The 48,304-nt window shown below is 73.2% G+C and carries 42 protein-coding genes; 28 read left to right on the plus strand and 14 right to left on the minus strand.

Annotation, left to right across the window (positions count from 1 at the left end):
• Positions 1-151: 151 nt before the first annotated feature.
• Positions 152-1,942, plus strand: coding sequence for a cation:proton antiporter (locus ACWF9Z_RS10425; RefSeq protein ID WP_453599895.1), 1,791 nt, complete (start codon positions 152-154; stop codon positions 1,940-1,942).
• Here the strand turns inward: ACWF9Z_RS10425 and ACWF9Z_RS10430 are convergent.
• Positions 1,931-3,769, minus strand: a complete 1,839-nt coding sequence (locus ACWF9Z_RS10430; RefSeq protein WP_453599898.1) for a glycoside hydrolase family 15 protein — start codon at positions 3,767-3,769, stop codon at positions 1,931-1,933. The genes ACWF9Z_RS10425 and ACWF9Z_RS10430 overlap by 12 nt on opposite strands.
• A gap of 264 nt (positions 3,770-4,033) precedes the next feature.
• On the opposite strand from ACWF9Z_RS10430, the gene ACWF9Z_RS10435 reads away from it, so the two are divergent.
• Complete coding sequence (locus ACWF9Z_RS10435; RefSeq protein WP_453599901.1) at positions 4,034-5,329, plus strand: DUF2254 domain-containing protein; 1,296 nt, start codon at positions 4,034-4,036, stop codon at positions 5,327-5,329.
• A 38-nt stretch (positions 5,330-5,367) separates the two neighbouring features.
• Here ACWF9Z_RS10435 and ACWF9Z_RS10440 read toward each other — a convergent pair whose 3' ends face one another.
• A complete protein-coding gene (locus ACWF9Z_RS10440; RefSeq protein WP_453599904.1) occupies positions 5,368-5,817 on the minus strand; it encodes an Lrp/AsnC family transcriptional regulator in 450 nt (149 codons plus the stop codon).
• Positions 5,818-5,953: 136 nt separating this feature from the next.
• Between ACWF9Z_RS10440 and ACWF9Z_RS10445 the strand changes: the two genes are divergently transcribed.
• From ACWF9Z_RS10445 to ACWF9Z_RS10460, 4 genes are all read left to right on the plus strand, one after another.
• Entirely contained in the window at positions 5,954-6,955 is a 1,002-nt protein-coding gene (locus tag ACWF9Z_RS10445) for an asparaginase (RefSeq protein ID WP_453599907.1), read from the plus strand.
• Between the two features lie 164 nt (positions 6,956-7,119).
• Entirely contained in the window at positions 7,120-7,986 is an 867-nt protein-coding gene (locus tag ACWF9Z_RS10450) for a heavy metal-binding domain-containing protein (protein ID WP_453599910.1), read from the plus strand.
• A gap of 76 nt (positions 7,987-8,062) precedes the next feature.
• Entirely contained in the window at positions 8,063-8,851 is a 789-nt protein-coding gene (locus tag ACWF9Z_RS10455; protein WP_453599913.1) for a heavy metal-binding domain-containing protein, read from the plus strand.
• A complete protein-coding gene (locus tag ACWF9Z_RS10460) occupies positions 8,844-9,236 on the plus strand; it encodes a hypothetical protein (RefSeq protein WP_453599916.1) in 393 nt (130 codons plus the stop codon). Before ACWF9Z_RS10455 ends, ACWF9Z_RS10460 begins: the two co-directional genes overlap by 8 nt.
• A gap of 51 nt (positions 9,237-9,287) precedes the next feature.
• On the opposite strand, the gene meaB is transcribed toward ACWF9Z_RS10460, so the two are convergent.
• From meaB to ACWF9Z_RS10485, 5 genes are all read right to left on the minus strand, one after another.
• Positions 9,288-10,271 carry a methylmalonyl Co-A mutase-associated GTPase MeaB gene (gene meaB, locus ACWF9Z_RS10465; protein WP_453599919.1) on the minus strand — a complete coding sequence of 328 codons (984 nt, stop codon included), beginning with the start codon at positions 10,269-10,271 and terminating at the stop codon, positions 9,288-9,290.
• A 10-nt stretch (positions 10,272-10,281) separates the two neighbouring features.
• On the minus strand, positions 10,282-12,477 hold the full coding sequence (scpA, locus tag ACWF9Z_RS10470) for a methylmalonyl-CoA mutase (RefSeq protein WP_453599922.1): 2,196 nt from the start codon (positions 12,475-12,477) through the stop codon (positions 10,282-10,284).
• A complete protein-coding gene (locus ACWF9Z_RS10475; RefSeq protein ID WP_453599925.1) occupies positions 12,474-14,333 on the minus strand; it encodes a methylmalonyl-CoA mutase family protein in 1,860 nt (619 codons plus the stop codon). The genes scpA and ACWF9Z_RS10475 overlap by 4 nt, the downstream gene beginning before the upstream one ends.
• Before the next feature lie 62 nt (positions 14,334-14,395).
• Positions 14,396-15,670, minus strand: coding sequence for an ROK family protein (locus ACWF9Z_RS10480; protein WP_453599928.1), 1,275 nt, complete (start codon positions 15,668-15,670; stop codon positions 14,396-14,398).
• A 241-nt stretch (positions 15,671-15,911) separates the two neighbouring features.
• Complete coding sequence (locus ACWF9Z_RS10485) at positions 15,912-17,105, minus strand: cytochrome P450 family protein (RefSeq protein ID WP_453599930.1); 1,194 nt, start codon at positions 17,103-17,105, stop codon at positions 15,912-15,914.
• A 783-nt stretch (positions 17,106-17,888) separates the two neighbouring features.
• On the opposite strand from ACWF9Z_RS10485, the gene ACWF9Z_RS10490 reads away from it, so the two are divergent.
• From ACWF9Z_RS10490 to ACWF9Z_RS10515, 6 genes are all read left to right on the plus strand, one after another.
• On the plus strand, positions 17,889-18,914 hold the full coding sequence (locus ACWF9Z_RS10490; RefSeq protein ID WP_453599932.1) for a TauD/TfdA dioxygenase family protein: 1,026 nt from the start codon (positions 17,889-17,891) through the stop codon (positions 18,912-18,914).
• Between the two features lie 67 nt (positions 18,915-18,981).
• The gene (gene ssuE, locus ACWF9Z_RS10495) at positions 18,982-19,539 is read left to right on the plus strand and encodes an NADPH-dependent FMN reductase (RefSeq protein ID WP_453599935.1); all 558 of its coding nucleotides are present in this window, start codon (positions 18,982-18,984) and stop codon (positions 19,537-19,539) included.
• A 127-nt stretch (positions 19,540-19,666) separates the two neighbouring features.
• Entirely contained in the window at positions 19,667-20,698 is a 1,032-nt protein-coding gene (locus tag ACWF9Z_RS10500; RefSeq protein WP_453599938.1) for an ABC transporter substrate-binding protein, read from the plus strand.
• A gap of 9 nt (positions 20,699-20,707) precedes the next feature.
• Positions 20,708-21,538 (plus strand): ABC transporter ATP-binding protein, encoded by an 831-nt coding sequence (locus ACWF9Z_RS10505; RefSeq protein ID WP_453599941.1) that lies wholly within the window; start codon positions 20,708-20,710, stop codon positions 21,536-21,538.
• Positions 21,535-22,491, plus strand: a complete 957-nt coding sequence (locus ACWF9Z_RS10510) for an ABC transporter permease (RefSeq protein WP_453599942.1) — start codon at positions 21,535-21,537, stop codon at positions 22,489-22,491. The genes ACWF9Z_RS10505 and ACWF9Z_RS10510 overlap by 4 nt, the downstream gene beginning before the upstream one ends.
• A 119-nt stretch (positions 22,492-22,610) precedes the next feature.
• The gene (locus tag ACWF9Z_RS10515; protein ID WP_453599945.1) at positions 22,611-23,966 is read left to right on the plus strand and encodes an LLM class flavin-dependent oxidoreductase; all 1,356 of its coding nucleotides are present in this window, start codon (positions 22,611-22,613) and stop codon (positions 23,964-23,966) included.
• Between the two features lie 73 nt (positions 23,967-24,039).
• On the opposite strand, the gene ACWF9Z_RS10520 is transcribed toward ACWF9Z_RS10515, so the two are convergent.
• A complete protein-coding gene (locus tag ACWF9Z_RS10520; RefSeq protein WP_453599947.1) occupies positions 24,040-24,729 on the minus strand; it encodes a DUF2470 domain-containing protein in 690 nt (229 codons plus the stop codon).
• Between the two features lie 180 nt (positions 24,730-24,909).
• Between ACWF9Z_RS10520 and ACWF9Z_RS10525 the strand changes: the two genes are divergently transcribed.
• The 4 genes from ACWF9Z_RS10525 (at position 24,910) to ACWF9Z_RS10540 (ending at position 27,873) form a co-directional block, all read left to right on the plus strand.
• Positions 24,910-25,305 (plus strand): cell division protein SepF, encoded by a 396-nt coding sequence (locus ACWF9Z_RS10525; protein ID WP_356649625.1) that lies wholly within the window; start codon positions 24,910-24,912, stop codon positions 25,303-25,305.
• A 67-nt stretch (positions 25,306-25,372) separates the two neighbouring features.
• A complete protein-coding gene (locus tag ACWF9Z_RS10530; RefSeq protein WP_453599951.1) occupies positions 25,373-26,812 on the plus strand; it encodes an ATP-binding protein in 1,440 nt (479 codons plus the stop codon).
• A 110-nt stretch (positions 26,813-26,922) separates the two neighbouring features.
• On the plus strand, positions 26,923-27,264 hold the full coding sequence (locus ACWF9Z_RS10535) for a nucleotide pyrophosphohydrolase (protein WP_453600300.1): 342 nt from the start codon (positions 26,923-26,925) through the stop codon (positions 27,262-27,264).
• A 123-nt stretch (positions 27,265-27,387) separates the two neighbouring features.
• Positions 27,388-27,873 carry a DUF6099 family protein gene (locus ACWF9Z_RS10540; RefSeq protein ID WP_356649627.1) on the plus strand — a complete coding sequence of 162 codons (486 nt, stop codon included), beginning with the start codon at positions 27,388-27,390 and terminating at the stop codon, positions 27,871-27,873.
• An 88-nt stretch (positions 27,874-27,961) separates the two neighbouring features.
• Here the strand turns inward: ACWF9Z_RS10540 and ACWF9Z_RS10545 are convergent, their stop codons facing one another.
• Entirely contained in the window at positions 27,962-28,207 is a 246-nt protein-coding gene (locus ACWF9Z_RS10545) for a hypothetical protein (RefSeq protein ID WP_453599955.1), read from the minus strand.
• Between the two features lie 203 nt (positions 28,208-28,410).
• Between ACWF9Z_RS10545 and ACWF9Z_RS10550 the strand changes: the two genes are divergently transcribed.
• Together ACWF9Z_RS10550 and mmuM are read left to right on the plus strand one after the other, a co-directional pair.
• The gene (locus ACWF9Z_RS10550; protein ID WP_453599957.1) at positions 28,411-29,334 is read left to right on the plus strand and encodes an LLM class F420-dependent oxidoreductase; all 924 of its coding nucleotides are present in this window, start codon (positions 28,411-28,413) and stop codon (positions 29,332-29,334) included.
• Positions 29,335-29,352: 18 nt separating this feature from the next.
• Complete coding sequence (mmuM, locus tag ACWF9Z_RS10555) at positions 29,353-30,270, plus strand: homocysteine S-methyltransferase (protein WP_453599959.1); 918 nt, start codon at positions 29,353-29,355, stop codon at positions 30,268-30,270.
• A gap of 22 nt (positions 30,271-30,292) precedes the next feature.
• Here mmuM and ACWF9Z_RS10560 read toward each other — a convergent pair whose 3' ends face one another.
• Positions 30,293-30,538 (minus strand): hypothetical protein, encoded by a 246-nt coding sequence (locus ACWF9Z_RS10560; protein WP_453599962.1) that lies wholly within the window; start codon positions 30,536-30,538, stop codon positions 30,293-30,295.
• A gap of 77 nt (positions 30,539-30,615) precedes the next feature.
• Here ACWF9Z_RS10560 and ACWF9Z_RS10565 point away from each other — a divergent pair, with 77 nt between their 5' ends.
• From ACWF9Z_RS10565 to argF, 5 genes are all read left to right on the plus strand, one after another.
• The gene (locus ACWF9Z_RS10565; protein ID WP_453599965.1) at positions 30,616-32,163 is read left to right on the plus strand and encodes a 3' terminal RNA ribose 2'-O-methyltransferase Hen1; all 1,548 of its coding nucleotides are present in this window, start codon (positions 30,616-30,618) and stop codon (positions 32,161-32,163) included.
• Positions 32,160-34,751, plus strand: coding sequence for a polynucleotide kinase-phosphatase (locus tag ACWF9Z_RS10570; RefSeq protein ID WP_453599967.1), 2,592 nt, complete (start codon positions 32,160-32,162; stop codon positions 34,749-34,751). Before ACWF9Z_RS10565 ends, ACWF9Z_RS10570 begins: the two co-directional genes overlap by 4 nt.
• A gap of 179 nt (positions 34,752-34,930) precedes the next feature.
• The gene (locus ACWF9Z_RS10575; RefSeq protein WP_453599970.1) at positions 34,931-35,398 is read left to right on the plus strand and encodes a hypothetical protein; all 468 of its coding nucleotides are present in this window, start codon (positions 34,931-34,933) and stop codon (positions 35,396-35,398) included.
• Between the two features lie 166 nt (positions 35,399-35,564).
• On the plus strand, positions 35,565-36,800 hold the full coding sequence (locus ACWF9Z_RS10580; protein ID WP_453599973.1) for an arginine deiminase: 1,236 nt from the start codon (positions 35,565-35,567) through the stop codon (positions 36,798-36,800).
• Between the two features lie 213 nt (positions 36,801-37,013).
• A complete protein-coding gene (gene argF, locus ACWF9Z_RS10585) occupies positions 37,014-38,024 on the plus strand; it encodes an ornithine carbamoyltransferase (protein WP_453599974.1) in 1,011 nt (336 codons plus the stop codon).
• 64 nt (positions 38,025-38,088) lie between these two features.
• Here the strand turns inward: argF and ACWF9Z_RS10590 are convergent, their stop codons facing one another.
• Positions 38,089-38,508 carry an ATP-binding protein gene (locus ACWF9Z_RS10590; protein ID WP_453599976.1) on the minus strand — a complete coding sequence of 140 codons (420 nt, stop codon included), beginning with the start codon at positions 38,506-38,508 and terminating at the stop codon, positions 38,089-38,091.
• Positions 38,509-38,814: 306 nt separating this feature from the next.
• Between ACWF9Z_RS10590 and ACWF9Z_RS10595 the strand changes: the two genes are divergently transcribed.
• Together ACWF9Z_RS10595 and ACWF9Z_RS10600 are read left to right on the plus strand one after the other, a co-directional pair.
• A complete protein-coding gene (locus ACWF9Z_RS10595; RefSeq protein ID WP_453599978.1) occupies positions 38,815-39,642 on the plus strand; it encodes an enoyl-CoA hydratase family protein in 828 nt (275 codons plus the stop codon).
• 19 nt (positions 39,643-39,661) lie between these two features.
• Complete coding sequence (locus ACWF9Z_RS10600; protein WP_453600303.1) at positions 39,662-41,977, plus strand: bifunctional salicylyl-CoA 5-hydroxylase/oxidoreductase; 2,316 nt, start codon at positions 39,662-39,664, stop codon at positions 41,975-41,977.
• 34 nt (positions 41,978-42,011) lie between these two features.
• Here ACWF9Z_RS10600 and ACWF9Z_RS10605 read toward each other — a convergent pair whose 3' ends face one another.
• The 3 genes from ACWF9Z_RS10605 to ACWF9Z_RS10615 form a co-directional block, all read right to left on the minus strand.
• Entirely contained in the window at positions 42,012-42,851 is an 840-nt protein-coding gene (locus ACWF9Z_RS10605; RefSeq protein WP_453599980.1) for a GNAT family N-acetyltransferase, read from the minus strand.
• A 166-nt stretch (positions 42,852-43,017) separates the two neighbouring features.
• Positions 43,018-43,818 (minus strand): PaaX family transcriptional regulator, encoded by an 801-nt coding sequence (locus ACWF9Z_RS10610; RefSeq protein WP_453599982.1) that lies wholly within the window; start codon positions 43,816-43,818, stop codon positions 43,018-43,020.
• A 32-nt stretch (positions 43,819-43,850) separates the two neighbouring features.
• A complete protein-coding gene (locus ACWF9Z_RS10615) occupies positions 43,851-45,497 on the minus strand; it encodes an AMP-binding protein (protein ID WP_453599984.1) in 1,647 nt (548 codons plus the stop codon).
• Positions 45,498-45,667: 170 nt separating this feature from the next.
• Between ACWF9Z_RS10615 and ACWF9Z_RS10620 the strand changes: the two genes are divergently transcribed.
• From ACWF9Z_RS10620 to ACWF9Z_RS10630, 3 genes are all read left to right on the plus strand, one after another.
• Positions 45,668-46,942 carry an acyl-CoA dehydrogenase family protein gene (locus ACWF9Z_RS10620; protein WP_453599986.1) on the plus strand — a complete coding sequence of 425 codons (1,275 nt, stop codon included), beginning with the start codon at positions 45,668-45,670 and terminating at the stop codon, positions 46,940-46,942.
• Positions 46,939-47,337 (plus strand): RidA family protein, encoded by a 399-nt coding sequence (locus ACWF9Z_RS10625; RefSeq protein ID WP_453599989.1) that lies wholly within the window; start codon positions 46,939-46,941, stop codon positions 47,335-47,337. Before ACWF9Z_RS10620 ends, ACWF9Z_RS10625 begins: the two co-directional genes overlap by 4 nt.
• 181 nt (positions 47,338-47,518) lie before the next feature.
• Positions 47,519-47,869, plus strand: a complete 351-nt coding sequence (locus tag ACWF9Z_RS10630; RefSeq protein WP_453599992.1) for a hypothetical protein — start codon at positions 47,519-47,521, stop codon at positions 47,867-47,869.
• The last annotated feature ends 435 nt before the right edge of the window (positions 47,870-48,304 follow it).

Here is a 48,304-nt window from a genome sequence, read left to right on the forward strand (position 1 = left end):
GGCCCCGGCGGGGGGTCCCGGCCCCGCCCCCCAGTGCCCCGGCGCGGCCGCCCGGCCCCCGCGCCGGGGTTCCTGTCCACCGACGGGAACGCGGCCGCCGGAACCTCGTCGAGTCCCCCGTCGCGCCCGTGCGACGAGGAAGGAAACCGCTGTGAGCGAGGAAGACATCCTCCTCGGCATCGCCCTGGTCGTCGCCCTGGCCGCCGCCTGCCAGATCCTCGCCGGCAAACTGCGCGTCCCCGCGCTGATCCTTCTGCTTCCGGTCGGCTTCGCCGCCGGGGCCCTCACCGATGTCATCCATCCGGACCAGCTGATCGGGGAGGACTTCTCCGCCCTGGTGTCGCTGTCCGTGGCGGTGATCCTCTACGACGCCGGTCTCGGCCTCGACCTGCGCAACCTCACCGGCCACACGCGTGCGGTCGTGGGCAGGCTGCTGCTCTTCGGCGTGGCCTTCACCTTCCTGGCTGTCTGCGCCGTAGCCCCGGCCCTGTTCAGCATGTCGCTCAGGGTGTCCGCGATGGTGGGCATGATCCTCGTCGTGTCGGGGCCCACGGTCGTGGGGCCCCTGCTCCAGTACGTACGGCCGACGGACAAGGTGCGGCGCCTGCTGATCTGGGAAGGGACGCTGACCGACCCGATCGGCGCCATCCTCGGAGCAGTCGTCTTCCACGCCATCGACACGACGCAGCAGATCGACATCGGCCGGGGGTACCAGCTGGGCCAGTTCCTCCTCAGCATGGCGGTCGGCCTCGCCGGCGGTTGCGTGGGGGTCGCGCTGCTGTGGCTGACCCTGCGCGTGCTCCGGCTCGGTGAAGCGCTCGGGACGCTGGCGCAACTGGCCACGGTGATCGTCGTGTCGGCGGGGTGCGACATCGTCCGCGACGACACCGGGCTCATCGCCGCGATCGTCACCGGTATGGCGGCAGCCAACATCCGGGGATTCGACATGCCCGCTCGCCGGCCCTTCTTCGAGACACTGGTCCAGCTGATCATCGGACTGCTGTTCATCTCCATCTCGTCCAGCGTCACCCCGGCCTCCCTGACGCCCGTGCTCCTTCCCGCGCTCCTCCTCGTCGCGCTCCTCGTCCTCGTGGTGCGGCCGCTCGTGGCCTTCGTCGCCACCCTGGGCAAGGACATGACCAGAGGGGAACGGGCCTTCGCGGGATGGATGGCTCCACGCGGGATCGTCGCCGCCTCCACCGCGGCGGCCTTTTCCACGAGCCTCGTCCAATTGGGACTGCGCGGCGCGTCCAAGATCCTTCCGATCACCTTCCTGGTGATCGTCTCGACGGTCGTGCTGTACGCCCTGACCGCCGGTCCCGTGGCCCGGCGGCTCGGCGTCGCCCGTCCGAACCTCACACGGCCCCTGCTCGTGGGCGGCGCTCCGTGGACGGTCGCGCTGGCAGGGGCCCTGCGCTCGGCGGGGCTTGACGTACAGATGTGGGCGGGACTGGCCGAGGAACGCGAACGGATCAAGGACGCCGGAATCAAACTCTCCAGAGGAGACCTGCTCGCCACGGCCACCAACCCCCGGGCACGGCTGGAGGGGGTCAACGCCGTCTTCCTGCTCACCGATGACGACGACTTCAACGCGCTCGCCTCGGTGCTGGTCGAGGACAACGTCGAGGGCCCCGTCTACCGGGTGGGACCGCCCCACGAGAGCCACGGTGTCGTCGCGCCCTACACGGGCGGCGCCATCCTGTTCGGCGGCGCACCCGTCCGGCACGTCCTGGCGGCACGGTACGAACAGGGCGCACGGTTCCGGGTGCAGCCCGCCTCCGATCCGCTCCCGCCGGGACACGAAACGCTGTTCGTGATCAGCGCCGACGGCCGGCTGGTCCCGGTCGACGGGACGCAGACCGTCACCCCGCAGGAGGGCGACCGCGTCGTTCTGCTCGGCCCCGTGCCGGCGCAGGGGGTGTCGGGTGGATCAGGGCCGTGACCGGTTCAGGGTCTCGTCCAGCGTGATGGCCGCATCGATGAGCGCGAGGTGGGTGAAGGCCTGCGGGAAGTTGCCGAGCTGGCGGCCCGTCAGGCCGATCTCCTCGGAGAACAGGCCCAGGTGATTGGCGTACGTCATCATCTTCTCGAGCACGAGTCTGGCCTGATCGGCCCGGCCGGCCCGCGCCAGGGCGTCGACGTACATGAAGGTGCACAGGGAGAAGGTCCCCTCGGAACCTCGCAGACCGTCGGGCGAGGCCTCCGGGTTGTACCGGTAGACCAGGCTGTCGGTGACCAGCTCCCGGTCCATCGCGTCCAGGGTGGACGTCCACATCGGGTCGTCCGGCGTGATGAACCCGACCGTCGGCATCCGCAGCAGCGAGGAGTCGAGCACATCGCTGCCGTAGTGCTGGACGAAGGCCTTGCGGCCCGGGTCCCAGCCCTTCGCCAGGACCTGCTCGTAGATGTGGTCGCGCTCGGCGGCCCAGCGGCCGCTCTCGGCGGGCCTGCCGTGGTCGACCGCCAGCCGCAGCGCGCGGTCGAACGCGACCCAGGACATCACCCGGCCGTAGGTGAAGTGCTGGCGCCCGCCGCGGGTCTCCCACAGCCCCTCGCCGGCCTGGTCCCAGTGGTCCACGAGCCAGTCGAGCAGGGTGCGCAGCGATGTCCAGCCCTGGACGTCCAGGTGGATGCCGTGCTGGTGGGCGAAGGAGATGCTGTCGACCGCCTCGCCGTAGATGTCCAGCTGCAACTGGGTCGCCGCGCCGTTGCCTATGCGCACCGGGGCGGACCCCTGGTACCCCTCCCAGTGCTCCAGGGTCTCTTCGTAGAGATCGGAGGAACCGTCCACCCGGTACATGATGTTCAGCGGTCCCGTGTCCGTGTCCTTTCCGGCCTTCTCCTTCACCCGGTCGCCCAGCCAGCCGATGAACGCCCTCGCCTCGTCGGTGAACCCCAGCCCCAGCAGGGCGTACACGGAGAAGGACGCGTCACGGATCCAGGTGAACCGGTAGTCCCAGTTGCGCTCGCCGCCCAATTGCTCCGGGAGCCCCGCCGTGGGGGCCGCCACCAGGGCGCCGCTGGGTGCGTACGTCATCAGCTTCAGCGTCACGGCGGAGCGCTCCACCGTCTCGCGCCAACGGCCCGTGTACCGGGACTGGCGGAGCCACGACCGCCAGTACTCCCTGGTGGCGGCGAAGAGCTCCTGGAACTCGGCGACACGGATGTCGCGCGGCGGTCCCTCCGCGGCCGACTCCATGATCATGCCGCGCTGCTGTCCGGCCTCGAGCGAGAGCGAGACGCGCAGGTCGTGATCGCCGGTGACGGTGTGCACCACCCGGTCGTCCTCGGGCTCCCGCACCACGCTGAGGGTGAGTTCCAGGTCGTCCGAGGCGAACACCGCCCCGCTCTCGGTGAGGTGCAGCGTGTGGGGCTTGCGGCCGTAGTCGAACCGGGGTGCGATGTCGACCTGGAAGGTCATGCTGCCGCGTACGCAGCGCAGCATGCGCACCAGTCGATGGCAGTCGGTGGCCGTCGTCCCCGTCACCGGCATGAAGTCGACCACCTCGCCGGCGCCGGTCTCGGTCATGAACCGCGTCACGAGGATCGCGGTGTCCGGCAGGTACAACTGTTTCGTGGTGTAGGCGCTTTCCGTCGGCTTGACCGTGAAGTGGCCGCCCTTCTCCCAGTCGAGAAGGGCACCGAACACACTGGGAGAATCGAATCGAGGGCAGCAGAACCAGTCGATCGTTCCGTCCGTGGTCACCAACGCCGCGGTTTGCAGGTCGCCGATCAGACCGTGATTTTCGATCAGCGGGTAGTCAGTCATGGGACAACCCCTTCCGACGTACCCAGCCAGCTTAGGCGCGGAATTCCCGGCGAGCCCGCCGAGCGGGCCGCCCCTGCGGCTGCCGGGAATGCGCCTTACGCTGGGAAAGCGTGAACTGGATGCCCAGGCCGCATCGCACCGCCGAATCCGGAGGCTGCCCGTGCTGTCGAACCCCGCGCCGGCTCCCGAGGCCCGCGGCAGCCTGCGGGCGCCGGCTCCCGAGGCCCGCAGCAGCCTGCGGCGCGGACCGGACGCGAGCCGGCGATGATGTCCTGGGCGGCGCGCTTCCGGTTGCGGCAGTACGCCAAGGCAAGCCTGTGGATCGTCCCCCTGATCGGACTCCTCCTGGGGGCGGTGCTCGCCGAGTGGGCCGCCGGCGTGCACACGGCGGGCTGGTTCCCGGACGACTGGCGGTACTCCGCGACGACGGCGAGCAGTGTGCTCAGTTCCGTCGTCGGAGCCATGGTCGCGCTGCTGGGATTCGTCGTGACCATCGGTGTACTCGTCGTCCAGCAGGCCACGGGAACGCTGTCCCCGCGCTATATGCGCCTGTGGTACCGCGACCGGCTGCAGAAGGCCGTGCTGGCCACGTTCACGGGGACATTCGCCTTTGCCTATTCCCTGTTGCGCAGAATCGAGTCGGACGACGTCCCCGATATGGGAGTGACCCTGGCCGGCGTGGCCGTCTCGGTCAGTCTCATGCTTCTGCTGATCTACCTCAACCGGTTCACCCACAACCTCCGGCCCGTGGCCATCGCCGATCTGGTGGGGCGCCTGGGCGCCAAGGTGCTCCTCCGCGCGACGGAACACGTCCGGCGCTCCTCGGCAGGCGACGAAGCCGTCGTGACGCCTGCCGGTCCGGTGACCCACATCCGGTCCGAACGGGGCGGAGTCGTCCAGGCGTTCGACGTGGCGGGCCTGATCGCCGCCGCCGCCCGCCACGACTGCGTCCTCGTCCTGGCCCACCAGGTCGGTGACTTCGTGCCGCCCGGCACCACCCTCGTCGAGGCCCACGGCTCGGCGCCGGCGCCCGACCCGCGGCGGGTCACCGGACTCGTCGCCCTCGGAACCGAGCGCACCATCGAGCAGGATCCCGCCTTCGCCCTGCGCATCCTCGTCGACATCGCCATCCGTGCCCTCTCTCCCGCCGTCAACGACCCCACGACCGCCGTGCAGGTGCTCAACCACATCGACACGTTCCTGCACGTGGTCGGCCGCGCCGGACTCCGCAGCCGGTACGTGCTCGCCGACGGCGAGGGCAGGCCCCGGCTGGTGGTGCCGGGCCGCGGCTGGGAGGACTACGTACAGCTCGCCGTCACCGAGATCCGTGAGTACGGGGCCACGTCCTTCCAGGTGTGCAGGCGGCTCCGCGCGCTGCTGGAGGACCTGCTCGAGAACCTGCCGGCCGAGCGTCTGCCCGCGGTACTCGCGGAGCTCGCCCTCCTCGAGGAATCCGTCCAGCGGGAGTTCACCGACCCCGCCCGCCGCGCCGCCGCGCAGACGGCCGACCGGCAGGGCATCGGCGGCGAGCGGCGTCCTGGGAGCGCGCCCTCCCGATGACGGCGGCGGTCCGCGCCCCGGGCGGCCCGCGCCCACGGTCAGACCGGGAGGCCCAGGGGTTCCTTGATGCGCTTCATGATGATCTGGGAATTGACCTCCGTGACGCCCGAGAGGGCCGTGAGCTTTTCGATCCAGAGGCGTTCGTAGGCGCGGAGGTCCGCCACCGCGATGCGCAGGAGGCAGCCGGGGCTGCCGAAGAGGCGGTAGGCCTCGATGACGTCGGGGATGTCCTGGAGGGCTGCTTCGAAGGCCTCGACGGCCGCGCGGTCGCGCTTGACCTCGACGGAGACCAGGACCTCGAAGCCGCGGCCCACGGCTTCGGGGGAGATCACCGCACGGTAGCCCTGGATGATCCCGTCCTGTTCGAGCTGGCGCACCCGGCGCATGCAGGGGGAGGGGGTCAGGCCCACGCGCTGGGCCAGCTCCTGGTTGCTGAGCCGGCCGTCGGCCTGAAGCTCACGCAAGATTTCACGATCGATGGCGTCCATGGGGCAATTATCCGCTAGCGGGTGTTGCACGAGAGGTTGAATTGGCAATCGCATTGCGCGTAGATCCGCCTAGCATTGCCCTCGATAGAGAGAGAACATCTGTGCGGGTCGTGTGGGAGAGGGAAGGGCCGTAGGCATGGGACGCATCGTCGTCATCAGTACCGGCGGGACGATAGCCAGCCGCTGGCAGGGTTCCGGTTTCGCGGCCGACGCCGACGGCACCGAGGTCATGGCGACCGCGCCGCTGCCCGAGGGCGTCACCGTCGACGTCGTCGACCTGTTCAGCGTGAACAGCCCCCGTCTGACCACCGCCCACCAGCTGACCCTCCTGCGGACCGTGCACGAGGTGCTCGCCGACCCCGAGGTGGAAGGCGTCGTGGTCACGCACGGCACGGACACGCTGGAGGAGTCGGCGTTCCTGGTGGACCTGCACCACCACGACGCGCGGTCGGTCGTCTTCACCGGTTCGCAGCGGCCCATGGGGGCGGCGGACGGGGACGGCCCCGGCAATCTCTACGATGCCCTGCTGACCGCGGCGACCACGCGCGGGCTCGGCGTCCTGATCGCGTTCGCGGGACGGGTGCACGCGGCGCGCGGGACGGTCAAGACGCAGGCGGTGGCGCTGGACGCGTTCGCCGACCCGTCCAAGGAACTGCTGGGCAAGGTCGGTTTCGGGAAGGTCACCGTGCTGCGCAACCCCGTCCGCCCGGACCCGCTGGCGCTGCCCGCGATGCCGGAGCTGCCGCCGCGGGTGGACGTGGTCATGCACCACGCCGACGGGGATCCCGTGCTGCTGAACGCCGCGGTCGCGGCGGGGGCGCGGGGGATCGTCCTGGTCGGCACGGGCGCGGGGAACGCGACGCCGGAGATCGTGGACGCGGTGAAGGCGGCGATCGCGGGCGGCGTGCTGGTGGCGCTGACCACGCGGGTCGCGGCCGGGCCGGTGACGGAGATCTACACGCACGGCGGTGCCGTGGACCTGGTCGCGGCCGGGGCGGTACCGACGGGAACGCTGCGGGCGCCCCAGGCGAGGATCGCGGTCCTCGCGGCGCTGCTGGCCGGGGGCGGCGCGGCGGAGCAGGCGGGGGTGCTGCGACAGGCGCTGGCGGCCGGAGGTCCGGTGCTCGTCGCCGCCTGACGGCGAGGCCTGCCGTCCTGCTTCCCGGATCCCTCCGGCGCCCGTGCGGTGATGGGAGGGCCCAAGAGGCAGGGCGTGCGGCCGCGTTGGCGACCGGGCCCGTCCGCCTTTTCCCCAACCCCCGCTGGCCGGACGTTCCTTGCGATGGCATACGCTGCCGGGCGATGACACACCGACGAGACGCCGAGCCGCCGGGAGCCGCCCGCACGGCGGATCCCCGGGCCGGCCGGCCATGGGACTCGGCGCTGTCGTCCGGGGAGTTCGCGGCGATCCGGGGTGTCGGGTTCGAGCCGGCCGGGCAGGTGCTCGGCACGGCCGTCTTCACCATCGGGTACAGCGGCGCATGGGGCTGCCCGGGCGTGTGGCCGGCCGAGGGCGACACGAAGGCGTCGCCGTCGAGGTGGGCGCCGTCCCTGTCCCAGCTGGCGAGGACGATGTACGCGGCGCGCAGGCTGGCGCTGGCCCGGGCGGTGGCCGAGTGCCGCACGCTCGGCGGCGACGGGATCGTCGGGGTGCGTCTGAGCATCGGGGAATTCCCGGCGGGAGGCGTGGAGTTCACCGTGCGCGGCACCGCGGTCCGGGCCCGTTCGCGCATCCGGCCGCGGGCGCCCTTCACGTCGCATCTCGGCGGGCAGGACTTCGCCAAGCTCCTGCACGCCGGATGGGTTCCCACCGGACTCGCCTTCGGCATCGGCCTCGCGACCCGGCACGACGACTGGCGCACCTCCCGCCGGATCCGCTGGACCGCCGGAAACCAGGAGGTCGACGGCTACACCCAGCTGGTCGGCCGCGTCCGCCGCGAGGCCCGCGAACAGCTGGCCGTCGACGCGGCGAAGAACGGCGGCGACGGGGTGGTGGTGGACGACGTGCGGCTGACGGTGGGTGAGTACGAGTGCCCCCAGTTCGGGTACACGCGCGACCTCACCGCCGAGGCGGTCTTCGTCGGCACCTCCATCGCCCGGTTCGGCCGCTCCGAACGGCCCGCCGGGCCCGGGCCACTGACCATCATGAGACTGGAGCGCGAGCACTGACATGACCGAGGCAACGGGGCAAGAACCAGGCGGGAGAGGCGCGCGGCCGGCGCCCGAGGGCGTTTCCGAGGACGCGATGCGGCGGCTCGCGCAGCTCCAGCCGGGCGAGAAGGGCTCGCTCTTCACCTCGGACCTGACCGTGAACGAGTTCCTGCTGGTGCGCGAGGCCGGCTTCCGCCCGCTCGGCCTGGTCCTCGGTTCCTCGGTCTACCACGTCGGCATCCAGATCGCCCGGTGGTCGAAGAACCAGGAGCTCACCAAGCTGTCACAGGCCCTGTACCACGCGCGCGACCTGGCGATGAGCCGCATGGAGGCGGAGGCGAGCGCCCTGGGGGCGGACGGGATCGTCGGGGTCCGGCTCGACATGCAGTTCAAGGAGTTCGGCTCGGACATCGCCGAGTTCATCGCGGTCGGCACGGCCGTGAAGGCGGACGGGGCGGACCCGGGGCCGGCCGGGACCTGGCTGAACAACAAGGGCAAGCCGTTCACCTCGGACCTGTCCGGCCAGGACTTCTGGACCCTGATCCGGGCCGGATACGCGCCGCTGGACCTGGTCATGGGGTCGTGCGTCTACCACGTGGCGCACCAGCGCTTCGCCCAGGTGCTGAGCAACACGGGCCGCAACGTCGAGATCGAGCCGTTCACCCAGGCCCTCTACGATGCGCGCGAGCTGGCGATGAGCCGGATGCAGGCGGAGGCGAAGGCCCTGGAGGCCGAGGGGATCGTGGCCGTCCAGCTGCGGCAGCACTCCCATTCCTGGGGGTCGCACACCACCGAGTTCTTCGCGATCGGGACGGCCGTGCGCCCGCTGCGCGACGACCACGTCATCGACCGGCCGACCATGGTGCTGAGCCTCGATGTCTGACGGGGAAGTGGAACTGCTGGCCGCGGCGCTGCGCCGGGACAGCGCGGACCTGGACCTCTACGTCACCGTGCTGTCGGTGAACCTGGCGGACGCGCTGCCGCCCGGCGCCGTACGCGTCAAGCGCCGGCGTTCCGTCGCGCAGCGGTTGGCCGGGCGCGAGGGTTCGGTCGCCGCGCTGGACGTCGCGCTCGGGGAACAGAGGCTGTCGCTGCGCAGGGACCGCGGCCGGGTGGCCGGGGAGATCTGCCACGAGGTACGGGGCGTCGTGCTCTCGCGGCGCCCCGTGGACCTCGACGAGTGGATCGAGGTCCTGGCCCGGTCCCTGGCCGACGCCGCGGCCTCCCGTGCCCGGGCCCGCGAGGCCGTCGAGCGCTTCCTGGCCTGACCGCCGCCGTACGGACGGAGCGGTACGGACGAGGTCGTACGGCCGGGACGACTAGGAAGCCGTGAACGCCGCCAGCAGCCGGTCCGCCGCCAGGGTGGGCGTCACGGAGCCGGCGCGGACCGCCGCCTCCAGGGCCGGGGCCAGGTCGCGCACCGCCGGGCTGGAGCGGAGGCGTTCGAGGAGCTCGTCGCGGACCATCGACCAGGTCCACTCCACCTGCTGGGCCGCGCGCTTGGCCGTGAGGCGGCCGTCCGCCTCCAGCAGCGTGCGGTGCTGCTCCAGGCGGTTCCACACCTCGTCCAGGCCCTTCGACTCCCGGGCGCTGCACGTCAGGACCGGCGGGGTCCACGCCGCGTCGACCGGGTGCATCAGACGCAGGGCGCCCGAGAGTTCGCGCGCCGCCGACTTCGCGTCGCGCTCGTGCGGGCCGTCCGCCTTGTTCACCGCCAGGACGTCGGCCAGTTCCAGGACGCCCTTCTTGATGCCCTGGAGCTGGTCGCCGGTGCGGGCCAGCGAGAGGAGGAGGAAGGAGTCGACCATGCCGGCGACCGTGGTCTCCGACTGGCCCACTCCCACCGTTTCCACGAGGACCACGTCGTATCCCGCCGCCTCCATCACGATCATCGACTCGCGGGTGGCCTTCGCGACCCCGCCCAGCGTGCCCGCCGAGGGGGAGGGGCGGACGAAGGCCGCCGGGTCGACGGCGAGGCGTTCCATGCGGGTCTTGTCGCCCAGGATGGAGCCGCCCGTGCGGGTGGACGAAGGGTCGACGGCCAGGACCGCGACCTTGTGCCCCAAGCCCGTCAGCAGGGTGCCGAACGCGTCGATGAACGTGGACTTGCCCACGCCCGGCACCCCGCTGATGCCGATCCGGCGGGCCCTCCCCGCGTGGGGGAGGAGCTCCGTCAGCAGCTGCTGCGCCAGCGGCCGGTGGGCGGGCAGGGTGGACTCGACGAGGGTGATGGCACGCGCGATGAACGCGCGCTTCCCGTCGAGAACGCCCTTGGCGTAGGCCTCGATGTCGATCTTCGGCACCCGTGTCCGCCTACAGCTCGTGGCCCAGGTCCGCGGCCAGCCGCGTCACCAGGTCGTGCGCCGCGTCCGGGATGACCGTGCCCGGCGGGAACACCGCCGTCGCCCCCATCTCCAGGAGCGTGGGAACGTCCGCCGGCGGGATCACCCCGCCCACCACGATCATGATGTCCTCGCGGCCCTCCTCCGCCAGCTGCTCGCGCAGCGCCGGTACGAGGGTCAGGTGGCCGGCGGCCAGCGAGGAGACGCCCACGACGTGGACGTCGGCCTCGACGGCCTGGCGGGCCACCTCCGCCGGGGTCTGGAACAGCGGGCCGACGTCCACGTCGAAGCCCAGGTCGGCGAAGGCGGTCGCGATCACCTTCTGGCCGCGGTCGTGCCCGTCCTGGCCCATCTTGCAGACCAGGATGCGGGGGCGGCGGCCCTCCGCCTCCTCGAACCGGTCGATGAGCGCGCGGGTGCGCGCCAGGGACGGGGACTCGCCTGCCTCGGTGCGGTACACACCGGAGATCGTACGGATCTGGCTCGCGTGGCGCCCGTACACCTTCTCGAGGGCGTCCGAGATCTCGCCCACCGTGGCCTTGGCGCGCGCGGCGTTCACCGCCAGCTCGAGCAGGTTGCCCTCGCCGCTGCCGGCCGCGTTCGTCAGCGCCCGCAGGGTGTCCTGGGTGAGGGCCTCGTCGCGCTCCTCGCGCAGCCGCCGCAGCTTGGCGATCTGCTGGGCGCGCACCGAGGAGTTGTCGACCTTCAGGACGTCGATCTGCTCGTCCGTCGCCACCCGGTACTTGTTGACGCCGATCACCGGCTGGCGGCCCGAGTCGATACGGGCCTGCGTGCGCGCGGCGGCCTCCTCCACCCGGAGCTTGGGGATGCCCGCGTCGATGGCCTGCGCCATGCCGCCGGCCGCCTCGACCTCCTGGATGTGCTGCCAGGCCCGGCGCGCGAGGTCGTAGGTCAGCTTCTCCACGTACGCGCTGCCGCCCCACGGGTCGATGGACCGGCAGGTGCCCGACTCCTGCTGGAGCAGGAGCTGGGTGTTGCGGGCGATGCGCGCCGAGAAGTCCGTCGGCAGCGCGAGCGCCTCGTCGAGGGCGTTGGTGTGCAGCGACTGGGTGTGGCCCTGGGTCGCGGCCATCGCCTCGACGCAGGTGCGGGTGACGTTGTTGAAGACGTCCTGCGCGGTCAGCGACCAGCCCGAGGTCTGCGAATGGGTGCGCAGCGAGAGGGACTTGGCGTTCTTCGGGTCGAACTGCTTGACCAGGCGCGCCCACAGCAGGCGGGCGGCGCGCAGCTTCGCGACCTCCATGAAGAAGTTCATGCCGATGGCCCAGAAGAACGACAGGCGCGGCGCGAACGCGTCCACGTCCAGCCCGACGGCCTGGCCGGCCCGCAGGTACTCCACGCCGTCCGCGAGGGTGTACGCCAGCTCCAGGTCGGCCGTGGCCCCGGCTTCCTGGATGTGGTAGCCGGAGATGGAGATGGAGTTGTAGCGCGGCATCTTCTGCGAGGTGAACGAGAAGATGTCGGAGATGATCCGCATCGAGGGCTTCGGCGGATAGATGTAGGTGTTGCGGACCATGAACTCTTTGAGGATGTCGTTCTGGATGGTCCCGGCGAGCTTGTCGGGGGAGACGCCCTGCTCCTCCGCCGCCACGATGTAGAGGGCGAGGACCGGCAGGACCGCGCCGTTCATCGTCATCGACACCGACATCTTGTCCAGCGGGATCCCGTCGAACAGCTGGCGCATGTCGTAGATCGAGTCGATCGCCACGCCCGCCATGCCGACGTCACCGGTCACGCGCGGGTGGTCGCTGTCGTAGCCGCGGTGCGTCGGCAGGTCGAAGGCCACCGACAGGCCCTTCTGGCCGGACGCGAGGTTGCGCCGGTAGAAGGCGTTGGACTCCTCGGCCGTGGAGAAGCCGGCGTACTGCCGGATCGTCCAGGGCTGGTTGACGTACATCGTCGGGTACGGGCCGCGCAGGTACGGGGCCACGCCCGGGTACGTCTGCAGGAAGTCCAGGCCATCCAGGTCGCGTCCCGTGTAGAGCGGCTGGACGCCGATGCCCTCGGGCGTCTCCCACAGCAGGTCGCCGGCGCCGGAGCCGGTCGACTCCTTCAGGGCGGTCCGCCACTGGTCCGCGGAGCCGGACGCCGCGGCCCCGCCGGTCAGCGGGAGCTCGGAGAAATCGGGGATCCCGGTGCTGCTCAAGACGGCACTCCCATCCGGTCGAGTACGGAGGACAGCACGGCGACGGCGTCGCAGCCGGCGAAAACGTACTCGTCCACGGCGGCCGCGGCGGTGCCGGGCCTGCCCGCGAGGAACACGGTCGTCGCGCCCGCCGAGCGCAGGGCCGCGGCCACCGCCTCGGCCTGCTCCTCGTACAGCGCGTCGCTGGAGCAGAGCACGGCCATGCCGTCCGCGCCGCTCGCGGCGTACGCCGCCGCGGCCGACTCCGGGGTCACCGACACCGGGTCGTGGACGGGGGTGACGCCGCCCGCCTGGAACAGGTTGGAGGCGAAGGTGGCGCGCCCGGTGTGGGCGGCCGCCGGGCCCAGTGCGGCCAGGAAGACCGTGGGCCGGGCGCCCGTCGCCGCCAGGTGCGCGTCGCTGCGGGCGCGCAGGGCCTCGAAGGCCTCGTCGCGCCGGACGCGGGGGAGTCCGCCGGTGAGGGGGGCCGGCGCGGGCTCCCGTACCACCGGCTTCTCGGAGAGCAGCGGGAACTCGCTGACTCCGGTGATCGGCTCGCGGCGCCGGGCCAGCTTCTTCGAGCGCTCGGCCCAGGTGGCGGCGAGGCGTTCGGCGACCAGACCGGAGCGCAGGGCGGCGGCCTGGCCGCCGGCCTTCTCCACCGTCTGGAAGAACTCCCAGGCGGCGTGCGCCAGTTCGTCCGTGAGGCGCTCGACGTAGTAGGAGCCGCCGGCCGGGTCGATCACGCGGGCCAGGTGGGACTCCTCCAGCAGGATGGTGGAGGTGTTGCGCGAGACGCGGCGCGCGAACGCGTCGGGCAGGCCCAGCTCCTGGTCGAACGGGAGCACGGTGACCGAGTCGGCGCCGCCCACGCCCGCCGCCATGCAGGCGACGGTGGTGCGCAGCATGTTCACCCACGGGTCGCGGCGGGTCATCATCACGGGCGAGGTGACGGCGTGCTGGCGCTGGGCGCCGGCCCGCGGGGCTCCGCAGGCTTCGGCGATCCGGGCCCACAGGCGGCGGGCGGCGCGCAGCTTGGCGATGGTGAGGAACTGGTCGGCGGTGGCGGAGTAGCGGAACTCCAGCTGCCCGAAGGCGGCTTCCGCGTCGAGGCCCGCCTCGGTGAGGGCGCGCAGGTACGCGACCCCGGTGGCCAGGGAGAGCCCCAGCTCCTCGGCGGCGCTGCCGCCCGCCTCGTGGTAGGGCAGGGCATCGACCGTCAGGGCCCGTACGTGCGGCCAGGCGGCCGCCGTCTCCCGGGCGAGGGCGGCGGCTCCGGCGAGGTCCAGGGCCTCTCCGGTGCGGGCCTCGTGGCCCAGCGGGTCGGCGCCCAGGCTGGCGCGGGCGGCCTCGGGGGACACCCCGCGCTCGGCGTACAGCGCGAGCAAGGCCCGTGCGGCCTCGGCGTATTGGGCGCCCGGATCGAGGGAGACGGGGGCCAGGTCGAGGTAGACCCCGTCCAGGGCGCGGGCGAGGCCGTCCGCCGGGAGGCCGGCGTCGCCGACGGCCAGCCACAGCGAGGTGGTGCCGTTCTCCAGGTCGGCCAGGGCGGCGTCGTTCACCCGTACGGGGTCGGTGCCGGCGATCCGCTGGCGGACGTCCCAGCCGGAGGCGGCATTGCCCTCGGGCCGGCCACCCCGTACGAAGGGTGCGAAACCGGGGAAGCCGGTGTCCGGCACGGTTTCGGGCGCGGTGTACAGCGGGCGGGTGGTGAGCCCGTCCTCGAGTTTCGTGGACAACGCGTCTTCCGCTGCCTCGCCGGATACTTCCTTGCCCGACTTGCGTAGAACGCCCTCTACCAGGCGCTGCCACTGCTCATGCGTCGCGTCAGGGAACTCGGCGGCCAAGGAGAGCCCGTCATCAGGCAGGACCGTCATGGCTCGAATGGTAGGGGGGTCATCAAGGAGCGCCTATAACCACCGGATGTGATCTCCCCCTCTCATGTGAGACGGGAGGGATCACGAAAGAGCGGACCGAGGAGCACGGTCGCGGAGGCTACCGGGAGTACGGCCGGTCCCGCGTGCGGGGCGACGATCCGCCGGCCGTAGCGTTCGGGGTCGCCCGCCGCCTCGCGGATCTCCTCCAGGTAGCCGCCGTCCAGGACGCTGGACAGCTCGCTGACCACCATGACGGCCGGGTTGAACACGTCGAGGAGCAGGGCCGCGGCCCGGCCCACGGTACGGGCGCGCTCGCGCAGGAGCCGGTCGGCGCGGGGGTCCCCGGTGGCTGCCGCGTCGACGAGCAGGCTGACGGACGGCTCGGGGACGATGCCGCGGCGCACGGCCTCGGCGCCGAGCGCCGTGTCGGAGGCGCTCGCCTGCAGGCACCCCGTACGGCCGCACGCGCAGGGGGTCCGCGCGCCGGGTACCGGGAGGTGCGCCACGTCGCCGGCGGCGGCGCCGGGACCCTGGTGGACGGTGCCCCCGCTGCCGAAGGCGGCGTCGACGACGTTGCCGACGAAGAGGTGGAGCAGGCTGGAGCGGGCCTCGGGGCGGCCGAAGAGGATCTCGGCGTGGGCGACGGCGCGGGCGTGGTTGTCGACGGACACGGGCAGGCCGAGCCGCTCGGAGAGCTCGGCGGCGAGCGGGAGGCCGTGCCAGCCGAGCGCGTCGTGGCGGACCACGGTCCCGTCCGCGGGGCGCACCCAGCCGCCGAGGGCTGCGCCGAGGCCGAGGAGGGGGCGGGTGGGGACGCCGGAGCTGCCGGATCGGACCTCGTGGAGGAAGCGGTCGAGTGCGGCGGCGATGACGGCGGGGAGACGGCCGGGGGCGTGTCCCGCGTGGGGGAAGGCCCGGCGGGCCAGGACGCGGCCGCGGAGGTCGACGAGGCTGAAGGTGGAGGCGGGCACGCCGATGTGCAGACCGGCGACGACGGGACCGCCGACGGGGCCGGTGTGCAGGTCGAGGGGGATGCGGGGGCGGCCGGGGGTGCCGGTGCCGGCTGCGGCGGGGGGCGTGCCGTCGGGGGTGCCCAGGGGAGCCGAGGCGGAGGGGGCCGAGGCTGAGGTGGCCGTGGAGGGCGGCTCGGAATGCTCGTGGAGTTCGCGGAGCAGGCCGGCGCGGAGGAGGGCCGTGGTCTGGCGGGACACGGCCGCGGGGCTGAGTCCGCAGAGCGTCGGGATGCCGCTCCGGGCGACGGGGCCGTGCGCCAGTACGGCGAGCAGCACGGCGGACGCGTTGGCGGCGGCCCGGCCGTCACCGGGGGTGGGGGGCACGGGCGGACTCCTCGGGGAGGGGCGGGGGCGGCGGTCTCCCGATCATGCCGTGCCGCCGGGCGCGTCGGGCGCGCGTACCGCCAGGCTGCCGCTGCCGCCGGCCGGACTCGGCCCGACTCGGCGGTGGCTCCGGACCCCGGTCCGGAGCCAGCCCGCCGCCGGCCGGACTCGGCCGTGGCGCCGGGCCCCGCCCTGGACGCAGCCCGGACCCCGCCCCGGCCCCCTGGCTCCCGGGCGGGGGCTACCAGCGGACGGGGAGCCGGGTGACGCCGCGGATGAGGGTGCCCTCGATCCATTGCGGCGGGTCGGCGGCCGGGTCGGCGGTGAGGTTCGGGAAGCGCTCCAGCAGGGACCGGACGGCGATCCGGGCCTCCATCCGGGCCAGCGGCGCGCCCAGGCAGAAGTGGATTCCGTGGCCGAAGGCCAGGTGTCCCTGGGCCGCGCGCCGGATGTCGAAGGTGTCGGGTTCCGGGAACCGGTGGCCGTCGCGGTCGCCGGAGGCCAGCGAGACCACGACGGAGGCGCCGGCCTCGATGGCGACGCCGCCCAGCACCAGGTCCTCGGCCGCGAAGCGGATGGTCGCGTTCTCCACCGGACCGTCGTAGCGGAGCATCTCCTCGATGGCCCCGTCCAGCAGGCCGTCGAAGTCGGCCCGCAGGTCAGCGAGTTGCTCGGGGTGTGCGAGCAGGGCCCGTACTCCGTTGGAGATCAGGTTGACGGTGGTCTCGTGGCCCGCCAGCAGGAGGAGGTAGGCCATGCCGATCAGCTCGTCGGAGGACAGGGAGTCGCCGTCCTCGTCCCGGGTCCGGATCAGGGCGCTGAGCAGGTCGTCGCCGGGCTGCTCGGTCTTGTCCGCCAGGAGTCCGACCAGATAGGCGGTCATCGCCTCGAACACCGGGCCGAGCAGCTCCGCGCTCCCGATGGGCGCGGAGACGATCTGGTTCGACCATGCGTGGAACTGGTCCCGGTCGAGTCCGGGGACCCCGAGGAGTTCGCAGATGACGGTCATCGGGACCGGGAGGGCCAGCGCCGCGATCAGGTCGCCGGACCGGCCGGGATCGGCCTCCATCGCGTCGAGGAGCCGGTCGGTGACCTCCTGGACGCGGGGGCGCAGCGCCTCGACGCGGCGCGGGGTGAACTCCCGCGAGACCAGTTTGCGCAGCCGGGTGTGGTGGGGCGGGTCCGCTTCCAGCATGTTGGTGCTGGTCGCCCCGAGCAGCGACTTGTCGAAGTCGCCGTAGACGTTCGGGTTCTTGGACAGCAGCGGATGCCCGAGCGCGAGCCGCGCCTCCTCGTAGCCGACGATCAGCCAGAGCGGTTGCCCGGTGGAGCCCGTGATCTTGTGTACGGGGCCGGCGGCGCGCAGTGCGGCGTACGTGGGATAGGGATTCGCGCTGAACTCCCCAGTGGGGGCGCTGAAGTCGACGAGTGCCATTCGGGCAGCCTACGACCGATCTTGAGGCGAGCCGTTCACTTTCGGCCACTCGTCGCGGCCGTGCGGCCGGGGGCGGCGGTCCGTGGCGGGTGCGTTTCGTGCGCATGAATTCAGGCCACGGTTTCCGGCCGCTCCCGGGGTGACCGGTTCCGGCGAAGGCCCAGGTCAACCGGGTGTGGTCGGTGTTCCGGGGGCGTCTGGGCGGGTGGCGGGCCGGGGTTGACCGGGGGTGGGGGCGCTGGCAGTCTCCGGGACATGTCCGCGATCGAGTTCCTCGCCCCGCGGCTCCACACCCCCGGCCCCTGTACCGCGCCGGGTGAGTGTCAGGGCCGCTGTCCGGCCCCGCGTCGTTTCTGAGCGCACTCCGGCCCTGACCGCGCCCCTCCGGGCGTCCTCGCGCCGAGGGGGCGTCACCGGCCACCGCGCCGCCCCGTCTCCGTGCCCGCGACTCGCGTCCGCACCTGCGACCGCGTCTGTGTCTGCGCTGGGTACCGGGCAGTCGTAGCCCGCCTCCGTGCCGCCGCACTCCGACCGCCGTCGGTGGTGAGCTGCTGCGGGGGAGGGAGGCGGCCGTCCCGTGGCCGTCCACCGCCCGCTCGTGCGTCGGCCGCAGGCCGCTCGCCGTCATCTGGTCCGACCGGCCGGCGCGACCCGTCGTCGGCCCCTGGCCCCTCGTCCCGCCCGCTGCCGGGCCCGTCGCCCTGCCCTGCCCTGACCTGACCTGCTTCCGTCCCGCCCTCCCCATTTCTTCCGATGCGGAAATAACCAAGGAGTCACGCCATCATGACCACCGCAACCACCGCAACCACCGCGACCACCGCGACCACCGCGACCCGCACCTCCGAAGCCGACGTCGTCACCGTCACCAAGATCGGCGGCCGCATAGGCGCCGAGATCGCAGGAGTCCGCCTGGGCGGCGATCTCACCCCCGAGACCGTCGCCGGGATCCGGACCGCGCTCCTCGCCCACAAGGTCGTCCTCTTCCGTGGGCAGGACCACCTCGACGAGGCCGGACACGAGGCCTTCGCCCGGCTGCTCGGGACGCCCGTCGCGCACCCCACCGTGCCGTCCGCCGACGGGCGTTACGCGCTGGGCATCGACTCCCACCACGGAGCCCGCGCCAACCAGTGGCACACGGACGTCACCTTCGTCCCCGCCTACCCCGCCTTCTCCATCCTGCGCGCCGTCACCATTCCGCCCTACGGCGGCAACACCCTGTGGGCCAACACGGCCACCGCGTACTCCCGGCTTCCCGAGCCCCTGCGGGTCCTGGCCGACAGCCTGCGCGCCGTGCACTCCAACGAGTACGACTACGCGGCCCTGAAGCCCGACGCGCTTCCCGAGGCCCTCGCCCAGTACCGCGAGGTGTTCACCTCCACGAAGTTCCTCACGGAGCACCCGGTGGTCCGCGTCCACCCCGAGACCGGCGAACGCACCCTGCTCCTCGGCAACTTCGTCCAGCGCATCAACGGCCTCACCGGCCGCGACTCGCGCCTCCTCCTGGACCTCTTCCAGGCGCACATCGAGAGCCCCGAGAACACCGTCCGCTGGCAGTGGCGGGCCGGCGACGTCGCGATCTGGGACAACCGCGCCACCCAGCACTACGGCGTGGACGACTCCGACGACCACGAGCGCACCCTGCGCCGCGTGACGGTCGACGGCGACGTCCCGGTCGGTCCGGACGGGGTCCCGTCCCGGCTGATCAGCCCGGAGACGGTGCCCGACCCGTCCTTCGGCATCGCGTCCGGTGCGTCCATCACCTCCGGTGCGTCCATCGCCTCCGGCGCCGACGTCTTCGACGCGGCCTGACCCCCGCTCGGCCAGCCGCCACCGCCAACGCCGCCCGCCACCGCCCCGCCCCTCGAAGGAGCGTTCCGTGCCCAAGCTGCTCGCCCTCACCGGCAGCCCGTCCGTCAACTCCCGTACCGCCGTGGTCGCCGACCACGTGCTGCGCCGCCTGGACCACTCCGGCTTCGACACCGCCCACCTCGCCGTCCGTGAGCTCCCCGCCGCCGACCTGCTCTCCGCGCGCCGGGGCGAACCGGAGATCCGGCGGGCGCTGGAAGCCGTCGCCGAAGCCGACGGAATCATCATCGCGACCCCGGTCTACAAGGCCTCGTACACCGGGCTGCTCAAGGCCTTCCTCGATCTGCTCCCGCAGGACGGACTGGCCGGCAAGACGGTTCTGCCGCTGGCCACCGGCGGCAGCCTCGCCCACGTCCTGACCATCGACTACGCGCTGCGCCCGGTCCTCGCCGCGCTCGGCGCCCGGCACGTCACCGCCGGCCGCTTCGTCCTCGACTCCTCCGTCGAGCGCGGCGCCGGCCCCGACCGGCTGCGGCCCGAGGCGGAGCTGGACCTCTTCCAGGCCGTCGACGAATTCGCCGAGGCCCTCACCGCGGCCGAGGCCGCGGTGCTCGCCACCGCGCGCTGACCCGCGTACGCACGGGCCCGCGTACGCACGGGCCCGCAGCGCCGTGCGGACCGCCCCACCCCGCCCCTTCGGCCCAGACCTACCGGATCACCGGATCACCCGATCACCGGATCGACAAGGAATCGTCATGCCCGCAGCCTTCACCTCGACCCCCACCTCCCGACGCCAGTTCCTCACCCTGCTCGGCATCTCGGCGGCCGCGGTGAGCTGCGGCACGGCAACCGCCACGGGCGCCCGCGGCAGCCAGATCACCTCCCTGAAGTACCAGGGCAACGTCGGCGCGGTCACGCTCCCCGAACTCGCCGCCGACCTCGGCTACCTCGGGAACGTCACCCTGGACTGGGTCGGCAACACCATCAGCGGCCCGCAGGACATCCAGTCCGCCGCCACCGGCCAGACCCACTTCGGGGGCGCCTTCAACGGCGCGATCGTCAAACTCGCGTCGAGCAAGGCCCAGATCACGGCCGTCACCTCGTACTACGGCTCCGACAAGGACACCTACCTCGGCTACTACGTCCTGGAGGACAGCCCGATCCGCTCCGCCCGCGACCTGATCGGCAAGAAGGTCGGCATGAACACCCTGGGCGCCCACGCCCAGGCCCTGCTGGACATCTACCTGGAGCGCAACGGCGTCCCCAAGGCCGAGGCGGACAAGGTCGAGTCCCTCGTCGTGCCGCCCGTCAACACCGAACAGGCGCTGCGCCAGAAGCAGATCGAGGTCGGCGTCCTCAGCGGGGTCCTGCGCGACAAGGCCCTCGCCGCCGGCGGTATCCGCCCGCTGTTCAAGGACTTCGAACTGCTCGGAGCGTTCAGCGCCGGCTCGTACGTGATGACGCGGAAGTTCATCAAGGAGAACCCCGACACCGTGCGGACCTTCACCACCGGCGTGGCCAAGGCCATCGAGTGGTCCCGCGCCACGCCGCGCGAGGAGGTCATCGCCCGGATGACCGAGATCATCAAGAAGCGCGGCCGCACCGAGGACACCTCGACCCTGCAGTACTGGCGCTCGTACGGGGTCGCCGAGCCCGGCGGCCGGATCGCCGACAAGGAGTTCCAGCTGTGGATCGACTGGCTGGGCGGGCGCGGTGAGATCAAGAAGGGTCAGCTGAAGCCGGCCGACCTCTACACCAACGCATTCAACGACCAGGGCAAGGGCTGAGGCGCGGCGATGGCGAAGATCGTGTTCGAGTCGGTGACGAAGACCTTCCCGACCAAGGACAAGAAGAACAAGAGGGGCAACGGGGAGTTCACCGCCCTCAGCGGCGTCGACCTCGAGATCGAGGCCGGGGAGTTCGTGGTCGTCGTGGGCCCCAGCGGCTGCGGCAAGTCCACCCTCCTCGACCTGCTCGGCGGCCTGACCCGCCCCACCTCCGGCCGGATCCTGCTCGACGGCGAGCCCGTCACCGGGCCGGGCCTGGACCGGGGCATCGTCTTCCAGCAGTACGCGCTGCTGCCCTGGCGCACCGCGCTCGGCAACATCGAATTCGGCCTGGAGGCGACCGGTGTCCCACGCCGTCAACGTGCGGCGAAGGCGGCGGAGTTCCTGAACCTCGTCGGCCTCACCGGCTTCGAGGACCGGCATCCGCACGAGCTGTCCGGAGGCATGCGCCAGCGGGTCGCCATCGCGCGCTCGCTCGCCTACGACCCGGACGTGCTGCTGATGGACGAGCCGTTCGCCGCGCTCGACGCGCAGACCCGCGAGTCGCTCCAGGACGAACTGCGCCGCATCTGGCAGAGCACCGGCAAGACCGTCGTGTTCATCACGCACGGCATCGAGGAGGCCGTGTACCTCGGGCAGCGGGTCGCCGTGATCACCTCCCGCCCCGGCCGGGTCAAGGAGGTCGTCCCGGTGTCGTTCGGCGACCGGTCCGCCGGAGCGACCGGCGAAGACCTGCGCTCCAGCCCGGAGTTCGCCCGCTACCGCCACGAGATCTGGACCCTGCTCCACGACGAGGTGGCCCGCGCCCAGCAACTGGAGAAGGAGGAGGCCACCGTATGAGCACCGTGGTGAAGACAGCAGAAGCACAGGAACAAGCACAAACAGGAACGGCAACGGCACCGGCGACGGCACCGGGCCAAGGGGGAACGGCCGTACGGGGCCCTGCGCCCTCCGCGTCACGGCAGCCGGTGCGCCCCGCCGCGTCGGCGCCGACTTCTTCCCCGGCCCCGGCCCCGGCCCCGGCCCTGCGCGCCCTGCGGGTGCTGCGGGCCCTGGCGCTGCGCTCGGCGGCGATCGTCGCCCTGCTCGCGCTGTGGGAGACGGCGCCCCGGCTGGGTCTGGTCGACGCGACGTTCCTGCCGCCGGTCAGCGAGGTCGCCGTGGCGTGGTGGGAGCTGCTGGGCGACGGACAGCTCGCCGAGCACACCCGGGCCAGCCTCGTCCGCTCCTTCGGCGGCTTCGGCATCGCGGTGCTGATCTCGGTCCCGCTCGGGCTGCTGATCGGCTGGTACCGGCCGGTGGCCGTCCTGCTCGGGCCGCTGCTGGAGGTGTTCCGCAACACGGCGGCGCTGGCGCTGCTGCCGGTGTTCGTCCTGCTGCTGGGCATCGGGGAGACCTCGAAGGTCTCGATCGTCGTGTACGCCTGCGTCTGGCCGATCCTGCTGAACACCATCAGCGCGGTGGGCAACGCCGATCCGACGCTCGTCAAACTGGCGCGCTCCATGGACCTGTCCACGCCCCGGCTGTTCCAGAAGGTGATCCTGCCGGCGTCGGTGCCCGCCATCTTCACGGGAATCCGGCTGGCCGGGGCCGTCTCCATCCTGGTCCTGGTGGCCGCCGAGATGATCGGCGCGAAGGCCGGCCTCGGCTACCTGATCAACGCGTCGCAGTTCAACTTCGCGATCCCCCAGATGTACGCGGGGATCGTCACGATCTCCGCGATCGGCCTGGCCTTCAACCAGATCCTGGTCGCGGTCGAACGCCGCCTGAGCGTCTGGCGCGTTCCCTCCTGACCCCCTTCCACGAGGCCGCGGCTCCCCGCCCCCGCGGGGCTGCGCTCCTCACGCCCTCACCCCCGCAGCCCGCAGCCCCTGGGCCAGCCCCGTAGCCCGACCTTCACCGAGGACACGACATGACCAGCACCGCACCACGGACCCTCCACCTCAACGCCTTCCTCATGAACGCCGGGCACCACGACGCCGCCTGGCGGCACCCGGACAGCAGCCCCGAGCGGATCACCGACCTGAGCTACTTCCAGGAACTGGCCCGCACCGCCGAGCGCGGGCGGCTCGACTCGATCTTCTTCGCCGACGGCCTCGCCCTCTGGGGCAAGGCCCGCTACAACGCCCTCGGCGGCTTCGAGCCGCTCACGCTGCTCTCCGCCATCGCCGCCGTCACCGAGCACATCGGGCTGATCGCGACCGTCTCCACCACCTTCAACGAGCCCTATCACGTCGCCCGGAAGTTCGCCTCGCTCGACCACATCAGCAACGGCCGGGCCGGCTGGAACATCGTCACCTCCGGCACCCTCGACGAGGCCCGCAACTTCAACCGCGAAGAGCACCTGGAACACGGCCTCCGCTACGAACGCGCCCGCGAGTTTCTGGACGTGGCCACCAAGCTCTGGGACAGCTGGGAGGACGACGCGGTCGTCCTCGACAAGGACCGCGGCGTCTACGCCGACACCGACAAGCTCCACCCCGCCGCCCACCGCGGCGAGCACTTCGGCGTCGCCGGACCGCTCAACGTCCCCCGTTCCCCCCAGGGACACCCGCTCCTCGTGCAGGCCGGGTCCTCCGAGGACGGCAAGGAGTTCGCCGCCCGCTACGCCGAGGCCGTCTTCACCGCCCAGCAGACCCTCGCCGACGGCCAGACCTTCTACAAGGACCTCAAGTCCCGCCTCGCCGGGTACGGCCGCGCCGAGAGCGACCTCCTCGTCCTGCCCGGCATCGCCCCCGTCATCGGTTCCACCGAGGCCGAGGCCAAGGCCCTGGAACAGCAGCTCACCGACCTGCAGGTGCCGGAGTACGGGCTCGCCCAGCTCTCCGGGATGCTCGGGACCGACCTCACCGGCCTTCCCCTCGACGGTCCGCTGCCCGCGCTCCCCGAGGAGCGGGACATCAACGGCAACAAGAGCCGCTTCACGCTCGTCGCCGAGCTCGCCCGCCGCGACGGCCTCACGCTGCGCGAGCTGATCGCCCGGCTCGGCGCCGGCCGGGGCCACCGGGTCTTCGCCGGGACGCCCGAGCAGATCGCCGACCAGCTGGAGGAGTGGTTCACGCAAGGCGCCGCCGACGGCTTCAACATCATGGCGCCCGTCCTGCCCACCGGACTCACCGACTTCGTCGACCACGTCGTGCCGATCCTCCAGCGGCGCGGTCTCTTCCGCACCGAGTACACCGGCCGGACCCTGCGGGAGAACTACGGGCTGGCGCGCCCCGTCAACCGCTACGCCGCCCCTCCCGCCCGGGCGGTGTCCGAGAACTGACGGGGGACGGGCGTCCGGTGCCCCGCATCACCCATCGCCGCATCACCGCATCACCGCATCACCGCTTCGCGCGTCACGCGGGGAGGGTGTTGCGGTGCGAGCGGCGGCGGGCCGCGCTGAAGAGGGCCTGGATCTGGGCACCGGACTGCTCCACGTCGTCGAGCGGGGAGGGGAAGGGGAGCCGGACGTCGCGGTGGCCGCGCCGTTCCTCCAGGCGCAGGGTGATCCCGTAGCGGTCCATCGCGAGGGGCAGGGCGCGTACCACGGCCGCCTGAGGGACCGTGGGAGGGACCAGGCGCAGGAGGAGGGTGACGAGCTCGGCGTGGTCGTCGACGAGGTGGGTGAGCATGCCGGCCTCGTACGGGGAGAGCGGGTCGGGACGGGCCGCGTCCAGTTCCTCGAGGCCGACGTGGGAGCGGGTGCCGTCGGAGGCCTCGAGGACGGCCCGGCCGAATTCCATGCAGGTGGAGTCCCGGCCCTCGTCGTCGTAGGGGGTCAGCAGGTGCCCGAGCAGGGTGACGCGGGCGCGCACCCGGTCCCGTACGGGGGTGGGCGCCACATCGGTGAACTCCATCCGGATCGCCGGCCGGTGCTCGGCGTGGCCGCCCGGTCCGGCGGGGTGCAGGTGCAGCCGGCCGAGGGGATCGGTGCCGTCGAGGTGGCGGATCTCCGTGCGCAGCCCGTCGGTGACGACGGTCATGGAGTGGGCGGCGGTCAGGACGGAGCGGACTCGCTCGGCGTCGGTGGGCCGGGGCAGGTGCATGTGGATCTCCGTCGTCCGAGAGGCGATGCGTAGTTACTTAGGTTTGCCTAACCTAACTTATCTGGGGAGTGGGGAACAGGTGGCGGGGGCCGGCAGCTGCCTCGTGTCGGTGTTGGGCTGAACGGGTGAAGCGCGAGAGGATGGGGGGATGCACAAGAAGCGCAGGGCCGGGGCGGCCCGGTGAGCAGGTACGACGTCACCGACGAGCAGTGGGAAGGGCTCGCGCAAGTGGTTCCGCTGCGCAGTCGCAACGAGTGGCCTTCCCGGGTGGACCACCGCACGATCCCCGCGGTGCCGGGAGCGTCCGCGGCGGAGCAGCGGCGTTTCGTGGTGATCCGGGTCCAGGTCTTCGCGGACGCCCGGGAGGTGGCGGAGTACCTGATCGCGCAGATCCCGGTGCTGCTGGACCTCACGGGCGCGGACGGCGAGGTGGCCAAGCGGATCCTGGACTTCAGCAGCGGTGTGGTCTTCGGGCTGGGCAGCGGGATGCACCGGGTCGACCGGAACGTCTTCCTGCTGGCACCCGTGGGGACCGAGGTGGAGGGGATCGCGGCCGCGGTCGTCCCCCGATCGTAGGAAGGTCCCCCGGGCGGAACGGTTCGTCGGGCCCGCGGGGGGTCCGGCGGCCCGTACCGTCCCGCGCATGACCCCGCCTGCCTCCTCGCCCGCCTCCGCGGTCCCGGCCTTCATCCCGGACCCGCGCATCGCCCTGTCGCTGCCCGCCGCCGCGCCCGTTCCGGCGCCCGCGCCCGCCGCACCCTCCTCGCCCGCCGCTGTGCCGCCGCCCGCCGCCCTGCCTCCGTCCGGTGCCGGTGTTGGTGCTGGTGTTGGCGTCGGTGCCGGTGCTGGTGTCGGGGCCGGCTCAGGGGCCGTCGCGCGGGGCGGGGGGCCGGGGTTAGCCGCGGCCGCCGGACGGCGGCCCGTCGGACGGCAGGCCTCCGCGCCGCCCGCGCAGGTGCCCCACCTGCGGCCCGCGGTGACCGAGCTGCGGCTGTCCGCCTACGGGGTGCACCGCGCGGCGCGTTTCGCGCTCGGGCCCGTCACCCTCTTCGCCGGGCCCAGCGGGAGCGGCAAATCGCAGGCGCTGGAGGCGTACGAGGCGCTGGCCGCCCTGGCCGCCGGGGCGACGCTGGAGGAGGTGTTCCCCGAGCCGGCCGCCCGGATCCCGGACCGGGCGGTGCCCGACGCCGTGCGGCGACGGGGATTCCGGATCGGCTGCACGGCCGAGGGGCCCGCGGGGCCGGTGCGGCTCGACCTCGCCGTCCAGGCGGAGCCCGCGCTGCGGATCGTCGGCGAACGGCTCTCGGTGGACGGGGAGATCCTGCTCAGCACCGCCCTGCGCGACCCCGGGCGGCGGTCCGTCCAGGCGGCCTGGCTGACGGGCGGCGCCACCGGGGTCACCCGGGCCCCGCTCCCCGACGACCGGCTCGGGACCGCCCTGCTCCCGCTGCGGGTGGCCGGCGCCACCGACGGACAGCGGCGGGTGCTGGCCGCCGCCGAGCAGATGGTGGTCGCCCTGCGCTCGGTGTTCCCCTGCGACCCCCGTCCGGAGCGGATGCGGGAGCCTGCCGCGCCGGGGGAGGGGCGGCTGCTGGGCGACTGCGCCAACCTCGCCGACGTGCTGCGCCGGACCCGCCTGGAGTGCGGCACCCGCTACGGGCTGCTGACCGAGGCGGCCCGTAGGGGCTGTGCGGGGTGGGTGGCGGGGCTGGACGTACGGACCCCCGAGGGCGGCCCGGTCACCGGCCTGCTGGACCGCGGCTCCGAGCGTCCCGCGACCGAGCTGGCCCGGCTCGGAGCGGGCGAACTGCGCTTCCTCGCGCTCGCGTTGGTCCTGCTCACCGGCCCCGGGGTGCTGGCCATGGACCCGGCCGCCGAACTGCTGTCCGCGCGACAGGTGCTGACCGTCCTCGCGGACGGCTTCGACCGGGACCTGGACCGCCCGCAGGCCGCCGAACTGCTGCGGCTGGCCGTGCTGGCGTGCGGGCGCGGACAGGTCCGGCTGGCGGCCTCCGTGGGCGAGGCGTGCGCGGCGGCCGCCCGGGAGGCCGAGGGCGTATCGGTGGTAGACCTGATCCCGTGAACGAGGAGCGCGACACGCACGAGGACGACCGGACGCGGCCGGCCGGACGGTTCGACGGGCCGGCGGACGCGGGGCCCGACGAGCGGACCGGCGCGGGGCCCGACGAGCGGCTGGGCCGGCTGCAACGGCGGCTCGCCGAGTTCGCGGCCGCCCGCGGCTGGGAGCCGTACCACACGCCCAAGAACCTGGCGGCGGCGCTGAGCGTGGAAGCGTCCGAACTGGTGGAGATCTTCCAGTGGCTGACGCCGGAACAGTCGGCACGGGTCATGGAATCGCCGGAAAGCGCACACAGAGTGGCCGATGAGGTGGCCGACGTGCTCGCCTACCTGCTGCAGTTCTGTGAGGTTCTGGGGGTCGATGTGCTGGATGCGCTCGCCGCGAAGATCGAGCGGAACGAGCTGAGATTCCCCGTTCCGGGCCCTTCGGCGCCAGATCGTCACTCTTCGGAGTGATGGAGTTATCCACAACCCATGTCTGTGTCCACAATTTCCGAATACCCCTGGCTTTACGCGCCCGTTGCCCTCACTCTGGGTAGTGATGGGAACGGCGGATGTCGTGCGGACGGGGGACGGCAGATGGATGCGGTACGGCTCATCGCAGCCGGCCGGCACGCGCTGGCACAGAGCGGGGCTGCGTGGGACATCGTGGGCGAGGCCTGGCAGGCCCAGGCCCTCGCGCAGGGCATAGGAGGCTGGCTGGCGGTCACCGGACCGCCGGAGCTCAGATCGGAGGCACGGGGGCTGGGTGAAGCAGGAGGCAGGGGCTGCGGGGTGCTCGACCGCGCGGCTTTGCGGGGAGAGGGCTACGCGCCCGATCTTCCGCCACGGGCGGCGCAGTTGACCGTGGTGACGGATGCGAGACAGGCGCTGCTCGGGCTCCAGGCTCTGCTCGGAGAAGTGGGCATAGCGCTGGTCGGGGTGGCCTGCGGGACGGACGACGAGGGTCTGTACTGGCAGTGCATAGAGTCCATAGACGCGGCCGACGAATCGAGCGACCGGGTCCGGGCGATCCTGCGCCGGCTGACCGTGCGTGAGCGGGGTTCGGCTTCCGGCGTGGCCTGAGGCCCGGGTATGGCCTGAGGTTCGGGTGTGGCCGGAGCCCGGTGGGGTCCCGCCGCGCGCGGCGGGACCCGAGTGGTCGGTTGTGTGGTCAGTGCGACCAGGAGGTCGGGCGCGGCTCCCTCGCCGGGGCGCGCTCCGTGGTGGACTGGAGGTCGGCGTCGAGCTGCGAAAGATCCGCGTTCAGCGCCGCCATCAGCTCCTCCATCTGCTGCAGCAAGCCCTTCGGCGCACCGCCCGGGGCGGCTGCCGCGGACTCCCGGCCCGCGTGGTCGTGTGCTGCCTGCCCGGTCTCACGGTCCTGTCGGCGGCTCTCCGGCGCGGACTCCTGGGACATGGCGGCCTCCTCGGCCCTGGCCCTTTCCGTGGCGGAAGGGGGCGGTGGACGCACCGGCGAAGGGGCCGCCGGCGCGCGGGCCGGGCGGTCCGGCTCCGTCCGAGCAACGAGCCCCGTCCGGGCCGGTCACCGGGGGGAACGGCGGCGGACCGCCGGGTCGGCGCAGATTCACCCGGCCGGGGTGGAAGGGGCAGGATGGGGACATGGATCTCCGTATCTTCACCGAGCCCCAGCAGGGCGCGAGCTACGACACCCTCCTGAGCGTCGCCAAAGCCACCGAGGACCTGGGCTTCGACGCGTTCTTCCGCTCCGACCACTATCTGCGCATGGGTTCGGCCGACGGCCTGCCCGGCCCCACCGATGCCTGGATCACCCTCGCGGGCCTGGCCCGCGAGACGAAGCGGATCCGGCTGGGCACGCTGATGACGGCCGGCACCTTCCGGCTGCCCGGCGTCCTCGCCATCCAGGTCGCCCAGGTCGACCAGATGTCCGGCGGCCGCATCGAACTGGGCCTGGGCGCGGGCTGGTTCGAGGAGGAGCACAAGGCGTACGGCATCCCCTTCCCGGCGGAGCGCCTCGCCCGGCTGGAGGAGCAGCTGGCGATCGTCACCGGCCTCTGGGCCACCGAGGCCGGCGCCACCTTCGACTACGCGGGCACCTACTACCAGGTGGAGAACTCCCCGGCGCTGCCCAAGCCGGCCCAGGCCAAGATCCCCGTCCTGATCGGCGGCCACGGCGCGAAGCGCACCCCGCGCCTCGCCGCGCGGTACGCGGACGAGTTCAACATGCCCTTCGCCTCCGTCGCGGACAGCGAGCGGCAGTTCGGCCGGGTCCGCGCGGCCGCCGAGGAGGCCGGGCGCAAGGCCGACGACCTCGTCTACTCCAACGCCCTCGTCGTGTGCGTGGGCAAGGACGACGCCGAGGTGGCCCGTCGGGCCGCCGCCATCGGCCGGGACGTGGAGGAGCTGAAGGCCAACGGCCTGGCGGGCTCCCCGGCCGAGGTGGTGGAGCGGATCGGCGCGTACGGGGCGGTCGGCGCCTCCCGCGTCTACCTCCAGCTGCTCGACCTCGACGACCTGGACCACCTGGAACTGATTTCGGCCCAGGTCATGTCCCAGCTCGGCTGACGAGGGCGGGCAGGAGCCGTGCCCCGCGCGTCCGGTCCGCTTGCCGAGGCCCTGACCGGCCCCGGCGGCAAGGCCGTGCTCCTGGACGGCGGGCTGAGCAATCAGCTCGCCGCCCAGGGCTGCGACCTGTCCGGCGGCCTCTGGACGGGCCGGGTGCTCGCCGAGCGGCCGGACCAGGTGGCGGCCGCGCACGCCGCGTACGCGCGGGCGGGCGCCGAGGTGCTGATCACCGCGAGCTACCAGGTGGGGTACGCGGCCTTCGCCCGGCGCGGCTACGGCCCGGCGCGCACGACGGAGCTGCTGGGGCGCAGCGTGCGCCTCGCCGCCCGGGCGGCCCGGGATGCGGACCACGCCGTGTGGGTGGCCGCGTCCGTGGGCCCGTACGGGGCGGTGCTGGCGGACGGCTCCGAGTACCGGGGCCGGTACGGCCTGAGCGTGGGCGAGCTGGCCGGCTTCCACCGTCCGCGCGTCGGGGCGCTGCTCGCGCAGGGCCCCGACGTCCTGGCCCTGGAGACGGTCCCGGACACCACCGAGGCCGAGGCCCTGATCGGCGTCCTCGCGGAGACCGGAGCGCGGGCCTGGCTGAGCTACACGGTGGCGGGCGGCCGCACCAGGGCGGGGCAGCCCCTGGCCGAGGCCTTCGCCCTGGCCGCCGCATCCCCGCAGGTCATCGCGGTCGGTGTGAACTGCTGCGATCCCGCCGACGTGCTGCCCGCCCTCGAGGCGGCGGCGGGGGTCACCGGCAAGCCGCTGCTGGCCTACCCCAACGACGGATCGGTCTGGGAGGCCGGGACCCGGACCTGGCGGGTCCCGGCCGCACCGGTCCGCTGGCCCACGGACGCCTGGTACCGGGCCGGTGCCCGCCTCATCGGCGGCTGCTGCCGCATCGGCCCCGACCGCATCGCGGACCTGGCCGCGGGCCGGGCGGCCCGCTGAGGCGCGCTCCGGTGCCCGGCCCTCAGTCGTCCTCGCCCACCACCGCGGCGCAGCCCGGGCACTGCCGGTCCGCGTGCTCCGGCGGGCACCAGGAAGAGCCCGGGTACCCGGAGGGCTGCGGGTCCGCCGGCTCCATGGCGAAGGTGTCCCTTCCGCACAGGGTGCGCGGGCCCCGTCCGGAATCCGCTCCCGGGGCGTGGGGCGCCGCGTGCACCCCGGTGACGGATCCCGCCTGGTCGAGCTCGTACACCACGACGATGCCGCTCATCCTTCGACGGTAGACCGCCCGGGGCCCGACGGAAAATGGGGCGCGTGCGGAGCCCGTGACCAGGAACAATCGCCCGTGTGTTCCTGACGATCTCCACCACCGGCTCCCCCGACCGACCCGCGACCGACCTGGGCTTCCTGCTGCACAAGCATCCCGGGAAGGTGCAGGCGTTCTCCACCTCCTACGGCACCGCCCACGTCTTCTACCCCGAGGCCACGGCCGAACGGTGCACGGCGGGCCTGCTCCTGGAGGTGGATCCCGTCGCCCTCGTGCGGCGGGGTCAGGGCAAGGGCCGGGGCGGAACGCCCGACGCGGCGCTGGCCCAGTACGTCAACGACCGCCCGTACGCCGCGTCCTCCCTGCTGGCCGTGGCGCTCAGCGGAGTGTTCCGCACGGCCCTCAAGGGCGAGTGCGCCAAGTACCCCGGGCTGCCGGACCGGGCCCGGCCGCTGCGCGTCGAGATCCCGGTGCTGCCCGCACGCGGCGGCGCGGACCTGGTGCGCCGGCTGTTCGGCCCGCTGGGCTGGAACACCGTGGACGTGACCCCCGTACCGCTCGACGAGACGTTCCCCGAGTGGGGCGACTCCCGGTACGTGCGGCTCGTCCTGGAGGGCGAGCTGCGCCTCGCCGACGCGCTGCGCGGGCTGTACGTCCTGCTGCCCGTCCTGGACGACGCGAAGCACTACTGGATCGCCTCCGACGAGGTGGACAAGCTGATGCGCGCCGGAGCGGGCTGGCTCGCCGAGCACCCGGAGAGCGAACTGATCACCTCCCGGTACCTGGCCCGCCACAAGCGGCTGACCCAGGACGCCCTGGAACGCCTGGAGCTGGTCCGCCTCGCCGAGGCCGACGGCAGCGAGGTCGAGGAGCTCGACAACGCCGTCGACGGGTCCCGCGACACCGAGGAGCGCCCCGTGCCGCTCGCGGTCCGCCGCCGCGAGGCGATCCTCGGCGCGCTGCGCGCCGCCGGGGCCGCCCGCGTCCTCGACCTGGGCTGCGGCCAGGGCCAGCTGGTCCAGGCCCTGCTCAAGGACCCGGCGTACACCGAGATCGTCGGCGTGGACGTGTCCGTCCGGGCGCTGAACCTCGCCGCCAAGCGGCTGCGCCTCGAGCGGATGGGGGAGCGCCAGAGCTCCCGCGTCCGCCTGACGCAGGGCTCGCTCGCGTACACCGACAAGCGGCTCGCGGGCTACGACGCGGCCGTGCTCAGCGAGGTCATCGAGCACCTGGACCTCGAGCGGCTGCCCGCCCTGGAGTACGCGGTGTTCGGCGCGGCCCGCCCCCGCACGGTCCTCGTGACCACCCCGAACGTCGAGTACAACGTCCGCTGGGAGACGCTGCCCGCCGGGCACGTCCGCCACGGTGACCACCGCTTCGAGTGGACCCGCGAAGAGTTCCGGGCCTGGGCGGACCGGGTCGCCGACCGGCACGGGTACGAGGTCGCGTACGTGGCCGTGGGGGACGACGACCCCGAGGTGGGGCCGCCGACCCAGATGGCCGTCTTCACCCAGGCCACCGCCACCCAGACCACCGGGACACGGGCCACCGCCACCCAGGCCACCGCCACCGCCACCACCGACACCGACACCGACACCGACACTCCGAAGGAGGGTGAGGCAGCATGACCGTCACGACCGCCGGCGCCGAGACCGGCCGCGCGCGGGTCCTTCCCGTCACCGATCTGTCCCTCGTCGTCCTGATCGGGGCCACCGGATCGGGCAAGTCCACTTTCGCGCGCACGCACTTCAAGGCCACCGAGGTCCTCTCCTCGGACTTCTGCCGGGGCCTGGTCGCCGACGACGAGAACGACCAGAGCGCCAGCAAGGACGCCTTCGAGGTCCTGCACCACATCGCCGGCAAGCGGCTCGCCGCCGGCCGCCTCACCGTGATCGACGCCACCAGCGTCCAGGTGGAGTCCCGGCGCCAGCTGGTCCGGCTCGCCCGCGAGCACGACGTCCTGCCCATCGCGATCGTCCTCGACATGCCCGAGGACGTCTGCGCCGAGCGCAACGCGGCCCGTCCCGACCGGGCCCATCTGCCCCGCGCCGTCATCCAGCGCCACCGCCGCGAGCTGCGCCGCTCGCTGCGCGGGCTGGAGCGCGAGGGCTTCCGCAAGGTGCACGTGCTGCGCACCCCCGAGGAGGCCGCATCGGCCGAAGTGGTGCTGGAGAAGCGCTTCAACGACCTCACCCACCTCACCGGCCCCTTCGACATCATCGGCGACATCCACGGCTGCGCCTCCGAGCTGGAGACCCTGCTCGGCAAGCTCGGCTACGAGGACGGCGCCCACCCCGACGGCCGCACCGCCGTGTTCGTCGGCGACCTCGTCGACCGGGGTCCGGACAGCCCCGGCGTGCTGCGCCGGGTGATGGGCATGGTCGGCTCCGGCAACGCCCTGTGCGTGCCCGGGAACCACGAGAACAAGCTCGCCCGTTACCTCAAGGGGTCCAAGGTCCAGCAGACCCACGGCCTCGCCGAGACCGTCGAGCAGCTCGCCGGGGAGTCCGAGGAGTTCGTCCAGGAGGTCCGGGCCTTCATCCAGGGCCTGGTCAGCCACTACGTGCTCGACGGCGGCAAGCTGGTGGTCTGTCATGCCGGGCTGCCGGAGAAGTACCACGGCCGCACCTCCGGCCGGGTGCGCTCGCACGCCCTGTACGGGGAGACCACGGGCGAGACCGACGAGTTCGGCCTGCCCGTGCGCTACCCGTGGGCCGAGGACTACCGCGGCAAGGCCGTCGTCGTCTACGGCCACACCCCGGTCCCGGACACCGCCTGGGTCAACAACACCATCTGCCTGGACACCGGAGCCGTCTTCGGCGGCAGGATGACGGCCCTGCGCTGGCCCGAGCGCGAACTGGTCGACGTACCGGCCGAGAAGGTCTGGTACGAACCGGTCAAGCCGCTCGTCGCCGAGGCACCGGGCGGCCACGAGGGCCGTCCGCTCGACCTCGCCGACGTGCACGGCCGCCGGATCGTCGAGACCCGGCACCTGGGCAACGTCACCGTGCGCGAGGAGAACGCGGCGGCGGCCCTGGAGGTCATGAGCCGCTTCGCCGTGGACCCGCGCCTGGTGCCCTACCTCCCGCCGACCATGGCGCCGACCGCCACGGCGGCGGAGGGCGCCCGCGGCGCGGCCGCCGACGAGGGCTTCCTGGAGCACCCGGCCGAGGCCTTCGCGCAGTACCGCAAGGACGGCATCGCCCAGGTGGTCTGCGAGGAGAAGCACATGGGCTCCCGTGCCACCGTGCTGATCTGCAAGGACGCCGGGGCGGCCCGCGAGCGCTTCGGGGTCGACGGCCCGACCGGGTCCGTCTACACCCGCACCGGACGGCCCTTCTTCAAGGACCCCGAGGTCACCGAGGAGGTCCTCGCCAAGCTCCGCGCGGCGGTCACCGACGCCGGGCTGTGGGAGGAACTGGACACGGACTGGCTGCTCGTCGACGGCGAACTGCTGCCCTGGTCGCTGAAGTCGGCCGGCCTGCTGCGCAACCAGTACGCCGCCGTGGGCGCGGCCTCCGGCGCCGTCTTCCCGGACGCGCTGGCCGCGCTGGAGGCCGCCGCCGGACGGGGCATCGACACCGCCGGGCTCCTGGAGCGCCAGCGCGGACGGGCCGCGGACGCGGCGAAGTTCACCGAGGCCTACCGGCGCTACTGCTGGAGCACCGACGGGCTGGACGGCGTACGGTTCGCCCCGTTCCAGCTGCTGGCGGCCGCCGGGCGGTCGCTGGCGGCCGTACCCCACGACGAGCAGCTGTTCTGGCTGGACCGCCTCGTCGCCGCCGACGAGGCCGCCGGCACCGGACTGCTGCGCCGCACCGCCCGGATCCTGGTGGACCCCGCCGACGAGGCCTCCGTGCGGGCCGGGACCGACTGGTGGCTGGAGCTGACGGCCGCCGGCGGCGAGGGCATGGTCGTCAAACCGCTCCAGGCGTACGCCAAGGACGGCAAGGGCCGGCTCGTGCAGCCGGGGGTGAAGGTGCGCGGGCGCGAGTACCTGCGGATCATCTACGGTCCCGAGTACACGCGTCCGGACCACCTGGAGCGGCTGCGCGGGCGCCACCTCGGGCACAAGCGCTCGCTCGCGCTGCGCGAGTACGCGCTCGGTCTGGAGGCCCTGGACCGGCTCGCGGCCGGGGAGCCGCTGTGGCGGGTCCACGAAGCGGTCTTCGCGGTCCTCGCGCTGGAGTCGGAGCCGGTGGACCCGAGGCTCTGAAGGCGTCAAGCAAGGGCCCCCGTACGGCCTGTCGTTAGGTCGTATGGGGGAACTTCTGCGAAGAACTCCGGGAAAACCACCGGCGGGATCGTTCATCCAGGGCAGCGGAATGTCCGCGACCCTGGAAGGACGGAACGTCACCTATGAAGATGACCGCGCGCGGAAGCATTGCGGCACTCATGACCTGTATGGCAGCGGCCGGCGCGGCAACCCCGGCCATGGCGGACTCGGTGCCCGTGGGGGTCCCCCTGGACGCCGTGCGGACCACGCTCGGCGTGGACGCCCCCCACGTGGCCACCGGGGTCCCGGTGCCGGTCGTCGGCGCACCCCAGGCACCCGTGCACCACACCGGCGACATGCTGCCGACCCCGCTGCTCCCGGCGGTGCCGATCGGCACCGAGCTCGGGAACACCCTCGTCACCTCCCCGGTGCCGAACCTGGCGGGCAAGCCCGAGACGGACGGCGAGGGTTCGCTGGACGCGCCCGCGACCACCCTGCGCACCCGCACCCCGGGCCTGCTCGTCGGCTCCCCGCTGAGCATGCCCGACGGGTCCAACTACGGGCTGCCGAACCTGACCCCGCCCGCGCTGGGCGTGATCGCACCGGAGATCACGGGTGCTCCGGGGGCCCTGCTCGGCCTGCGCTGAACCGGCGGCCGAGGGCCCGAGCGGCGGCCGAACCGGCGGCCGAACCGGCGGCCGGCCGGCTGCCGCACGGGCCGAGGCGTCCGAAACCGGCCGCCGAAACGGCCGGGCCCGGCCCTCTGGGCCGACGCCACGTCAAAAAGCCGCCCGGTCTGCGAACGTGTACGGCATGGGATTCCATGTCGATTCCGAGACCGGGCGGCTTCGCCGCGTCATCCTCCACCGGCCCGACCTGGAGCTGAAGCGGCTCACACCGAGCAACAAGGACGCGCTCCTCTTCGACGACGTGCTGTGGGTGCGCCGGGCCCGCCAGGAGCACGACGGCTTCGCCGACGTACTGCGCGACCGGGGCGTGGCGGTCCACCTCTTCGGTGAACTGCTCACCGAGGCCCTCGACATCCCGGAGGCGAGACACCTCGTACTGGACCGGGTCTTCGACGAGAAGGAGTACGGTCCGCTCGCCACCGACCACCTGCGGTCGGTCTTCGACGGACTGGACCCGGCCGAGCTGGCGGAGGCGCTCGTCGGCGGGATGACCAAGCGGGAGTTCCTGGAGCGTCACGCGGAGCCGGTGTCGGTCCGCTTCCACGCCCTGGAACTGGACGACTTCCTGCTGGGCCCGCTGCCCAATCACCTCTTCACCCGCGACACCTCCGCCTGGATCTACGACGGGGTCTCCATCAACGCGATGCGCTGGCCGGCCCGGCAGCGCGAGACCGTGCACTTCGAGGCCATCTACAAGCACCACCCCCTCTTCACCACCTCCGGAGCCTTCCACTACTGGTCCCAGGGGCAGGCCGACTACCCCTCCACCATCGAGGGCGGCGACGTCCTGGTCATCGGCAACGGAGCCGTGCTGATCGGGATGAGCGAGCGGACCACCCCGCAGGCCGTGGAGATGCTGGCGCGCGGGCTGTTCGCCGCCGGGTCGGCGACGACGATCGTGGCGCTCGACATGCCGAAGCGACGGGCGTTCATGCACCTGGACACGGTGATGACGATGGTCGACGCGGACACGTTCACCCAGTACGCGGGCCTGGGCATGCTGCGCTCCTACACGATCCGGCCGGGCGAGGGGGCGAGCGAGCTGAGGGTGACCGACCATCCGCCGGAGCACATGCACCGGGCCATCGCCGCCGCCCTCGGGCTGGAATCGATCAGGGTGCTCACCGCGACCCAGGACGTGCACGCGGCGGAGCGCGAGCAGTGGGACGACGGCTGCAACGTGCTCGCGGTGGAGCCGGGCGTGGTCGTCGCGTACGAGCGCAACGTCACGACCAACACGTATCTGCGCAAGGAGGGCATCGAGGTGATCGAGATCCCGGGCAGCGAGCTGGGCCGGGGGCGGGGCGGTCCGCGGTGCATGAGCTGCCCGGTGGAGCGGGACGCGATCCAGGGCCGGTGAGCCCCGGCCGTGTGAACGGCCGACGCGGACACGGCAGGCGGGACGGCGGGCGGGACACGGCGGGAGGGGACTCGGCCGGCGGGGGAGCGCTGTGAGGGGAGGGGTGCGAGCGGAGGGGTACGGGGGCAGAACAGGCGTTCCAGGGTCTGTATATCAATGCAGAGTGTCGTATAGACTTCCGGCATCCCCTGTCACCGTGACTCTGGAGTCCCCATGGCCACCGACCTCGTCGGCCGCAGTTTCCTCAAGGAGCTCGACTTCACCGCCGCCGAGTTCCGCGGTCTGATCGAGCTCGCCGCCGAACTGAAGGCGGCCAAGAAGGCCGGGACCGAGCAGCGCCGCCTCCAGGGCAAGAGCATCGCCCTGATCTTCGAAAAGACCTCGACCCGCACCCGGTGCGCCTTCGAGGTGGCCGCCGCCGACCAGGGCGCCCACACCACCTACCTCGACCCCTCCGGCTCCCAGATGGGCCACAAGGAATCGGTCAAGGACACCGCGCGGGTGCTGGGCCGGATGTTCGACGGCATCGAATACCGGGGCGACGCGCAGGACACGGTGGAGCAGCTCGCCGCCCACGCGGGCGTGCCCGTCTTCAACGGGCTCACCGACGACTGGCACCCCACCCAGATGCTGGCCGACGTGCTGACGATGACCGAGCACTGCGCCAAGCCGCTGGAGCGGATCGCCTTCGCCTACCTCGGCGACGCCCGTTTCAACATGGGCAACTCCTACCTGGTGACCGGCGCGCTGCTGGGCATGGACGTACGGATCGTCGCGCCCCGGCGGTACTGGCCGGCGGAGCCGGTGGTGGCCGCGGCGCGCGAGCTGGCCGCCGCGAGCGGCGCCCGCATCACCCTCACCGAGGACGTCGCGGAGGGCGTCGGCCAGGCCGATTTCGTCCTCACCGACATCTGGGTCTCCATGGGCGAGCCCAAGGAGGTCTGGGACGAGCGGATCGAGTCCCTCTCGCCGTACGCCGTCACCATGGACGTGCTGCGCGCCACCGGGAACCCGGACGTGAAGTTCATGCACTGCCTGCCGGCCTTCCACGACCTCGGCACCAAGGTGTCCCGGGAGATCCACGAGCGGCACGGCCTGGATTCCCTGGAGGTGACGGACGAGGTGTTCGAATCGGCGCACTCCGTCGTCTTCGACGAGGCCGAGAACCGGCTGCACACCATCAAGGCGGTCCTCGTCGCGACGCTGGCGGCACCCGGCGCATAGTCATGCGCCGCGGGGTGCGCGGCGCACGGGCGACGGCCCGGGTGTGCGGGCGGGCGCCGTCCGGTCAGACCGGGGGACGGGACGGCAGGGTGAACCACACCGCCTTGCCGTGCGGGGTGCGGCGGTGGCCGCAGGCCGAGCTCAGGGTCCGGATCAGCAGCAGACCGCGGCCGTGTTCCTGCCAGGGGTCGGGGTGGGCGTCGTCCGGGCGGGGGACGCCGAGGCCGCCGGGGGCGTGCGGGTCCGCGTCGTGGACCTCGACCTGACAGCCGTTCGCGAGCAGCTCCACGACGAGCTCGATCGGCTCGGTGCCCGTCGTGTGCTCCACGGCGTTGGCGACCAGTTCGGCGGTGAGCAGTTCGGCCGTGTCGCTGTCGGCGGAGGGCTCGATGTCGGCGAGGGCGGTGCGGACGAGGGCGCGGGCGATCGGTACGGCCGCCGTCGTGTGCGGCAGGGCGATCCGCCAGGCGTAGGCGTCGGGCAAGGCGGGACCGTCCGTTCCGTGGGTCGGGGAACCGCGGGCTCGTGGCGGGGCCACGGGCGGCGCGGGGCGGTGGCGGGTGAAGGCGGGGATGCGCGGGGAAATCCCGCTTTCAACGATACGAAGTGGAAATGTCGCCGGGTAGGGCACCCCGGCGTGAGTGCCGGGGACCAGGGCCCGGGCCCTGAGGGACCTTCGGCGCGCGGGGCGGCTCGCGGGGAGGCGAAGGTCCTCCGGGTACGGGGACGGGCCCACCGGCATGTCGCGTTTCTGTGACGGCAGTCACCATCCAGTGATACCTTCGGGAAGGTGAGTCCCTTCCTCGGTTCCACATCAGCGACCGAACGGTGGCGCCACCTGCGGGTGGACCGGAAAGACGGAGTCGCCACCGTCACCCTCGACCGCCCCGAGAAGCTGAACGCGCTCACCTTCGGCGCCTACGCCGACCTGCGCGATCTGCTCGCCGAACTGTCCCGGGAGCGGTCCGTACGCGCCCTCGTCCTCGGCGGCGAGGGGCGCGGCTTCTGCTCCGGCGGCGACGTGGACGAGATCATCGGCGCCACCCTCGCCATGGACACCGCCCAGCTCCTGGACTTCAACCGGATGACCGGTCAGGTGGTGCGCGCGCTGCGCGAATGCCCCTTCCCGGTGATCGCCGCCGTCCACGGGGTCGCGGCCGGTGCCGGGGCCGTCCTCGCGCTCGCGGCCGACTTCCGCATCGCCGACCCCACCGCCCGCTTCGCCTTCCTCTTCACCCGCGTCGGACTCTCCGGCGGGGACATGGGCGCCGCGTACCTGCTGCCCAGGGTCGTCGGACTCGGCCACGCCACCCGGCTGCTGATGCTCGGGGAGCAGGTCAGGGCCCCGGAGGCGGAGCGGATCGGACTGCTGAGCGAGGTCACCGAGGAGGGCGGGGCCGCCGCCCGGGCCGCCGAGCTCGCCGCGCACCTCGCCGCCGGGCCCGCCCTCGCGTACGCGCAGACCAAGGCGCTGCTGACCGCCGAGCTGGACATGCCGCTCGCCGCCTCGGTGGAGCTGGACGCGAACACGCAGGCCCTGCTGATGAACGGCGAGGACTACCGGGAGTTCCACGCGGCCTTCACCGGGAAGCGGCCGCCCCAGTGGAAGGGCAGGTGATCCCGTGTCCGCCGGCCGGATGAGGGTGGCCGTGGTGGGCGGCGGACCGGGCGGGCTGTACGCCGCCGCGCTGCTGGCCCGTCAGGGGCACATGGTGGAGGTGTGGGAGCGCAACGCCCCCGACGACACCTTCGGCTTCGGGGTGGTGCTCTCGGACGAGACCCTCGGCGGCATCGAGGCGGCCGACTCCGTCGTCTACGCGGCCCTGTGCGCGGAGTTCGTGCGCTGGGACGAGGCCGAGGTCGTGCACCGGGGCCGGCTCCTGACCTCCGGCGGCCACGGCTTCGCCGCCCTGGGCCGGCGCCGGCTGCTGGAGATCCTGCACGAGCGGTGCGCGGGCCTGGGGGTCCGGCTCCGCTTCCGCACCCAGGCGCCCGACCCCGAGGTGCTCGCGTCCGTGTACGACCTGGTGGTCGCCGCGGACGGGGTCAACAGCCGGACCCGGGAGGCCGGTGCCGCGCACTACGGGCCGACGGTGACGGGCGGGCGGTGCCGCTACATCTGGCTGGCCGCCGACTTCGCCCTCGAGGCCTTCCGCTTCGAGATCGCGGAAACCGAGCACGGGCCGGTGCAACTGCACGCGTACCCCTTCGCGGCGGACTCCTCCACCGTGATCGTCGAAATGCGCGAAGAGGTCTGGCGGGCGGCCGGCTTCGACCTCTGCGACGAGGAGGAATCGGCGGCGCGCTGCGCCAAGCTCTTCAGCGAGGCCCTGCGCGGGCGGCCGCTGCGCGGGAACCGCTCGGCGTGGACACGGTTCAGGACCGTCGTCAACGCGCGCTGGTCGCACGGCAACGTGGTGCTCGTCGGGGACGCCGCGCACACCGCCCACTTCTCGATCGGCTCCGGCACCAAACTGGCGGTGGAGGACGCGCTCGCGCTGGCGGAGGCGATCGGCGCGCGCACGGACGGCGACGTCCCCGCCGCCCTGGCCGCGTACGAGGCCGCGCGGCGGCCCGCGGTGGCCTCGACGCAGCGGGCGGCGGCCGCCAGCATGCGCTGGTTCGAGGAGCTCGCCGGGTACCTGGACCAGGGCCCCCGGCAGTTCGCCTTCAACCTCCTCACGCGCAGCCGACGGGTCACCCACGGCAACCTGCGGCTGCGCGACCCGCGCTTCACCCGTGCGGTGGAGAGCGAGTTCGGCTGCCCCGGCACCGGCCCGGACGAGGCGGGGACGCCGCCGATGTTCACGCCCTTCACGCTCCGGGGGCTGACCCTGCGCAACCGGGTCGTGGTGTCCCCGATGGACATGTACGTGGCGGGCGGGGGCCCTTCGGGGGCCGGCGGCGCCTCGGCGGCCGGGGGCGGCCCGGTGGCCGGCGGCGAGGGCGTGCCGGGCGACTTCCACCTGGTGCACCTCGGCGCGCGGGCGCTCGGCGGGGCCGCCCTGGTGATGACGGAGATGGTCTGCGTCAGCTCCGAGGGCCGGATCACGCCCGGCTGCACGGGTCTGTACACCCAGGAGCAGGCCGCCGCCTGGGCGCGGATCGCCGCCTTCGTGCACACCAGCGCGCCCGGGACCGCGCTGGGCGTCCAGCTCGGCCATGCGGGCCGCAAGGGCTCGACCCGGGTGATGTGGGAGGGCATGGACATCCCGCTGCCCGAGGGGAACTGGCCGCTCGTGGCGGCCTCCGCGCTGCCGTACCGGCCCGGGGTCTCGGCCGTCCCGCGCGCCCTGACCACCGCCGACCTGGCCGCCGTCCGCTCCGATTTCGCGGCGGCCGCCGTCCGGGCCGCCGACAGCGGCTTCGACCTGCTGGAACTGCACTGCGCGCACGGCTACCTGCTCTCCGGGTTCCTCTCCCCGCTGACCAACCACCGCACCGACGCCTACGGCGGCCCGCTCGAGAACCGGCTCCGCTTCCCGCTGGAGGTCTTCGACGCGGTCCGCGCCGTCTGGCCCGAGGACCGGCCGATGACGGTCCGCCTCTCGGCCACCGACTGGGCGCCCGGCGGCACCTCGCCCGAGGAGGCCGTGGCCATCGCCGAGGCCTTCGCGGCTCACGGGGCCGACGCCATCGACGTCTCGACGGGCCAGGTGGTCGCGGAGGAGACCCCCGAGTACGGGCGCTCGTACCAGACCCCGTACGCCGACCGGATCCGCAACGCCCTGGGCGTTCCGGTCATCGCGGTCGGCGCGATCTCCTCCTGGGACGACGTCAACTCCCTGCTCCTGGCCGGGCGCGCCGACCTGTGCGCGCTGGGCCGCCCCCACCTCTACGACCCCCACTGGACCCTGCACGCGGCCGCCGAGCAGTCCTACGCGGGCCCGGCCGCCCCCTGGCCCGCCCCGTACCGGGCCGGCAGCCGCCCACCGCCGACCGGACGTGACTAGGCCGGGTCCGCACGGGAGGCGCCGGGCCCTCCGCTCAGGCCGCCAGGAGCTCGGTGCGGTCCTCGACCGGTACGTAGCCCAGCCGCCGGTAGACGCCGTTGCTGGTGGGGTTGGCCAGGTCCGTGAAGAGCAGGACCTCCGCGGCGCCGGCCGCGTACGCCGCTTCGCTCACCGCGTGCGTGACCCCGGCGCCGTAGCCGCGGCCGCGGTGCGCGGGCGGGGTGTAGACCGGGCCGACGCGAGCCGCGCCGGCCACCGGCCGGTGGAACCCGGCCATCGAGACCGGCCCGCCGCCGTCCTCCCAGAGCAGGGTGCCCCCGTACGAGAGCCGGTCCCGCAGCAGGGCCTCGGAGACGGTCCCCCGCAGGCCGGCCTCCCGCTGGAAGGCGGCGGCCCAGTCCCGCAACAGCGGCAGATCGGACGCGTCGGCCCTGCGGACCCGCCCGGCCGGGGCGGGATCCGCGGCGACGAGCGCGCCGAGCCGGTAGAGCCGGTTCTCCTCGGAGACCGTGGTCGGCCTGCCCCAGGCGGACGCGAGGAACTCGGCGTCGGCCCGGCGGGCGTTGAGGGCGTCGACCCCGGCGCACAGAGGGTCGGCAGCGAGCGCGGCCGCCAGCGCGGTGAGCGCCTCCGGCGGCAGCGCGCCCACCAGCAGCGGGTGGGGCGGCGTGCGCAGCACGGCCCCGGTCACCCGGCCGTCGGGTCCGGTCCACGAGCCGAAGAGGGGAGTACCCGGGCCGTAGGCGTCCGGGCCGCGCCGCTCCAGGCCCTCCATGACCGTGAGCAGGAGGGTGTTCACCACGGGCCGCGCGGCCACGGCGGGCCGCGCGGCGGGCAGCCAGGCCGCCAGGTCTGAGCCGAAGGTCCACGTCATGGCCCATGGTGGCCCGTACCCGGGCCGGGGCGCAGCAGGTTTTCGGGCGCGCGGGCAGGCGGGGGACAGGCGCGCGGGCAGCTGCGCGGGCCGGCGTCCCGGGCACGCGTCCCGGGCACGCGGCCCGGTCGCGCCGCCGCGGGGCGGGCGTCCCGCGGCCCGCCGGCTACGGCTCCACGAACCGCGCGCCGGTGTCCCGCAGCCGGTCGTGGAGCTCGGTGAAGACCGCCGCCGCGCGGTCGCCCGGCCAGTCCGCCGGGAGGAGCTCGCGCGGCAGGCCCGGGTCGGCGTACGGGAGGCGGCGCCAGCTGTCCAGGGCGAGGAGGTAGCCGCGGTAGGCGGCTTCCGGGGTGGGGGCCGGGTCCGTCCGCAGGGCGCGCAGCGCGGGCTCGTGGAGGTCGAGGAACTCCTCGTGCTGCTTGGCCAGCGCCGTCAGGTCCCACCACCGGGAGACGGCTTCCGCCGTCGGGGCGAAGCCGAGGTGCGCGCCGCCGAAGAGCTCCACGTACGCCGTCAGGTGCAGCCGGTCCAGGGCGCGCCGGGTCTCGTCCCGCAGGTGCGCCGGGGCGATCCAGACGCCCGGCGCCACCGTGCCGAAGCCGAGCCGGGCGAGGCGCGAGCGCAGCAGGTGCCTTTTGGCGCGCTCCTGTTCCGGGACGGAGAAGACGGCCAGCAGCCACTCCTGCGACCGGCGCGGAGCCCCGTAGATCCGCCGGTCCCCGTCCTCCAGCAGCTGCCGCGCCTCCTCGGAGAGCTCGTACGCCGCCGAGCCGTCCCCGGCCCGCGCGGGCAGCAGGAAGCCGCGCCGCTTGAGCCGGGACACCGACGAGCGGACGGACGGGGCGTCCACGCCGGCCGCGCCCAGCAGGCGGACCAGCGCGGAGACCGGGACCGGGCCCGGGAAGGCCCGGCCGTAGGCTCCGTAGAACGTGACGATCAGGGATCGCGGGGTGTGCTGCTCGACCACGGATTCACTTTAGACGGGTTCACCGGGGGGCGTCAGGGGAAGTAGGGCCGGTCAGGGGCTTCCTCGCGCAGCCGGAAGCGCTGCAGCTTCCCGGTCGCGGTGCGGGGCAGTGCGGGCAGGAAGACGAAGGTGCGCGGGCACTTGTGCGGGGCGAGTTCGACCCGCATGAACGTGCGCAGGGCGTCCTCGGTGAGGACCACCCCCTCCCGCACCACCGTGTACGCCACCACGATCTGTCCGCGCCGTTCGTCGGGGCGCCCGACCACCGCCACCTCCAGCACGTCGGGGTGGCGCATGAGCGCCTCCTCGACCTCCGGGCCCGCGATGTTGTACCCGGCCGAGATGATCATGTCGTCGGCCCGCGCCACGTAGCGGAAGTAGCCCTCCGCGTCGCGGACGTAGGTGTCACCGGTGACGTTCCAGCCGTCCCGGACGTACTCGCCCTGCCGCGGGTCCGCCAGGTAGCGGCAGCCCACCGGCCCGCGGACGGCCAGGAGACCCGGCTCGCCGTCGGCGACCGGCCGCCCCGCCGCGTCCACCACCCGGGCCTGCCAGCCGGGCACCGCCCGGCCCGTCGTGCCGGGCCGGATGTCCTCGTCGGCCGCCGAGATGAAGATGTGCAGCAGCTCGGTCGCGCCGATCCCGTTGATGATCCGCAGGCCGGTGCGCTCGTACCAGGCCTGCCAGGTGGCGGCGGGCAGGTTCTCGCCCGCCGAGACGCAGCGGCGCAGCGCGGAGAGGTCGTAGGCGCCCGTGTCGTACGGGCCCAGGGTGTCCAGCATCGACCGGTACGCGGTGGGCGCGGTGAACAGCACCGACACCCGGTGCTCGGCGAGCGCGGGCAGCAGTCTGCGCGGGGCCGCGTCCGCCATCAGCAGCGCCGAGGCGCCGGCGCGCAGCGGGAAGACCACCAGGCCGCCCAGGCCGAAGGTGAAGCCGAGCGGCGGACTGCCCGCGAAGACGTCGTCGGGCCGGGGGCGCAGCACCTCCCGGGAAAAGGTGTCGGCGACCGCGAGGAGGTCGCGGTGGAAGTGCATGCAGCCCTTGGGGCGTCCGGTGGTGCCCGAGGTGAAGGCGATCAGCGCGACGTCGTCGGCGGAGGTGTCCACCGCCGGGAAGGGTTCCGCGTGGCGTTCCGCCCCGGCCAGGCGCAGCAGGTCGTCAGGGGCCTCGCCGCCGTACACGGTGATGCGCAGCCCCGGCACCTCCGCCTTGACCAGGTCGTCCACGACCCCCGCGTGGCACAGGGCGTGGCTCACCCGGGCCATCGCGCACACCGTGGCCAGCTCCTGCGCCCGCTGCTGCGCCAGGACGGTGACGGCCACCGCGCCGGCCTTCATCACCGCCAGCCAGCAGGCGGCGAGCCAGGGGCCGGTGGGTCCGCGCAGGAGCACGCGGTTGCCGGGGACGACGCCGAGATCGGCGGTGAGGACGTGCGCGAGCCGGTCGACGCGGGCCCGGAGCTCCCCGTACGACCACACCGTGCCGTCCGCGCCCCGGAAGGCGGGGCGGTCGGGGCCGAGGCGGTCGATGGTGGCGTCGAGCAGCTCCACCCCGCAGTTGAGGCGGTCGGGATAGGCCAGCCCGGGGAGTTCGAAGAGGAGCTCCGGCCAGGCGTCGGCAGGTGGCAGGTGATCGCGCGCGAAGGTGTCACGGTGAGCGGAAGGCTTGAGCTCCAAGGCGGGTTCGCCCCCTTGCAACGGTCCGGTCCCGGGTGGGGGCCGGACCCTCCGTATGGACCTTGAGGAACCGAGCGGGTGGGTCTGTGGGGCTGCCGTGCGGTCGCCGCACGAGCGTATCGTCATGGTGACGGCAGTCAACAGCACGCGATAGAGGCTGGGGCATTCGGATGACAGGAATCGCGGAATTCGCCGGCTCCGCCGGCTCCGCAGGGTCTGCGGGCTTCGCGCTCGGCCCGGAGCAGGCGGAGTGGGGCGCGCGGCTGCGCGCCCTGGCGGCCCGGCGGCTGCGGCCGCTGGCGGAGAAGGGCGAGCCGGGCCGGGTCAACCGGCCGCTGCTGGCCGCGCTGGGGGAGGAGGGGCTGCTGGAGCGGCTGTTCTCCTCGGGCGCGCTGGAGCTGTGCCTGCTGCGGGAATCCCTCGCCTACGGCTGCACGGAGGCCGAGACGGCGCTCGCCCTGCAGGGCCTGGGAGCCCACCCGGTCCTGCGCTCCGGCAGCGACGCGCAGCGCGAGCGCTGGCTGCCGGGGGTACGGGCCGGGCGGATCGTGGCGGCGTTCGCGCTGAGCGAGCCCGGGGCCGGCTCGGACGCGGCGGCGCTGGAGCTGGACGCCGTACGGGAGAAGGGCGGCGGGGGCGCGGGTGGCGGCTGGCGGCTGCACGGGAGCAAGTGCTGGATCTCCAACGCCCCGGAAGCGGACTTCTACACCGTCTTCGCCCGCACCGGCGAGGGTCCGGGGGCCAAGGGGATCACCGCCTTCCTGGTCCCGGCGGACCGGCCGGGGCTCTCCGGCGAGGCCCTCGACATGCTCTCCCCGCACCCGATCGGCGCGCTGTCCTTCGACGGGGTGCCCGTCGGCCCGGCCGACCTGCTGGGGGAGCCCGGCCGGGGCTTCCGGGTGGCCATGGACACCCTGAACCTGTTCCGGCCCAGCGTGGGCGCCTTCGCCGTGGGGATGGCCGGCGCCGCGCTCGACGCGACGGTGGCGCACACGGCGGCCCGCGCCGCCTTCGGCGGAGTCCTGGGCGATCTGCAGGCCGTCGCGCACCGGGTGGCCGAGATGGCGACGCGCACCGAGGCCGCGCGGCTCCTCGTGTACGCGGCGGCGGGCGCGTACGACAGCGGTTCGCCCGAGGTCCCGAGGCGGGCGGCGATGGCGAAGCTGCTCGCCACGGAGACGGCCCAGTACGTGGTCGACCACGCGGTACAGCTCCACGGGGCCGTCGCCCTGCGGCGGGGACACCTGCTGGAACACCTCTACCGGGAGGTGCGGGCGCCGAGGATCTACGAGGGGGCGAGCGAGGTGCAGCGCACGATCATCGCGAAGGAGCTCTACCGGGACCACCGCCGGGCGGGCTTGGCGGAGGCGGAGGCGGGGGAGCCGGCGATGGGTTCGGCGGGTTCGGCGGGTTCGGCGCACGTGACGGAGGCGGGAGAGGCATGAGCATGCAGCGGATCAATCCGCAGGAGCTGTCCCCGGCGAAGGGGTTCTCGCACGCGGTCGTCGCGAGCGGGAGCCGGCTGGTGTTCCTGGCCGGGCAGACGGCACTCGACGGCGCGGGCAAGGTGGTGGGGTACACCCTGCCGCAGCAGTTCGAGCGGGCGCTGGCGAACCTGCTGGCGGCGCTGGCCGCGGCGGGCGGTTCCCCGGCCGATCTGGCGCGGGTCACCGTCTACGCCGTCGACGTGGCGGACTACCGGGTCCACGCGCACGAACTCGGACAGATCTGGCGCCGGTTGGCCGGGCGCGACTACCCGGCCATGGCGGTCGTGGGGACGGTGCGGCTGTGGGACGAGTCCGCGCTCGTCGAGATGGACGGGCTGGCGGTGCTCCCCTAGCCCTTTCCGGTGTTTCCGCTGGTGGGGGCCAGTGCCTTTGACAGTCGACGGGGGAGGGTGGAGGGTGGAATTGCCCCATTCCGGGGCGATTTAGACCCTTCATCTTCGGAGGTGTATGAACATGCGCCGTGGGTTTGTTGCGGCAGCTGTGGCGGGAGCCGCCGGGATCACACTCGGCCTGATGCCCGTCAGCAGCGCCTTTGCCTCGGGACTGCCGCAGACCAATCGATGTTCCGACTGGCGCGGGGACAACTGGCGCGGCGACGGCTGGTGGCGCTCCTGCTGCGACCACTCGCGCGGGAGCGACCGGCCCAGCTGGTGCTGGGACAACAGCAATTGGAACAACGACAACGACCACTGGAACAACAACTGGCACAACAGCAACTGGAGCAACAACTGGAACCACGACCGTTGGGACAACGACAGCTGGAACAACGACAACTGGAACCACGACAACCGGCACGACAACGGCAACTGGCACGACAGTGGCTGGAACAACGACAACCGGCACGACAGCAGCTGGCACAACTGACCGCTGACGACCGGCACGCCGAACCGATCCCCGGAGATCCCCTTGACGATCACCCCGGAGCAGCCGGTGCGAGCAAGCCGGGTACGGGGTGATCACCCCCGTGAACCTGTCCACCGGCCCGGCCAGGCTCAGAATCCCGCCCGCCAGGGATGGCGGTCTCGTCCGGGCCCGCGTCGGAGCCGCCGAAGTACTGGTGCGCATCCGGGCGGGCCCGGACGTCGGTGCTTCCGCACCCGCCCAGACGCTCGCGTCCCCGCCCCCGCCCCCGACGAGCATCCCGGGACGGCCCGGCGCCGGCGCCGGTAGCGCCCCTCGCGCCCCTCGCGCCCGGCGCCGTCGGGGGGGCGGCGCCCCGCGGCGCGGCGGGGGCGCGCGGGGGGCGGCGGGCCCCCCGCGCGCCCCGGCGCGCCCCCCCCGGGCCCCGCCGAGCACTCG

The sequence above is a fragment of the Streptomyces sp. NPDC054961 genome (assembly GCF_053609145.1).

Bases quoted from the DNA above. Each gene is read 5' to 3' on its own strand.
- ACWF9Z_RS10430 (WP_453599898.1), bottom strand. From the start codon at position 3,769: ATGACTGACTACCCGCTGATCGAAAATCACGGTCTGATCGGCGACCTG.
- ACWF9Z_RS10435 (WP_453599901.1), top strand. From the start codon at position 4,034: ATGATGTCCTGGGCGGCGCGCTTCCGGTTGCGGCAGTACGCCAAGGCA.
- ACWF9Z_RS10440 (WP_453599904.1), bottom strand. From the start codon at position 5,817: ATGGACGCCATCGATCGTGAAATCTTGCGTGAGCTTCAGGCCGACGGC.
- ACWF9Z_RS10445 (WP_453599907.1), top strand. From the start codon at position 5,954: ATGGGACGCATCGTCGTCATCAGTACCGGCGGGACGATAGCCAGCCGC.
- ACWF9Z_RS10450 (WP_453599910.1), top strand. From the start codon at position 7,120: ATGACACACCGACGAGACGCCGAGCCGCCGGGAGCCGCCCGCACGGCG.
- ACWF9Z_RS10455 (WP_453599913.1), top strand. From the start codon at position 8,063: ATGCGGCGGCTCGCGCAGCTCCAGCCGGGCGAGAAGGGCTCGCTCTTC.
- ACWF9Z_RS10460 (WP_453599916.1), top strand. From the start codon at position 8,844: ATGTCTGACGGGGAAGTGGAACTGCTGGCCGCGGCGCTGCGCCGGGAC.
- ACWF9Z_RS10475 (WP_453599925.1), bottom strand. From the start codon at position 14,333: ATGACGGTCCTGCCTGATGACGGGCTCTCCTTGGCCGCCGAGTTCCCT.
- ACWF9Z_RS10485 (WP_453599930.1), bottom strand. From the start codon at position 17,105: ATGGCACTCGTCGACTTCAGCGCCCCCACTGGGGAGTTCAGCGCGAAT.
- ACWF9Z_RS10490 (WP_453599932.1), top strand. From the start codon at position 17,889: ATGACCACCGCAACCACCGCAACCACCGCGACCACCGCGACCACCGCG.
- ACWF9Z_RS10500 (WP_453599938.1), top strand. From the start codon at position 19,667: ATGCCCGCAGCCTTCACCTCGACCCCCACCTCCCGACGCCAGTTCCTC.
- ACWF9Z_RS10505 (WP_453599941.1), top strand. From the start codon at position 20,708: ATGGCGAAGATCGTGTTCGAGTCGGTGACGAAGACCTTCCCGACCAAG.
- ACWF9Z_RS10510 (WP_453599942.1), top strand. From the start codon at position 21,535: ATGAGCACCGTGGTGAAGACAGCAGAAGCACAGGAACAAGCACAAACA.
- ACWF9Z_RS10515 (WP_453599945.1), top strand. From the start codon at position 22,611: ATGACCAGCACCGCACCACGGACCCTCCACCTCAACGCCTTCCTCATG.
- ACWF9Z_RS10520 (WP_453599947.1), bottom strand. From the start codon at position 24,729: ATGCACCTGCCCCGGCCCACCGACGCCGAGCGAGTCCGCTCCGTCCTG.
- ACWF9Z_RS10530 (WP_453599951.1), top strand. From the start codon at position 25,373: ATGACCCCGCCTGCCTCCTCGCCCGCCTCCGCGGTCCCGGCCTTCATC.
- ACWF9Z_RS10540 (WP_356649627.1), top strand. From the start codon at position 27,388: ATGGATGCGGTACGGCTCATCGCAGCCGGCCGGCACGCGCTGGCACAG.
- ACWF9Z_RS10545 (WP_453599955.1), bottom strand. From the start codon at position 28,207: ATGTCCCAGGAGTCCGCGCCGGAGAGCCGCCGACAGGACCGTGAGACC.
- ACWF9Z_RS10550 (WP_453599957.1), top strand. From the start codon at position 28,411: ATGGATCTCCGTATCTTCACCGAGCCCCAGCAGGGCGCGAGCTACGAC.
- ACWF9Z_RS10560 (WP_453599962.1), bottom strand. From the start codon at position 30,538: ATGAGCGGCATCGTCGTGGTGTACGAGCTCGACCAGGCGGGATCCGTC.
- ACWF9Z_RS10570 (WP_453599967.1), top strand. From the start codon at position 32,160: ATGACCGTCACGACCGCCGGCGCCGAGACCGGCCGCGCGCGGGTCCTT.
- ACWF9Z_RS10575 (WP_453599970.1), top strand. From the start codon at position 34,931: ATGACCTGTATGGCAGCGGCCGGCGCGGCAACCCCGGCCATGGCGGAC.
- ACWF9Z_RS10580 (WP_453599973.1), top strand. From the start codon at position 35,565: ATGGGATTCCATGTCGATTCCGAGACCGGGCGGCTTCGCCGCGTCATC.
- argF (WP_453599974.1), top strand. From the start codon at position 37,014: ATGGCCACCGACCTCGTCGGCCGCAGTTTCCTCAAGGAGCTCGACTTC.
- ACWF9Z_RS10600 (WP_453600303.1), top strand. From the start codon at position 39,662: ATGAGGGTGGCCGTGGTGGGCGGCGGACCGGGCGGGCTGTACGCCGCC.
- ACWF9Z_RS10605 (WP_453599980.1), bottom strand. From the start codon at position 42,851: ATGACGTGGACCTTCGGCTCAGACCTGGCGGCCTGGCTGCCCGCCGCG.
- ACWF9Z_RS10620 (WP_453599986.1), top strand. From the start codon at position 45,668: ATGACAGGAATCGCGGAATTCGCCGGCTCCGCCGGCTCCGCAGGGTCT.
- ACWF9Z_RS10625 (WP_453599989.1), top strand. From the start codon at position 46,939: ATGAGCATGCAGCGGATCAATCCGCAGGAGCTGTCCCCGGCGAAGGGG.
- ACWF9Z_RS10630 (WP_453599992.1), top strand. From the start codon at position 47,519: ATGCCCGTCAGCAGCGCCTTTGCCTCGGGACTGCCGCAGACCAATCGA.